Genomic DNA, 56773 nt, shown 5'->3' with positions numbered 1-56773 from the left:
CTTAGGCCGGAAAGGTCACAGTGAAAGTAGCACCCGCATCGACCTGGCTTTGAACAGCAATTGTGCCGCCACCGTTTTCCACGAGGCGCTTGCTGATGTAGAGGCCCACGCCCGTGCCCTCGACGTGGGTGTGCAGGCGTTGGAAGAGGCCAAAAAGTTGGCGCTGCTGTACCTCGCTCATCCCGAGGCCATTATCATGAACGGAGAGCACGACGGCAGACGTCGTTTGCTCGGCGCGTATCAGCACCTGCGGGGGTCGGTTAGGGGCGCGGTATTTAATCGCATTGCTGAGCAGGTTATAGACGATGCTGCGCAGGTTAGCAGGGGAGAATGATACGACCAGCTCGGCCGGCACCTCAACTGTGAGCTGGGTGTTAGCCGCTACCATATTGGGGGCCAGGTCCAGCCGCACGTTTTCTATTGCTTGCGCCAGCAGCACCGGTTCGGCCGGGCCGGCGTGGGCCAGTTGCAGGCGAGAAATATCGGTGAGTTGGCCGATGGTAAACTGAAAGCGGGTCACGGTCGTGTCGAGCAGGCCCAATAGGTGATTGACCACCTCGTCCTGCTGCACCGCCGGCGGCAGCGTGCTACGCAGGGCCAGCACGATGCTTTCGATGTTGGTAATCGGGGCTTTGAGGTCGTGCGAGGCGGTGTAGACAAACGTGTCCAGGTCTACGTTGGTGCGCATCAAGCGAGTATTGCTCTCGTTGAGTTCCTCATTGGTTGCCATCAATTCTTCGTTGATAGCGGCTAGTTCCTCGTTGAGGGATTGCACTTGCTGGCGGGCGCGCACTTGCTCGGTTTCATCCAGGGCCACGCACATGATATCCGTGAGCTGGCCCTGGGCATCAAACAGGGGCTGATACACGAAGGTAAAGTAACCGGTTTCGCCGGCCTGATGGCGCTTGAGTTTGGCGGGCTGCTCGCGGGCGGTAAAGGGCTGGCCGGTGTGCCAAACCTGGTCCATAAAGGCGGCGTAGCCCTGGCTGGCCAGCTCGGGCATGGCCTCAAAATAGGGCTGGCCTAGCAGCTCATCAGGCGTCCGGCCCAGCACCTCGCTCATGAACGGATTCACCACGTCGAGGATATAGTTTGGGCCATGCAGCACGAAGATGGCCACCGGGGCCTGCTCAAAAATGGCTTGCAACCGCCGCTGCTGGGCTTCGCGCTCGTGCCGGGCCAGCACCTGCTCGGCCACGTTGTAGGCGAAGGTAGAAATGCCTACTATCTCCCCGTTCTCGCGGTAGGGCTGGTAGGTGAAGGTGAAATACATCTGCCGGGGCGGCCCCTGAGGCTGCGCTATGAGCAGCGGCAGTTCGATGCCCTCGTAGGGTTCGCCGGTCTGATACACCCGGTCGAGCAGGGCCACGACGCCGCTGTCTACCGTTTCGGGCAAGGCCTCGGCCACGGGCTGGCCGAGGAGTGGGCGACCAGGGAAAAAGTCACGGTAGGCCTGGTTGGCATACTCGTAGCGGTGCTCCGGGCCGCGCTGGATGCAGATGGCGGCCGGGGTTTGCTCGAACACCTGGTAAAACGATTCGCGCTCGGCAACCTGGCGTTGGGCCGCCGCTAGTACATCCGCTTGCAGCGCCAGGGCGGTTTCAGAGCGCTCGGCCACGCGGGTTTCCAACTCCTGATTTAGCTGCTGTAACTGTCGGCGGGCCAGCACCTGCTCGGTCACGTCATAGGCAAAATCGAGTAGCCCATCTACCACGCCCTGCGCGTTGCGCAAGGGATGCAGGTAGAGATTAAAAAACAGCTGCCTGCGCTCCCCAGTCCCGTCAAAGTCGAACCAGCCTTCCAACTCATGGCCGTAAAAGGGCACCCCACTCTGGTAGACTTGGTCAAACAAGGCCGCGACGCCGAGTCCTACCGATTCCGGCATCGCGTCGCGAAATGGCCGGCCGGCAAAGCTGCGGAGGGGGAATATGTGCTGATAGCGCATATTGACGAACTGATAGGTGTGGGCAGGGCCGTGGTAGACCGCCACCGGGGCGGGCAGTTGCATCAGTACCTCGTGGAAGCGCTGACGCTGTAGCTCGGCCTCAGCGCGGGCAGCCACTTCGGCCGCCTGGGTTTGGCGCAGGGCGTTTTCAGCGCCCGTGCGGGACTGGTCGGCCGTGTCGGTGAAGCTGACCCACAGCCAATCGCCACTGCGGCGGGCCGCGATGTGGAAGTAATTATCGAGCCCGTCGGCCTGGTAGTAAAGCTGAAATTGGTCGGGCTCGCCGGTTTCAAACACCTGCCGGTAAAAAGCAAAGATGCCATTGCCGAAGATAGCGGGAAATAGGGTGCGGGCCGTGCCAACGGGCCGCTCGGGCAGTCCGGTCATGCGCTGAGCGGCGGAGTTAAAATATTCCGGAGCAAAATCGTTCAGCTCGCCGGCCGGACTATAGCAGGGGCGCAGCAGGTTGATGGCTGTCAGCGAGACGGCCAGCAGGTCGTGCAGCAACGGGTCGGGCTCAAAGTAAGGCGTAGCTATAGGGGTAGCAGGAGCAGACATAAGCGACAAAACAGCGCCGCTACCACCAGAAAGAAAGCAGCGGAGTAAAACATGCAGATAAAAAAGTAGAACCGTAACAGGTAGTCACCGGGAAAGATGGCGGGTTAGCAGCTCGTTTGCCTTCGCCAGCATCAAGGGTTTGCTTGACTAAGAAATGAGACGGTAAAGGTCGAGCTAATAGTCGGCGCGCTGGTAACGAAGATGGTAGCCCCGGCGTTTTCCATCAGACGCTTAATCATGTAGAGGCCCACGCCCGTGCCCTTGATATGGGAGGTGCAGCCGCCGAGAGGCTTGAAACAGGCGTTGCCGCTGGTTTCGCTCAGACCCAGGCCATTATCCTGCACGGTCCGGTACAACCGCTGCTGGCTGGCGTTCGGCGCGCACCCAGACTTAGGCCGGGCGAGCCGGGCCGCGCTACTTGAGGGCATTGCTGAGCAGGTTGTAGCCAATGGCGCGCAGATTAGCCAGCGCGAAGCAGACTGACAGGCCTGCCGGGCTAGTGACCTGAAACTGCGCCTAGGCCGCCGTCACGTTGGCCGCCAAATCTTCCAGTATGGCGTTTGTCAGCGGCCTCAGCAGCACGGCCAGCAGCCCTTTCAGAATTAGTAATTGAGGATTTGAAGCCATGGCTGGCCGGGTACACGAAAGTATCCAGGTAGGCGTTGGTGCGCAGCTGCTGGTTGCTCGTGTGCAAGGCCTGATTAGTGCCGGTTAATAAGGTAGGCTGGGGCTAGGTCCGTGAGCGTGCCGCTATCATCGACTGTCGGGGTGTTGTGAGTAACCCTCATCGGCAACATATCCAGCAGCGTGGCCAACAAAGCGGGGCCCGCCGTGAGGGAGAAAAGAGAGCTACTCAAAAGCTCCGATTGGAGCTGTCAGGGCTGGGGCGGCATAGCGGGCGGCGCTTTAAGCCCCAGCAGGCGGTCGGCTAGCACGGCCAGTAGCACCCCGGCCACGGGAGCGGCTACGTACACCCAAGCCACGGCTAGGTGGCCGCTCACAAAGGCGGGAGCCAAGGAACGCGCTGGGTTCATGGAAGCGCCGCAGAGCGGGCCGGCTACCAAGGCTTCGAGCCACACCGTGGCGCTAATGGTGAGGCCCCCTACTAAGCCCTGCTCGTAGAAGCTCGACGTGACTTGTAGAATAACGAGCATCAGCCAGAACGTGAGGCCCACCTCAAGCCAGAAAGCTTGGGTAGCACCGTGGGCCGGTAGCGTGGCGCCCAATGTAGAGCCGCTGGTAGCCAACAACTTCACTAGCAAGCTGCCAGCAAGCGCGCCCGCCAGCTGGGCCGCTATGTAAGGCAGCACCCGCTGGCCCGGAAAGCGCCCCGCCGCCCAAAAACCAATGGTTACGGCGGGGTTAACGTGGGCGCCGCTCACGTGGCCCAGGCCCTGAATCAAAACGAGTACAACCAACCCGAAAGCCGCTGCCACCCCGCCGTGGCCCAAGGCGTGGGTTTGTTCGTCTACCACGGCGGCACCGGTACCGAACAACAAAAGAATAGCCGTGCCCAAGGCTTCGGCCAGCAGGCAATGGCGTAGCGTTCTTATCATCTAAAAAATTTTCGTTCAGTGCCCGATGGGGGGTAGGGGCAAGGCAATGCCGCCGGGTAGCGGGTTGCCCCTACAAAGGCCGCCTGCGGGCGCCTATGCTACCGTGCCGCCGCAACTAGAGCCCGCGCCGGCCGTGCAGCCGTAGCAATGTTGGTTGACGACGATGGTGCGCTCTGCCAGTGCCGCGGCGTCGAAGTCGCGGATGTGCTGGCTGGTGCTGGCCACGTGCAGGTCAAGCATCTGGTTGAAGTCGCAGTCGTAGAGGCCGCCGTCCCAGCCCACCGAGATGGTGTTGCGGCACATCACCCCGGCCGCCGCGGCGGGGTTGAAGGCCGTGACGAGCTTTTCGAGGTAGCCCGCGTAGTTTTTCGACTCGATGAGAAAATCCAGAAACCGACTCACCGGGATGTTGGTGATAGCGAACAACTCGTTGAACACGATGCTAAAGTCCTTGGCGAGCGCCTGCTTAAACTGCCGTTGCAAGGCCGCCTGCGGGCCGGGCATGAAAGCGCCGGCTGGGTTATACACCAAGTTCAGCACCAGGCCGCTACCCTCTTGGCCATAGCCCACGGCATTCAGCATGCGCAGGGCCTTAATGGAATCGTCGAACACGCCGGCGCCGCGCTGGCGGTCCGTTTTATCGGCGCTATAAAAAGGTAGCGAGCTGACGACCTCTACCCCGTGCTTCTTGAAAAACTCGGGTAAATCGTGGTACTTCTTGTTGGCTACGATGATGGTCAGGTTGCAGCGCACTAGCACCTTGCGGCCCAACTTGCTGATTTCTTCCACAAACCACCGAAAGTTGGGGTTCATTTCCGGCGCGCCGCCGGTAAGGTCCACGGTCGGAATGTCGGTCTGAGCCAGCGCGTTGAGGCAGAGTTGCATCGTTTCGCGGGTCATGATTTCTTGGCGGTCGGGGCCGGCATCGACGTGGCAGTGCCGGCACACCTGGTTGCACATCTTGCCCACGTTGATTTGCAGCACCGCCGGCGCTACCGGCCGCAGTGGAAACAGCCCCACCTCGCGCATCTTCTGGTGAAAGGGCGGCAGGTGTAGCACCTCTACCACTTCTTGGCGCAGCACCGTAAGCTGAAAAGCCGAGCTGGCCAGCTGATGGCCAGTGGCCTTGAGAGATTTTATCATGGCAGAAAATAATGCGGACCCACAGCGTTTGTGCTACTCTTTTACATGGATAACTCCTTGACCTTGTTCATCATCTGCACGCCGTGCACCAGGGTAGCCCCGCCGCGAATGGCGGCCGCTACGTGCACGGCCTCCATCATTTCCTGCTCGGTGCAGCCCTTTTCAAGGGTGTCGGCGGTGTAGGCGTCGATGCAATACGGGCACGGCACGGCGTGGGCCACGGCCAAGGCAATGAGCGACTTCTCGCGGGCCGTGAGGGCGCCCTCGGCAAATACGGCGCCGTAGTACGCAAAAAACCGGTCGGCAAATTCTTTCTGAAACTCGCCAATAGTGCCGAATTTCTTGAGGTCCGCAGGGTCGTAGTAGGTTTCCATCTAAATAGGGGGTAGTAAACGTAGAGAAGGCCAGGGGCCAGCCGGCAGCGCCAGCCGAAGTACTGCAAGATACTACCAGCCAGCGGCGCTTGACTGGGCGCACTGCGCGGGCCGTACCCGGCGCCCGGCGGCCCTGCCAGCAGCTGCATAAACAACTTCCTAGTCGATAAAACCAACCCTATGAGCTACTTAGAAACCACAGTCGATGTATATCGCCAGGCGGCCCAGGTGCCGCAAGTAGGCCTGTGCTGCACCACCAACCCCGTGTGGCAGCTGCCCGGCCTCCGCATTCCGCCCCGGATGCTGGCCATGAACTACGGCTGTGGCAGCACCGTGAACCCGCGCGACCTTACCAACAGCCCCTCCGTGCTGTATGTGGGGGTAGGCGGCGGCATGGAGCTCCTGCAATTTGCCTATTTCAGCCGCCGGCCGGGCGCTGTGATTGGGGTAGATGTGGTAAGCGAAATGCTTGATGCCGCCCGCGCCAATATGCAAGAGGCGGAACGTGAGAATGAGTGGTTTAAAAGCGAATTTGTGGACCTGCGCGCCGGCGACGCCCTGCACCTGCCCGTGGCAGACGAGAGTGTGGACGTAGCGGCCCAAAACTGCCTGTTCAATATCTTTAAGCTCGACGACCTGCGCCGCGCCCTCCAAGAAACCTACCGTGTGCTCAAGCCCCACGGCCGCCTCGTGCTCTCGGACCCTACCTGCGAGCAGCCCATGAGCGCCGCGCTGCGCGCCGACGAGCGCCTGCGGGCCCTCTGCCTCACCGGCTCCCTACCCCTGCAAGAATACCTGAACCTGATAACCGAAGTGGGCTTCGGTACCGTGGAAGTGCGCGCCAAGCGCGCCTACCGCGTACTCTCGCCCCAGCACTACGCCACCCCCGAGCTGCTTTATATCGAGAGCGTGGAGGTGTGCGCCATCAAAGACCCCATGCCGGCCGATGGGCCCTGTATTTTCACGGGCCGCACGGCTATTTACTATGGGCAGGATGACTATTTTGATGACCAAAAAGGACACGTGCTGCTGCAAAACCAGCCCCTGGCAGTGTGCGATAAAACCGCCGGCGCCCTGGCTGCCCTAGGCCGCGACGACGTATTTATTTCGCCCCCCACGTACCACTACGACGGCGGCGGTTGCTGCTAAAAAGGCTCCTCGCGGGCAAGCTCCCCTACCCCCCTTGCCTTTCAGAAACAGCCAAAACGCGCGGGGCACTGCCAAACGGGTTGGCCCACGCCACACTGCTAGCGCCCGCGCCAAGTAGCAAGGTCCTGGGCCGAGTCTACATCGTGCAAGGTAAGGAGCTGCGCCACGCGCAAGCCCAGCCGGGCCGCGTCGGCGAGGGTAGCAGGCAGTACGGTGGCAGTGCTCCAGTCTTTATGCTCGAATAAAGCTGGGTGCAACTTGTTCATTCCTAATAAGTAATAGCCACCGTCGTTGGCAGGGCCCAGCACCAACTCATGCGTGTGCAACTGGGCGAAAGCCTGCTGCAGCAGGTCGGCGCTCAAGCCCGGGCAGTCGGTGCCAATGATGACCACTCGCGCCGCGCCGCCCGCAAAAGCCTCCGCAAAGGCGTGGGCCATGCGCGCGCCAAGCGAGTTGGCGGCCGGCTGCACGCGCCAAGGTAGGCCGGGCCATTCGGGCCGGGGCCGGGTAGGGTCGGCGAGGGGGGTAGGGGCCTCGGCCAGCCACACGGTGGCCGGCACCTGGGCCCCGGCCACGGCGGCGGCCGTGAGGGTTAGTAGTTCGTGGTACACGGCCAGGGCAGCTTCGGCCCCAATGCCGGCCGCCAGGCGGGTTTTGACACGGCCCAGCACGGGCTCGCGGGCGAAGATGAGCAGGTGGTTTGGGTGGTTGGGCGGCGAGGGCATGCGTAGGCAGAGAGGTAGCGCGTGAGGAGCCAGCCAAGCTACGGCAGACATTCTAAAGCAACTAGCGGCACCTTGCTACAGCTTGCCCTGGCGGATTAGCCGCCGGTATAGCCGCACGATAGTGGCCTGCGAAACTCCTACTTTATACAGCAGCACAACCAGCGTAAAAATGCCTTGCAGCCGAAACACGCCGTTGACCAGGTACTTGCGCGCCGATGTGGTAACGGCCCGCGGCAGCAGCCGAAACGGCGCCTGTGCCCGCAAGCGGCTCACAATTTCCTGGTCTTCCATCACCAGCAGGTCTTCGCGGTAGCCGCCGATTTGCGCAAACAACTCGCGCCGCACAAACAGGCTTTGGTCGCCGAAGCGCACCACGGTAAACGGCAGGCGCGTGCACCACGCGCTAAACCGCAAAAACCAGTGCCCGTGGTCGAAGGCCAGCCGGTAGCAGCCGCTGCCGCAGCCCTCGGCCACGGCGCGGCGCAGGTCGGCCAGAAAGCCCGCTGGGGGGTAGGAGTCAGCGTGCAAAAAGTACAGCAGCGCGCCCCGCGCCTGGCTGGCGCCGTAGTTGAGCTGCGCCGCCCGGCCCTTGCAGGGGCAGCGCAGCACCGTGGCGCCCAGCTGCCGGGCCAGGCAGCGGGTGCCGTCGGTGCTGCCTCCATCGGCCACAATTATTTCTGGGGCTGGCTCGCCGGCTGTGGCTTGCTGCAAATAGGCCAGCAAGTCGCCGATGCCCGCCTCGTTGTAGGTAGGAATGATGATACTTACCAACGGCGCTGGCGATGAGCTGACGACGGGGGGTGGCGGAGAAGAAGACGAAGGCAAAGCAGGCATAAACTAACCAAGGCGCGCCGCCTCGTTTGGGCCTGTGCTGCGCTGGCCTAGGCGTACGCTCCCGCGCCTAGGGCGTTGCTGGGGGGCGGTGTGGGTGCTTGCTGGCTAAACAGTTACTTGCAGCAAAGGCTCTAACACCGCCCACACATTGGCCGCCAGCAGGCGCTGGCCCGCGGCGTTGGGGTGCACGCGGTCGGCTAGGTTCAGGGTGGGGCGGCCGAGCACGCCGGCTAGTAAAGAGGGCACGAAGGCTACCCCCTCGGCCTGGGCCAAGGCCGCGAACAAAGCGCTAAAATCCTGCGCATAACGGCTCAAACCTGGCAGCCCCAGCGGCCCCAGGTCGAAGGGAAACTCCAGGCCCGCCAGCACCAACTGCGCCGCCGGAAACTGCCGCCGCACCTCGGCCAAAATAAAGCTCAGGTTGGCCACCGTTTCGCGCACCGCAATGCCGCGCAGGCCATCGTTGGCGCCCAAGGCCAGCACAAACACATCGGGTGCCTGGCGGGCCAGCACGGAGGCTAGCCGCTGGCGGCCGCCAGCGCTGGTTTCGCCGCTGACGCCGTAGTTGAAGGCGCGGTAGGGGAGGCCCGCGGCAGTGAGTTTCTCTTGAATGCGGGCCGGAAAGCTGTCGCCAGCGGGTAAGCCATAGCCGGCCGTGAGGCTATCGCCGAAGAAAATAATATTTTTCATAAAAGGCTACCCCGCCACTCGGCCTCGGCAGGCCAGCAACGGGGCAGTGCAAAAAGTCAGTACTAGAAAATGAATGCTTGGGCCAAGCATGTGGTGGCCCAGCGCGCCTGGGGCGGCGCCCCAGCCCCATTACTACTACAAAAAAACGGGGCAGAAAATTTCGACCACTGCCGCGTGAGCTACCACAAAAAACGAGGGGTAGGGCCGCGCCCAACTGCTTAAAAGGGCAGCAAACTCAGCACGAAGAAAAACAGCAGCTGCACCAAGTACACGAAGGGTACCAGCGCGTTGCGCTTCGGAAACATGGCGTGTGCAAACAGCAGTTGCAACAGCAGCGAGAGTAGAAACCAATCGCGGAAGTTGCGCATCGGTACCAGTTCACCGGTCCAGTGCCAGAAGTCGTAGCGCCCGGCCACTGGCTCTAGGCACAGGTCGAAGCCCACCATAAGCACGGCGCCTACCAGCACCCGCAGCCACCACGCCACGGGCAAGTAGGCCGCCAGCGTGCCCGCTAAGCACGTTACCACCACCCAGTTGAGGCCAATGAGCCAGGGCGTGCCCATGTACTGCGGCCCCAAGGTGGCGCCGTAGGTGTAGTGCCCAAACAAGATGCCCGTGTTGGTGCCCACTATTTCGGCCACCATGCCCAGCATAAAAGCCTGAAACACAAACAGCCAGAAAGCCATATTACGTCCCTGCTGAAACGCAGCTAGCAGGGCCGCCGTGAGCAGCAGCGTCAGCGGAGTATACTTGAGGTAGAAGGCCTTATCTCGGCTAAAAGCCAGCCCCACGAAGCCCGTGAGGTGAAACAGCAATACCAGCCCTTGCGCGAGGCGCAGCCGCGTGGTAGAAGCGGCCGCCGACGCGGGTGAATTTGAAAACTCCATGAATGAAATAATTAAAAACTAGGAAGTAAAAAAATCATGAACTACCCACTGGTAGCCAGTTGCTTACTGCATGATTCCTGCTTCACCATTTTTAATTTAAAATAAGCTCGGCGACAATTTTGGCCGAAAGTAAACACAGCGGAATGCCGCCGCCCGGATGCACCGAGCCGCCGCAAAAGTACAGCCCATCGAGCCGGCCCGAAAAGTTGGGGTGCCGCAAAAAAGCCGCCAGCGCATTGTTGCTGGAGCTGCCGTACAAAGCACCCCCAAACGACGACGTATCGGCCGCGATGCCGGGCGGCGTCCACGTTTTTTCGGCCCGGATAAGCGGCTCCAGCTCTACGCCCAGCGCGCGGCTGAGCTTGGCCAGCACCACGCGGCGCGTTTGGGCGGTGAGGGCGGCCCAGTCCTGGCCTTCGTCGTGGGGTACGTTCACCATCACAAACCAGTTTTCGTGGCCAGCGGGGGCGTCGGTGAGCGTTTTTTTGGAGGTGATGTTGACGTACACCGTCACGTCGTCGGCCACGGTTTTCTGCTGAAAAATGGCGTCGAATTCAGCCTTATAATCAGCCGAGAAAAAGATGTTGTGCACATCTAATTCGGGAAACGAACGCCCTACCCCCCAATAAAAAATAAGGGCCGACGACGAGCGCGGTTGGGCCAGCGTGCGCTCGGGCGCGGGCTGGCTGGGCAGTAAGCGGCGATAGGTGGGCACCACGTCCATGTTGCTCACCACCAGCCCAAAGTCGTAAATATCCTGGTCGGTGCGCACGCCCGTAACGAGCGTGCCGGCGGTCAGAATCTCGCGCACGGGCTCGCCGAAGCGAAATTTCACCCCAAACTCTTCGGCCAAACGGTGCAGGCTCTGGGCAATGGCATAGATGCCCCCCTCGGGGTAAAACGCGCCAATGCCGTGCTCCAAATGCGGAATGAGCGAGAGCGTGGCCGGCGCCTGGTACGGGTCGGAGCCGTTGTAAGTCGCGTAGCGGTCAAATAATTGCACCAGGCGCGGGTCGCGCCCAAAGGCGCTTTCGTGGCGCGCGTGCATGGTGCCCGTGAGCCCGAGGGAGGGTAGGGCGGCCACGGCTTTCAGGGTTTCAGGGCTGAGATAGGTGCCGGCCTTGTGCAGTGACTTGTGCAGGAAAGTGCCCGCTGTGGCGTCGTAGGCCCGGCCGCTGCGTGCCAAAAACTGCGCTACATCGCCCGCCGGCACGCCCAGCTTTTGCTCGACCTCGGCAGCAAACTTGTCCGCGTCGGCCCAGGCCGTGAGGCGCGTGCCATCGGCAAAAAAATAGTTCGTAATCGGGTCGAGGCGCTCGTAGCGGAAATAATCGGCCGGCGCGCGGTGGGCCAGCCGAAAAATATCGTCCACCAACTGCGGCAGCGTAAACAGCGACGGGCCCGCGTCGAAACGGTACGCGCCCGCCGCACCCGGCAGGTCAAATTGGTGCATCTTGCCCCCAAACGAGGCGCTGGCCTCGAACACCGTGACGGGGTGCCCAGCTACGGCCAGCCGCACGGCCGCCGCCAGCCCGGCCACGCCCGCCCCCACTACGGCTACTGGCTGCCGCGAAGGCGGCAATTTCTTTTTCTTAAACACTACGCTGCTAACCACCGCGGCCGGGTGATAAGTTTGGCCGCTACTGGCGAAAATACGGGCGCGGTAGCCCCGATGCTGCGAAGCCGCGTTTGGCCCGCTCACGAAACAGCGCCTGCGCCTACTCGTGGCGGCCGCGCTACCTTCGCGGCGGTTTATTGCTGCTACGATTTTACAAAATCAACCAGCGGACGGTTTTCGGCGCTTCCTTAGCAAGAAGGCCGAAATGAAAAGGGAAGCGGGTGAAACTCCCGCACAGACGCGCTACTGTAAGTACCCACCCAGTGCCACCCCGCAAGTTTCCATTGGCCTCGGCCGAGAAGGAGGGGGTAAGCATGGTACAAAGTCAGGAGACCTGCCGGCCGCTAATTGATGCTTCCTCCGCGCTTTGAGGCTTGGCATTGGGTTTGGCACGCGTGGCTGGTTGCTGCCTAGCGCAGTGGCTGGTGCTGGCGTAGCTGGGTCTGAGTGAAGGCTTTATAGGGCGGGGAAGTGCAAGAAATAGGGCGCCGTAAGCCGGTATTTTCAATAATCCCTACCCCCCATGCTAGCCCTCGCCGACCAGATTGCCCGCGCCGAAACGCGCATCTTTAAAGCCGTTTTTCCCAACACGACCAACCACTACGACACGCTGTTTGGCGGGGCCACGCTCATGCTGATGGACGAGGTGGCCTTCATCACGGCCACCCGGTTTTCGCGCCTCAAAATGGTGACGGTTTCCTCCGATAAAGTCGATTTTACGCACCCCATTCCCGGTGGCACGCTGGTCGAACTCATTGGCAATGTGGTGCATGTGGGCCGAACCAGCCTGCAAGTGCGCGTCGAGCTATACGTAGAGCAGATGTACGCCGAAGGCCGCCTACTGGCCGTTACGGGCTCCTTCACGTTCGTGGCCGTGGACGACCACCGCCGCCCTACCCCCCTGCGCCCGAGTGAAGTGTAATGATAATTAAAAGAACGTCCTGCTGAGCTTGTCGAAGCATCTTTACCGCTTCATTCAGCGAGGCGGTAGAGAGGCTTCGGCAAGCTCAGCAGGACGTTCTTTTAATCTATGACTGGTTATTCCACGGCCAGCACCAGGCCCTTCAAATACGCGCCTTCGGGGTGAAACAAGCTCACTGGGTGGTCGGCGGGTTGGGTGAGGCGGTGCAGGATGCGCGCCGGCCGCCCAGCTTCGATGGCTGCTGCCAGCACGGCGCCTTCAAATAGCTCGGGGCTAACTACTTGCGAGCACGAAAAAGTAAATAGCAGTCCGCCCGGCGCGAGGTGCGCGATGCCGGCCGCGTTCAGGCGCTTGTAACCCATGAGGGCGGCGTGGCGGGCGCTGAGGTGCTTGGCAAAAGCGGGCGGGTCGAGCACGAGCAAATCGTACTCGGCCGAGTGGCTTTTGAGAAACGTGAGCACGTCGTCGGGGTAGGCGGCGTGGCGGTCGGCGTGGCTAGACAGCTCGGCGTTGCGCTCGGTAAGGGCGATGGCCTTTTTACTGCTATCGACGGAATGCACCAACTCGGCGCCCGCTTCGAGGGCGTACACCGAGAAGCCGCCGGTGTAGCAAAACGTGTTGAGCACCCGGCGGCCCGGCGAGTAGCGCGCTAGCAGGGCGCGGTTATCGCGTTGGTCGATGAAAAAGCCCGTCTTCTGGCCCGTCTCCCAATCGACGGCAAACTGGTGGCCGTTCTCATGCACGAGGTGCTCGTGGCCGGTGCTTTCGCCGAAGAGGTAGCCATTTTTGCCCTCGCCCACGGCGTGGCCGGGCGTAGTTTCGGCGCTCTTGTCGTAGATGGCACGTAGCTTGTCGCCAAACACAACTTGCAGGGCACTAGCTATTTCGGGGCGAGCGCGGTACATGCCCACGCTATGCGCCTGCACCACGGCCACATCGCCATATACGTCGATGATGAGGCCGGGCAGGCCGTCGCCCTCGGCGTGCACCAACCGAAAAACATTGGTATCGGCCGTGCCCGTTAGGGCCAGGCGCTGGCGCAGGGCGTAGGCATTAGCCAGGCGCTTCACCCAAAAATCGGGGGTAGGCAGCTCGGCTTCGGGGCCAAAATCCAGCATCCGCACCGCGATGGAGCCGCTGCCCGAGTAGTGCCCTACCCCCAGCAATTCGCCCGACTGGGTTTCGACGCGCACAGCGGCCCCCTCGGCGGGCTCGCCCTGCACGCGGGCAATGGCGCCCGAAAATACCCAGGGGTGGCGGCGGCGTAGCGAGTGGTCTTTTCCGTTTTTGAGGACGATGGTAGCGGGCATATAGAAGGCACTTAGTAGGTAAGTACCTACAAAGGTCGTCATGCTGACCGCAGGGAAGCATCTTGCCCGCCTCAGTGGACGAAACGGGCGAGGGGCTGCTCTGCATTCAGCATGACGACTTTTTTTATTTGAACCACCGCCGGTACACCGGACCGCGCAAGCTGAATTGCGCCCACATAGCGGGCCAAATAAGAAGGTCGAGCCAGCGGCGGCCGGTGCCAAAGGTGATGTCTTCGACGATGACGCTGCCACCGCCCGGCGCGGGCTCGATGAGGTGGCGATGCCGCCACTGGCGCAGCGGCGCGGGCAGTATTTGGCCTTCGTCTACGAAGTAATGGGTGCCGTCGGGTCGGGCGCCGTAGTCGGTGATGAGGGAGGTCCAGCGCCAGCGCTTAGGGCCCACTTGCAACTCGATGATGACGGTGTCGCCGGTAGTATTGCCGTCGTAGCGAATAAGATGGAACGTTGGAAAAGGCGGCGCCAGCGCCACAAACAGCTCGCGGGTGAAGCCGGCCAAGACCTTGGCGGGCGGCGCGCCCACCGGAAAGCGAAGCAAAAGGTGCATAGGCCAGGGAAATTTACGTATAGGTTTCACCTCTAACTTGCCATAATTCTAACTTGTTGCGGCGCAGGCCTGCGCCCACGCCCCCGCTGCTATGGCCGACGAAGCAACCCCGGTCGATTTTTTGCCCAACCTACCCCCCCGCACCGAGCTCGAGCAGCTAACTGCTGCGTACGAGGCGGGCCTCCTTACCCCGGCGCTATTTGCCCTGGCCAAGGAAAAGCTGCTGCACCCCGATGCGCCCGCGCCGGTGGCCCCACCAACCAGCCTGCTGCCTACCCCCCCCGCCGTGGCGGAGGGCGACGCCACGCCGCTGGAATTACCGCCGCTTACTTCCTTCTTTACCGAGACGCCGCCCGCCCCGCCTACCCCTGTTGTTGCGCCTACCCCGGTGGCGCCGGTGCCGCCCGCCGCGGCAGTACCACCGCCTACCCCGCCGCCAGCCGCCCCCGACGCCAGCTACTTGTTTGGTAAAAAGATTGAGCTGGAGCCGGTGGCGCCCACCTTTTTGCCGCCCGCCGCGCCCACGCCAATCGTTAGCCAGTCTGCCGAAGCGATTGATTTTCTGGTCAATTCGGTTCCTGAGCCGCTGCCGCCTGCCAGTCCGCCGCCGCCTAGGCCGGCCGCGGTGCCGCGCGCCGTTGCGCCACCAGCTAGCCCGAGTATACTGCCTAAGGTGCTGCTGGCAGTTGGCATCTTGGGGCTATTGCTGTTGCTATACTGGCAGGTGGTAGGCTCGCACCCCGACGAGCAGCTTACCAGCCCGCGCCCGCCCGCCGCATCGGAAACTTCCACGGCGCCGGTAGCGGCCAAGGCCAAGCCGCGCAGCAAGCGCACAACGAAAACGAGCAAGGCAAAAAAACGCAAGGCTAAGAAAAATACCCAAGCGCTCGTGCCCGCCGACTCGGCGGCGGCTACCCCCGCCCTCCGCGCCAGCGCCCCGAAGCGCAAGCCAGCTAGCTCGCCCAAGGCGGCTGCGCCCGTCGAAGCCGCAGTAGCTTCTGAAGTAATGCCGCGCGCAGTGCCCGCGGCGCCTGAAGCCGGTGATACCGAGCCCATTGTTGCAATACGCACTACCATGGCCGGCTACTACGCCGATATGCTGGCGCCGCCCTTTTCGGCGGCCCAGCACTTTGCGCCGCACGTGCAGCGCCTCTACATTCAGCAAAACCTGACGCCCGCCGACATCGACGCGAGTTTCAACCGCAATTTCTTCCCTGATAACAAGCGGGCAGTGCTCCAGATTGAGCCCGGCACGCTCCGCGTGAGCGCGCCCGCCGCCGATGGCACGCGCATGGCCACATTCGTGGAGGCCAGCCGCGTGTACCATCCTTCGCGCCAGGCCTACCAGCGGCTACGCGCCCAGGTGCGGGCCCGCTTTGATGCTGATTATAAACTCATTTACTTGCGGCAAGAACGGCTCCTGGAAAGCACCGTTGAGCAGTAATCGGGCTTCGGTTTTGCTGGGTAGTTAGCGCCCTAGCGAACCGATTTTAGGCTGAATCTGGATGATGAAGCGGCGGTTCAAATCTTCTTGTGCGCCTTGGTAGCGGCCTACGCCGCCGAAGCCGCTGCCGGCCGGCATTACCTCGTAGCGTGGGGCCGGAAACTCAATGCCCGCTTCGCGCCACAACCGGTACACGGCCAGTGCCCGCAGGTAGCTGATTTGGCGCGTGATGGTGCCATCGAAGTTGCGCGGGTCGTCGTAGGAGTAGCCGCCACTGGGTAGAGAACGGATGAAACGCGCCGTACGCCCTTCGATAACTACCAAATACTGAATGTTATCCTTTGTGCCCAGGGCGCTTAGCTTGTTCAGCATAAAGCGGCCCGCCGCCAGCAGGCGCGGCTTGTCGGCCGCCGGTAGCTCGGAGCTGTTAGCCGCGAAAGAGATATTAAAACTTAACTCGTAGCGCTTGAACTGCTGGTTGTACACGAAGTAGCGCGGGTCTTCGAGGCGTGCCAGCGCCGCGCGTATCTCATCAAGCTTTTTCTTTTCTTTCAGCTGCACTTCGAGCCGGGCCTTGGCTTGCTCCAAGCTGGCTTGCTTATCCTGGAAACGCTTGTAGCTGAGCACAAACAACACCAACATCACCAGGAAGAGGGCCGTCATCAGGTCCACGTAGCTGGGCCAGAAAAAATCTTTGCGGTCCTGGTTCATGCTACTTGGTGCCCACTAGTCGCTGAAACCAGTTGCGTTGCTCCATGCGCTCGAGCACGTTGTTGGTGCGGGTCACCTGGGTAAGGAGTTGCTGTTGCAGCGCCGTATCGGCGGCTAGGCGAGCCTGCATGGCTTGCAGCGCCTGGGCGGTTTGGGCAGCTTGCCGTTCTTGCAAGGCGTTTAGCGCTTTTTGCTGCGCCGGCAGCTCGCTAAACGGACTCATATACTGCACGATGCGGGCGTAAATATTGTCTTGGTTCAGCACCCGGAAATGTTCTTGCCAGATATTTTCGGCCGCCGCGGCTTCCTGCTGAAAGGCGCCCATGCGGGCCCGCATGGTGGCGGCTAGCTGGTGGTACTGCTCGTCGAAAAAGCGCTCGGTTTGGCTGGCAGCCTGGCCCATTGCCTGCTGGTGCTGCTGAAAAAAACGCAGCTGCTCTTGCACTACCCCCTCGTGCTGCTGCACCAGCGCGGGCACTTGGTTGAGGCCTGCCTCGAGGCCGCGCAGGCGCCCGAGCAAGTCGGTGAGGGTAGTGCCTACGGCTTGGCCGTTGCGCAGCATCTCGTTGAGCTCCTGCTGGTAAGTCAAAAAATTCTCGAAGTGGTGGGCACTCTGGGCTACTTTGTCGAATACCCGAATGCTGGCGTCGGCCATTTGGGTATAGCCCACTTTTTGCAGCTCTTGCAGGAAGTCTTTTTGGGTGCTGATGTTCTCATTGAGCGCTTGTACAATAGGACCAAACTCGAAAATCTTGCTTAGAAATTCTTGGTTGAACGCGTCGAGCACCGATTTTAAATTGCCCAAGCTGCCCGCCATATCGGAGTGCAGAATGGGCAGCAACTGCACCTGCAAAAAGGTGTAGTAATCGTTGCGGCGCTGCTCGGCCTGGCGGCGCACGTCCTTATAGGCCGCGTTGCTGCGTAGCGTGAGGCCCAGGCCGCACAAACTGCCGAGCATGGCAATGGTGACGCCCCGCAAAAAAGCCTGAATGGCACCTTCGTCAAATTGCCCGCCGCCCACCAAGCCTAAACTCAGTAGCCCCAAAATGGCACCGCCAAACGTGCCCATGAGCCCGATGTAGAGCGGCGTGGAAATGCCCGATTGCAGGTCGGCATCGAGCGCGGCCACGGCCCGCTCGGTAATGCTGGTGAGGATATTGAAGTCGGCGGTGCCTTTGTTCTTTAGCAAGTACGCATTGGTGTCATTCACAATGCGTTGGAAGGTGTCGCTGGTAGCGGGCGGCGCTTGCAGCAGGTCTACTTGCTGGCCAGTATCGGGGTCGGTGGTGCGGTTGAGACCCAAGGCCGACGCGGGCGGAAACAGCGCCCGGAGGCTGTCGAGCTGCGCCTGGGTTTGCCTGAAAAATCGAAATTGCTGCCACAAAATCAGCGCTACGGCCAGCAACTCCAGCAGCGCAATAAAGATAGTTGGGGAGGTCATTAGGGCAAGTTAACGCGGGGCTAGTAGAAGCTATCCTAAAAAAACGTCATGCTGAACGCAGGGAAGCAGCTCTGCCGCGTCGGTGAACGATGCGGTAGAGCTGCTTCCCTGCGTTCAGCATGACGTACTAAGTGGCTGTATTTTAACTTCTACTCAAATCGAATACGGGCTCGGCGCACGATTTCCCAATCGGCTCCGCGGCGGCGCACCTCGCCAGGCTGCTCCGTGATGATGCGCGTTTCGCCGCCTTGGGGGTAGGCCACGTATTCGCACACCGGCTCCAAGATGTTGCGGTGGTTGCTGATGTGGCTCACCATGTTGCCTACCACCCTAAACTGGCCTTGGTCAGGGGTTTGTTCATTGCATAGCACTTCATAAATGCTGTACGATGCCATTGCATCAGACAGCGTGCGAGCAGCAAAGGTGTTGTTGAATGGCGCTTCATTCACGAATTGCAACCGAACGGCGGGCTCGAGTGGTGCCGCCGCCGGCGTCACGTCGAGCTCAATAGAAGTGCCTGGCTCCACGGCGTCCGGCACGGGTGTTGGTTCTGGGGCCGGTGGGGCCGGCACCGCCGCGGGGGGGGTAGGGGTCGGCGCAGCGCCAGCAATAGAAGCCAGCGACGGCAGCGCCGCGGAGGAGGTTTCGACGGGTGGACGCACGGGTTTGGGGGAGTTAGAGGCGAGCTTTTGCTTAACCGACTGCGCGGGTGCCGGGGGGGTAGGAGCTGGTTTTGGCGCCGGTGCTGGAGTGGAAGCCGCGGGCTTGTCAGCTCGGCCGGCTAGGGCTCTGGCTATCATGGTTTCTACTTCGCGGTGCTGCTCGGGGCTGAGCTCGCGGCTGCCCGAATGGCTACTACGGCCGCTTTCCGAAGTGCTACCCGACGAATGACGACTAGAACGGCTAGTCAGCAGCCTGATAACCCCGGCCAGGCTCAGCCCCGACATGACCAGCGCTACCCACAGCAGGGGGCTGGTCGGTGCCGGCTGGCTGGCCACAGGGGCAGCCGCTGCTGCCGCCGCCATATCCATCACCTGCGACGCGGTTAATTCGCCCGTCGCAGAGGGGGTAGGGGTAGCAGCCGTTTCGCTGCTAGTGCTTTGGGCCAGTGCCATTAGTTGCTTCTCTAGGGCCGCTAGCTTATCACGGCGTTCGCCCTGGCGGCGCACGGCAGTTTTGAGTAAGCTATCGGGTAGGTTAGCCAGCAGCTCGGGGGCGTTCAGCGCCCGCATATTCTGGAATTGCCGCTGTAATACTTTAATATTGGGCGTTTTGCTAGCGGCCGCCGCTTCAGCCACGGCCGCCTGAAGCTTTTGCTCAAACTCACCCAGAGTCTGAGGTTGGCCGAGCGCCGTGTTCAGCTTGGCCACCAGCGGTTTTAAGTTGGGGTCATCGGCATAAACATAGCGCGCGGTGGCGGCCCACATTTGCGCTTGGGCAGTTTCCTGCGCATGTGCGCTACCCCTCGCGGCTAACAGCACCGCGCCTACGGCCGCTATGCGCCGCAACTGGTTCTTATTAAACAGTTTGCGGGGCATAGTATTTTTTGTAAAGCTCCTGCGACAGGCGGAACAGCGCGTCGCGGAAGGCGAAGAAAAACAAGGTTTCGGGCAGCTTGTCTTCGGGGCGGCGGCTGGCCGCTACCAGGGCGTTGTAGCCCGCGTTGAGGCTGTCCTTGAAGCGGCTACCCAAGAAGGATTCGAGCCACTCGGGGTCCATCTCAATGTTGAGCTTACCTAGTAAGTCCTGCACGCCGGGGTCCTCGTTGTGGGTAAGGAAGTGCAGTAGGTTGCGGGCATTGGCGAGCACGGCTTCGCGCAGGTCGCCGGCCTGGGCGAGGGTAGGGCGGGCCGGTGGGGTAGGCTTGGCAGCGGCCGCATCCGAGAGCGTACTGACCTCGGTACCGGGCTCGGTAGGCGAGGCAAATTGCACATCGCCGGGCAGAATGAACGCCATTTTTTCGAGCATTTCGCCCAGTTCCAGGCCTTTTTCGCGGCTGGCCTGGCTCATGGTACGTTGCAGGTCGAGGCCACCTTCGGCTTCCCAGCGCATGGCGCTACCGTTGGCGGTAGCTTCCTTAGCATCCGGCACGAGGGTTAGCTCGAAGTCGTCGGGCACTTGCAGGCCGCTGGCAAATTCGAGCACCCGCTGCGCCAAACGCTTGATAGTCGTGAGATTAGCATTCAAGTCGAGCAAACGCAAATACGTGCTACCCTTGCCGCTGAAGCTGACGTGGCGCGGCAACTGCTTGAGGCCTTTGGCCCGGCACACCTGCCCAATGTGGTACAAGATGGCCGAATAATGCAGCAGTAGCAGCACGCGCATGTGCTTGGCCTCGCGGATGTGCTGGCTGAAGTGCAGCTGCTCGTCGAAGTTGAAGAGCAAGCTAACCAAGTCGGCTGAGCCGACGCGCGGGTTTTTTAGCGCCGATACAAACACGTTGCGCGCCTCGCTGGCTTCGCGGCTGATGGGAGCATTGGCGGTGCGGCCCACGTAGTAGTAGAGCAGGCCATTGTGCTGGCGCTGAGCATCAACGGTGCTCGTGCCGTTATCGCCCCACAGCACATCGCCGGCAAAGCGGAACGAGAACGTGGCCGCCGGTTGCAAGCCTTCGAGCAGCAGCACGTCGGTGGTGCCCCCACCAATGTCGATGTTCACGGCATTGTCCTGCGTGGTGGGCACGATGCGACCGATTTTGCGCAAATACAGGTACGGCGCCAGCGACTCCGGAATCTTGTCGAGCTGCTGGTCGCCGGCCGGGCGGCCAAATACGGTGGCGTATTCCTGCTGCCACACCTGCTCGAAAAAGCTTTGGTCGGCCGCATTCATGCTCACAGGGTACGACCATACAAGGCGCACTTTGCTCAAATCGCCGTTGTTCAACGCCGCTTTGTGCTTGAGCAAGCGCAATAATTCGCGGAAGAAAATTCGCACCCGGCGCTTGCCCGCGCCCACGGTATCGGCTTCCGTATTCCACTTCAGGTTGGTCTGGTAAACGCCATCCTCGGGCTGTGCATACAGGCTGGCGTCGTGGTTGAGGTAGAAGCCGATGTTCAAATCACCGAACAGCAGCGGGTCGCCCTCTGCCGCAAAACGCGGCGTTTCGCACGTCGCGGTGCGGATGGGAAACGAAACCTCCGCGCCCGGCACCCCCATGAAGGAAGGCACAAATTCGCGGTTTTGGGTGAGGGCCGCCGTGTACATGGTGCCCAGGCTGGGCACGCCATAGCGCTGCGGCAGGGGGTAGTCGCCGGGCGGCAAGGGTTTATTAAGCAGCACTACCTGCATCTCGCGCTCGTCGCCGATGCGCAGGGCCTGCGCTACTGCGCCATCGGCGGCCACAGCCACGTGGGTATTGGTGGTGCCAAAGTCCACGGCAAACGTGTACTGGCTGGTGCCCCCCACATCGGTGCGGAGGCGCGGGGCCAGCAGCCCCGTGGCAAAGGCCGCGTACTGGCTGGCCAGCGGCACGGCCACTTCAAGCAGGTCGAAGTGCGTGCCGCGCACTTCGTAATAGGTGCTGGCTGGTGCCCGCGGGCTGCGCGGCTGCCGCGGCCGGGCCACCACGCCGCGCAAGCTGCCGGTGGTGGCCGGCCCAAGCTCTTGCAGGCCAGTACCTTGGTAAGTCAAGAACCGGAGCTGCGCCAGGCTGGCACCCTCGCCCGCGTCTGCCAGCATCACCGAGTAGGCATTGTTGTAGGCTTCGTAAGGCATTGGGAACTTGTAAAACGGAAAAACCCCTATGTTTAAACGGGCGCTGAGGCGGCCGCCGCCGTAGGGCCGGTCAGCGCCAGTGCTGGGGGTAGCAGGTACCGCTTGGTCGGCGGGCGCGCCGGGGGCCGGCAGGGCGTAGCGGCGCTCGTACACCATCGAGCGCTGGCCCGACACCGGGATGGTCAGCTGCACCTGCACGTGGTTGCTGAACACCGTTAGGCGCAGGTAGCGGTCGAGGTCTTCGGGCTGGAAATAGTCGAAGTACATCCGCTTGAGCGGCAGCAGGTAGCGGAAAGGACGGTTATCAAGCGTCTGTCCAGGTTCGGCCTGCACTTGCCCAAAAAAGTAGCGCTCGGTATTCACCGCGAACGGTACTTCTATCAACACGTCTTCGAGGAAGTCGTTGACCGTCAGGTAAGGATACAGCTCGCCGAGGCCCGGCAACTCGCGGGTTTCGAGTTTCTCGTGGCCAGCCGGGGCCTGGTAGCCCACCACGGCCGTGTCGTCGCCGGGCGTGCCACTGAAGTAGTTCGAGCCCTTCAAATCGAGGCCGGGCCGCAACACGAGGGGTAGGCGCGAATGCGCACTTTTCAGGGTCAAGTTGGGCTCAATAAACCAGTCGCTGCTGATGGCCTGCTGCGTGTGCGCCAGCCGCCGCAGCGGAATGCCGCGCACCTGCACCACGTTGCCCTGCTCGTCGGTCAGCTCTTGAAAAGGCGCCCGGAAGGCATCGGCCGTCAGCCCTTGCTGGTCGAGTTGGTTGACTTTGTGCTGGTCTACTGCCCGCAAGTATTTATAGATACTCCCCGCAAAGTTGACGTCGCGCAGCGACCGCTCCGTCGTGAACAACCCGTAGATGTATTCCTGAAACGGCACTGGCCGCGACGTAAGCGGCACCGCCCGATTGTCGAAGTACTGGCCCTCACCATTCTTGCGGGCCACCGGCAGCGCTTGCAGCGCCGGGTGCGCAAACACTAGCGTAAACGGCGAAGTGGCCCCCAGCAAGCGGCGGTCGGAGCCGTTTTTGTGCTCCGCAAAAATCATGAACAAGCTCGCCACATCCTGAAAATGCGGGTCGTCGGCCAGGTATAAATCCAACGTATCACCGAGGAGCTTGGTGCGCGGGTTGCTTTTGAGGGCGGCTAGCTGGTCGGCCCGTTTCCAGGCCACAAAGCGCAGGCGGTAGGTGTCGGTGTCTTTGGCGTAAAAAATGAACTCCAGCAAGTCCCAGCACTGGCTCACCAAGCGGTGGTACATCGAGTTGCCGCTGGGGTTGGCCGCGGCAAACTCGAACGCCGCCGCCAGCAAGTGCAGCTGCCCGAAGGGGGTAGGGATGGCCGTGGCCGTGCGCCGCGCATTGCCGCCCGCCGGGTCAGTAATCTGGTCAATCACGGAGCCTTCCAAGCGATGCGATTCTTGCCAGCCGCGCAGCTGTTCGTTGCCACCAGAGTGCAGGCGAAGGATTTTGCTCATATTATTTACTGGTTATTTCTAATAAATTACCGTTGTCATTCAATAAGAACGTCATGCTGAGCTGGCCGAAGCATCTCGCGTGCAGCAGTAGCGCAATCGTTCAGTGAGGCGAGCGAGATGCTTCCCTTCGCTCAGCATGACGTTCTTAATTAAATGACGTTCATTAACTCAGTGCGACGTATTAAAACCCCGGCACTTTCTCCGTCACTACATCGCGCAGCACGTCGCTAAAAGCTTGGATAAATGCCGTCGGCCCCTCGGCTCCCGTTACGGCGGCAGGAATGGCTTTGTCGAGCTTTACGCGCACAAAGTCGCGGGTAATGCCTTTGTTGAAGAAGCCGGTTTCCGTAAACTGGCCGTTTACCACCTTGTTGAGGTCTTCGGTGGCGGGCAGGGCAAAGGGCGCAAACTGCCGCTCGTTGGAGTTCAACTCGCGCAGCCAGGTTTCGAAGCCAAATTGCGGGTCTTGCAAAAAGCGCTGCAAATCGAGGTAGAAATTCTCCTCGCGCCAGGCGCGGCGCAGCTGCAAGTGGTTGGCGTAGGTGGCCTGCTCGGTATCGGCCAGGTGGTGGCGGCACCACAGCGCCAGCAATTGCAACCGAGTCAGGTCTGGGCCCACTAGGCGGCGGCTCTGGCCGGGGTCCAGAGCTTTGAAATCGACCTGGCGCACGTCCTCCTCCAAGCCATACTCGTAGTGCAACGGCTGGTTATTGAGCAGATAATCCGTGTCTTGGCGCATGAAGTCCAGCACCGACAGCGCACCCACTAGCTCAATAAAGTGGGCATTGTTTTGCTGGGCGCTACCCCCCTCGTGGTTGGCGAGCTGCCCGGTGCTTTGGTCACCGAGGTAGTAAAGGGCATTCAGCTTTTGCAAGTTTTTCTGGTAGTACGCCAGCGCAGCTTTCGTCTTGGTGATGAAGGCGTTGGAATCAATGGCGCTGCCATCATCAGCGAGCAGGTTGAAGTAGGGTAGCACGCTGAGCGCGCCCATCGGGGCATGGTTCAGCAGTTCGGCGCGGGGTAGGGCCGTGCGCGGGTTGCGCAGGTTTTTAAGCAGTAGCGGAAAGCCCGCCGCGCCCGTACCCCCGAAGATGGAGCTGATGAAAAATACCCGGTCGCCCTCGGCAAAGCTGTTGGCGAAAAATTCCATCTCGGGCGAACTCACCAGCTGGTTCAGCACCACGCTGCCCACATTGGGGCTACCCTTAAAACCTACCGTGAGCTTGCTCTGCAAGTTGGCCGGCGTGAAGAGCAAATCGACCAGCAGGCGGCTTTCCACCGGCATGTCATCGTAGTGCAGAAAGTCGCGGTAGCTCTCGTCCATGCCCCCGAAGTTGTACACGAAGGTCTCCTTCACGCGCGCATCGCGGGGCTGGTTTTCGCTGGCCGCCATGCTGGCCAGCGTCTGAATTTCCGTTTGAAAAAAGTCGTTGCTGTCGGGCGTTAGGCGCAATTGCTTGCGGAGGCGCTCGTAGGTTTTGAGCAGCTCCACGGTGCGGGCCATGTCGCCATTTTGCGCATCGGGGTCGATGATAATGGGCACTACCTTGTCGCAGTTCGGTACGCGCACCCCGGCTGCGAGCAGCATCGTGAGGGAGCGAATCACCCGCGAGCCGGTGCCGCCGATGCCGAAGATATATAGTTTAGCCACAGCTTTTAAGGAATTAGTATGAGCAGTGAACAGGGAAGGTTTTTCTCCGCCTGTTGGGTTAGTAGCTACTTAGTTGGGCCAGCGCACGGGGGTAGTGCGGGCGCTTACCGATAAGCTTTTCACCAAAAATGAAAGCAGCACAAAGAACAGCGCCGCCACCAGCGCATTGGTCGCCGTGAAGCCCCAGAGGTAGCGCTTGAGCGTGGCTGCCTCGCCCACGGCCAACTGCTGGCCAGTACTGGCGAGTTGGGCGTTGATATCGGCCGCGGCTTTTTGCCAGGCGATGGTGGCACCCAGCACGGCCGACAGCAGCAATACCACGGCCCAGTGGCTGCTTTTGAAATAAGGCGTGGTCAGCACCCGGTTCAGCACCACGTAAAACAGGAGCGCCAAGGCCAAAGCCAAAAAAAACGTGTAGAGCCCTACCCCCGGGAAAATGCTTTGCCGGTACACCGGAATGAGGCTGGCCGGGTCGGGGTTGCCGAGCACGGCTTGGTAGAGGGTGGTGAACAGTTTTTGGAGCATACAGGTGAGGAAAGAAAAGAAGCGTATATAAAGACGAGCCGGCCAGCGCGGCCGCTAGTCTGGTTTTACCAGCAGCGGCGCATCGAATAGGGGAGCGCTGGCGGCGGGCTGACCCGCAAAAAAATCGGTTACTCCTTGCAGCACCGAACCGAGCAAGAAGGTTTTGGCGCCCTGCTGCATGATGCGGCTGTCGTCGGTAGTCGAATAAGCAGCTACCCAGCTCGGCGTGGCTGGCGCCAGGCGCAAGTGCAGCGTTTGGCTGCTTGGCAACCGCGAGAGCTGTACCTGCGCAAAATGCGAGTACGACTTGCCCGCGGCTGGTACAGCTGGGCCAGTAGTAGCCGCCCAGGTTTTTAGCAGCTTAGCGTCGGTATTGGCCGGGTCGAGTTCGAGCGTTTGGAAGCCCGCCTGCGCCGGCTGGGGTAGGTTTTTTAAGTCAAAGCCAACTACGAACTTCACCGGCTCCTGCGCCGATACGGCCGTGACTTGCACGCCCGGTGGCGGCCCGGCCACCGCAAACCAGCCCCCCTGGCCCTGGTAGCCGGTTACGGCGCCGTAGGTGGGGGTAGGGAATGTGGCGTTAAAGTGCACCTGCGGCTGCCCGGCCAAGCTGCCCAGCACGGTTCGGTTCACCTGCGCTACCAGTGGCGCTGGGCCCAGCACCCACACGTAGTAGGGCAGCTGCTGGCCCGTCAGGGTTTCGGGCGCCGTGCGCCGGCCGGGGTAAAAGCGGCCTCGAAAAGCCGACGTATTGGCAAATACCGACACGGCTAGCTTGCTAGGGTCAGCCACCGATAGGGCGTCTTTTACGTCGGCGCTTACCTTGCCACCCCACACGTTTTTGGTGTTGGCAGGCGCATAAATGAAGTCAGAAACAATGATGCTCACCGTGCCGGGCTGTGCCTGCTGGCGCTGGAGCACCTCGCGCAGCATGGTGGTGAGGTCGCTACCCTTCGCCGCATTGCGGATGCCGCTGCTTACCGTCTGGCTCACATCGGCGTAAGATGCAGGCTGTAATACCTTGCTGCTCTGAGCAGTAGCTTCTTTCACGTAGTAATAACTGGTGCGCACGCCCCGGCCGGTTTGGCCCTCTACTCCCGACAGCAACGCCGTAACCGTGCGCTGAAACTCACTGCCCGCATCGCCCGGCTTATTCACGGGCACAAAGCCATTCATGCCCCCCGACACGTCCACAAACACCTGCACTTGCTTCAAGGCAGACGCCGCGGGCGAGGCGGTAGCGGCTACTGTTTTGGGGGGGGTAGGCGCCTGCTTCTCCGTCTGGCCTTCGCCGGGCGCCGTGCAACCGGAAACAACTAGCAGGCTGGCCGCCAGCCAAGACAGCCCACCTTTCAAATAAACCGACATAGCACGAAAGAAAAGCAACAAAAGGATACGGCCGCAAGATACTGAGTGTGCGCAACGGGAAGCGTAGGCACCGTTAGCTCGGGTGTATGCGACAGAAAGGCCAGTTGGGTTTCGTGCGAGTCGGTGTTTTAATAGGAATAAGCAAAGGTGTAGCGCGGGTAGTACAAGCCAGAATAGGCCTATACTAACCTGCTTTGGCCACAGATTATTGTCCATCGTGGCCAAAGCTGTTTGCTTAGCAAGCAGTTGGTACTCTCCTCAACTAGGCCATTCCCTACCCCAGCAGCTCCTCGATATCGGCCCGCGTCAGCGACTTGATAACCGCTTCATCAGTCGTTATCAGGTCGCTAACCAATTGTAATTTACGGCGTTGCAAAGCCAAGATTTTTTCTTCCACTGTGCCTTGGCTGATGAACTTGTACACAAATACCGGCCGTTGCTGGCCGATGCGGTGCGCACGGTCGATGGCTTGCGCCTCCACTGCTGGGTTCCACCAGGGGTCGAGAATGAAGACGTAATCGGCAGCGGTGAGGTTAAGCCCTACCCCCCCCGCCTTGAGGCTGATGAGGAATATTTGCAGGTCAACATCACTCTGAAAGCGTTCAACTTCGCCTTGGCGGTCGCGGGTATGGCCGTCGAGGTAGGCATAAGCGAGCTGGCGCTCGTCGAGGCCAGCGCGCACCAGCGCCAAGTGTTGCACAAATTGGCTGAACACCAATACCTTGTGCCCTTCAGCTACCACGCTGCGAATCATGCGCAGCACTTCGCGCATTTTGCCCGATTCGCCCTCGTAGCTGTGGTCAGCCAAGTGCGGGTGGTTGGCAATCTGGCGCAGGCGCGTCAGGCCTTGCAGCAACAAAAGCTGGGTGCCGCCAGCAGGGGTAGGAGCGTGTCCTTCGAGGGTTTCGAGGATTTTATTGCGGTAGAAGCTCTTGGTTTCCTCATAAAATTGCGCCTGCTCTTCCGTGAGCGGGCAGTAGCTGAGGTGCTCGGTTTTGGCGGGTAGCTCGCTCGCTACTTGCGCTTTGTGCCGGCGCAGCACAAAGGGCTTAATGAGCGCGTGTAGCTTGCGGGTGCGGCTTTCATCCTGGTTTTTCTCAATGGGCTTCACGAATTCCTTGCGAAAAAACGCCTGCGTGCCCAGCAAGCCCGGATTGATAAACGTCATCTGCGACCACAAATCCATGGTGCTATTCTCGACTGGCGTGCCCGTGAGAATGAGCCGGTGCCGAGCTCGCAGCTGGCGCACCGACTGCGCGGTGGTCGAACTAGGGTTTTTGATAGCCTGCGATTCGTCCAGAATTACGTAGTCGAACTGATAGCTGGCCAGCAATTCCGTGTCGAGGCGCACAATGCCGTAGCTGGTCAGCACGATGTCGTAGTCGGCAAACTGTGCCACGTTCTTGTCGCGGTAGGTGCCAGTATAGGCCAGCAGCCGCAGGCTGGGTGTGAACTTGCGCGCCTCTGCTATCCAGTTGTAAACTAGGGAGGTAGGGAGCACGAGTAGCGAAGCTGAGCCGTTGCTGGCGCCGCTTTCCTGGCGTTCGAGCAGCATCACCAGCGTTTGCACGCTCTTGCCAAGGCCCATGTCATCGGCCAGGCAGCCGCCCAGGTGGTAGTCTTGCACAAAGCGCAGCCAGTTGTAGCCCGCCTGCTGGTACGGCCGCAACGTGCCCCGAAAACCGACGGGTAGGGGCCGGTCTTCCACGGCCGCAAAATCGCGTAGCTTTTCTAAGCGGTGCGTGAGGGTAACGGTGGCTAGGTTATCGTTCTCTAAATCAGTGATTAGTGACAGGTGGTGGCGCCGCAGCGACAGCGGCTGGCCCTCGGTTTCTTCGGCAAAGGCAAAAAGCTCGAGGTAGTCCGTAAACCACTCGTCGGGGATGAAGGCGACCTGGCCGTTGGGCAGGCGGTACTCGCGGCGACGCTGCAAAATGTAGGGCCGCAGCCGAATAAACGGCACCGCAAACTCGCCAAACCACACCGTGCCGCGCACATCGAACCAGTCGCCGCGCTCCTCAATGCCCACTTCCACCCGCACCGGGCCAATGAAATAATCCTGGCTCGCCGTGGCCGCGCCCTGCACCTGAAAGCCCAACTCGCCCAGCGCGGGCGCGTGGTCGTGCAGCCACCGGAAAGCTTCAGCTTTAGGTAAAAAAGCGTGCCCGTCGGCATTAAGGGGTAGGCCCCGCTGGCGCAGCTCCTCGGCCCGCGCATTTTCTTCGGAGGCCGAGCGCAGCAAGCGCCGGAATATATAAGAATCCGTGTCTTCTTCCAGCTGCACGCTCATGGCGCGCGGGGGGGTAAGGGGCAGGTCGTAGGCCCCGTAGCGGAAGTTGAGCGAGAAAAATAGGGGAGCCTCGTCGGTGCCGGCACCCGGCACCACCACGGGCTTGGGCAGTGGCACTCGGCCGCGGCGCGGGGGGCCAGGCGGACGCACGGGCACCAGGGGGGCAGCCCCAGCCGTGGCGGGCGGCACATCCGAAAACGTGAGCTGGGGTCGCGCCAGATAGCGCTCGGTGCGGATGTCGAAGCCGCGGGCGTGCACGTCAAACGACTCCATGAGCGGCGCCACAAACTTCTGAAAGTAGCTTTTTTCGACGGCCCGCGGCACTACTACAAACTTTTTATTTAGAAAGGGCAGCAGCTTGCGCCCATCTACGTTGTTGCGGAAGCAGTAGAGTACGTCATCTAGCAGCAGCCAAGCGGGCTGCTGGCACACCAGTACCGCGCTCTTGAATTGAAAATCAAGCTTTTGATTCTGGTATTGGATAGTTGGAAAATAATGCGTGCCTTCGTCGTTGCGCCGAAAGTGAAACAGCACCGAGGCCGGCACCGGCGCCAGCTTCAGCTCGCGCCAAGTGGGCTCGCCATCGCGCCCCATTATGAAGACCTGCTTGCCTTGTAGGCCCGCCAGCAACCGGCCCAGCCGCGTTTGCACGTAGCGGCCAATGGCTTCCTGCATAGGCTTATCGCCTTTTTCAGGATTGTATATTTTCAAGAAAAATTCGGCCGCCGTGATTTTGCGGGGCCAGAATTCCTTAATAACTGCATCTTGCTGCAATTGGTCGCAGAGCGAAATCAACTCATAGTCATCTTTTTCTAGCCCAGCAGCGAATTCCGAAGCATTTTTAGCCGAAATAGTCTGGTGCTGAAGTGTCAGTTGCCCGCGCGGGCTAAGCTGCACGACGTGGGCCGTAAAGAGATGACCTAGGTACTCGTGCGCAAACAGCGAGTAGACTAATTGAAAAGGTTGCGCGGTAGAAACATTCATACGCTGGACACGAGAACGCGCAAGTTAGCCCCCAAAGGGGCTATTGCCTACCAGTTCAGCTTATGAAAACTACCTGCCAGCTTTTATTTTCGGCAGTTTGCTGCCAGTTTAGAGGTTTTCCCGAATTTCCATGCGGCCCGCATTTAGGGCTGGGCGAATGGAAACGGCCAGCGTTATGGAGATGATGGCCAAAGAAATAAAGAAGATGTCCGAGGCTTGCATTTTTACCGGATACGAGTCGACGATGCTTGTGGCCATACCCATGCTTACCACGTGAAATGTTTGCTGAATCCAGCAAATAGTAACGCCTAAAATAAGCCCGGTGAAGGCGCCTACCAGCGCCACAATAGCGCCTACCAGCAAAAACGCCTGCCGCACCGTTTTCTCACCCGCCCCGATGGCCAGCAGCACGGCAATGTCTTTGCGCTTGTCGATGACCAGCATCGAGAGCGAAAAAAAGATGTTGAGCGAGGCAATAAGTAGAATAAAGGCGAAGGTGATAAACACGAATAATTTCTCGATTTTGATAGCCTTGAGCAGGCTCACGTGCTGCTCGTCGGAGTCGAGCACCGTGAAACCTTTGCCGAGTCGGTCGCGCAGGTCGTCCTTCACATCATCGGTCTTGAAGCTGGCGCCTACGTGCACGTAGAGCGCCGTGCGGCGGTTGCCATATCCCAGTAGGCGCTGCGCAAAGCTCAGGGGCACAAATAGGTAGCTGTCGTCGAGGTGTTGCTCAATCTGGAAAATGCCGCCAGCTAGGATATCCTGCTCGTTAAAGGCTTTCTCGGGATTGATGTTCAAGGTCTTGCGTCCGGGCTCCTGGCGGGGGTAGAGCAAGTGCAGAGGCGCGAGGCGGTTGTCAAGGGTAATACTCAGCTCGTGCTGCACGCCTTCGCCCACTAAGGCGTATTCGCGCTCGCCCCGACGCAGGCGGTGGTCGCCGGCGATGAGGTTGGAGTCGATAGGGCTTTGGCCGAAATAATTCTCGGATAAACCTCTCATTTTCACTACCATTTGGCGGTCGTGGTATTGCAGCAGGGCGTTGTCTTCGATTACTTCGGTCAGCAGTGCCACGCCGGGCGTGTTCTGCACTTTCGTAATCAGCAGGGTATCAACGGAAAACGACTTGCCCTCCCGAGCCGAAATAACCAGGCTGGGGTCGGATTTGCCATACAGCGAGCGCACCAAGTCTTCGAGCCCGTTGAACACCGACAGCACAATAATGAGCGCCATAGTGCCCACCGCTACCCCCACCATCGAAATGTTGGAGATGATGGTGATGATGTTACGCTTCTTCTTGGAAAGGAAATAGCGCCGGGCAATGAGGAGAGGTACGTTCACAAGACCACGGATTAACGGGGGTTTTAACGGATTGCACGGTTTTTATGGACGATTATCCACTTGCCGGGCGCAGGCTGGCGCTAGCTGGCCTCAGTCTTTACTTTTCCTTATACACTCGTCTTCGTTCCGCTTACTCTTCTTTTGCGCGGCAAAGGGATGACCCGGCGCCGTCCACAAAATCCGTGCAATCCGTTAAAATCCCCGTTAATCCGTGGTCCTATTTCCAGGCTTTCACGATGAGGCCAGTGCCCGAGTCGTGCATGGTACGCGCATCAAACCAGTTGAGCAGCAGACAGAACGGGAACACTACAGCGTAGTAGAAGGGTAGCAGAATAAAGAACAGGCGCGACTTGCCGAGCATCAAAATAGGGTATTTCATGCTGAGGCGCCACGAAATCTGGCCCGGCTCGCCGTAGCTATAGCGGGCTTCAATGCGCTCGAAACCAGCGGTGCGCAGCTTCTGCTGAATCTCGTGGATGTTGTAGCCGTCGCGCACGTGCTCCTCAATAAAGCTCGTTTCGGAGTCGGCGTGCACATCAGACCCGCCTTGGTCGGAGGGGGTAGAGATGAGCAGCATGCCGCCATCTTTAAGTGAAGCGTGGATGTTGCGGAACACCTCCACGTCTTCCAGAATGTGCTCCATCACATCCACCGACAGCGCCAAGTCGAACGAATTAGGCTCTTGATACAGCACCAAATCCTGCACCGCAAACTGCACCTGTGGCCGGCCTATAGCCCTAAAAAATTGGTTGGAGTCAACCACCTGCTCCTCTTTCACATCAACGGCCAAGATGTGCCACTTCGCACTCAGGCCACTCAGCCAGTAGCTATACTGCCCGTAGCCGGCGCCGGCATCCAGAATGTCGAGCGGCTCGCGGGTGCGGCCTTTGGCCCACTGGCGCAGCTCGCGGTGCACGTGCCAGGTGCGCAGCAGCAGCAAGTCGAGCAGGTGGTAAAATACGCGCCGCAGCCACGGCGTCCGGTTGAAGACGTTGCCCAAGCTGCGCTTAATCGGGTCGTAGTACAAGGAGAGGTAGGCGTTATGAGTTAGAAAACAGCTTTTTAACTATTTAAAAAAAGCAGTTAAAAAGCTATTCGTCATCCTTGGGATTGAAGAGACGCGGGCGCGGCGTTTCGGGCTTATCTTCCTGTTCTTCGGGCGGGGCTGGCGGAATATCGAGCTGGCTGAGCACTTTGTCCATGTGCGAGGCGTAGGCGGCACTGTCGTCGTGGTAAAAAGTAAGCTCAGGCACTACCCGCACCTGCTTGCGAATGCGCTTGCCTAGGGCGAAGCGAATTTCTTTGGTGTGCTCGCGAATGGCCTCCACCCGCTCGGCCGCGTCGCCTCCGAGCAATAGGCTTAGGTGCACGCGGGCCACGGCGAGGTCGGGCGTCACACTCACGGCGCTGATGCTGGGCACCAAGCCCCCGCCAAAAAGGTGCGGCAGGTCGCGCTGGAGCACCTGGGCCAGCTCCTGTTGCAGCAGGCTGGCCATTTTTTGCTGTCGTTTGCTTTCCATAATAAGCTGCAAAGGTACGGGGGTAAGTTGCTAGGTGCCGGCCCCCAAAGCAAGGGGTAGGGCCAAACCCCATCTGATACGACCTTTGCGGGCATTAATACTGACTTTGTAGGCCTTTCTCTTGCTTCGCTTCTTTAAAAGCTCTTTGCCAGCGCAACTGCTAGTGCTGCTGGTGCTCGTGCTAGCACTGCGCCTACCGCTGATTTGGTTTGGCCTGCCCGTGTCGGCGGCCGAGCTGCGCCTGTTGCTGCTGGGCGAGGGGGTAGGGGCCGGGGCCTGGCCCTACCGCGACCTCTACGATGGCACTGCGCCGCTCGCCGCCGCCGCGGGCGGCGTGCTTCAGCTGGCCTGGGACCGGCCGGTGCTGCTCTACCGGGCGCTGGCGCTGCTGCTGCTGCTCACCCAAGCCCTGCGCCTCAATGCGGTGCTCAACCGGGCCGATGTGCACCCCGAGCGCGGGTACCTGGCGGGCCTCACCTACCTGGTGGTGGCTAGCCTCACTACGGACCTCGATACGCTGTCGCCGCTGTTATTGGGGCATACGTTTATCATCTTCGCCCTCAGTGCGTTACTGCCTACTTCGCGCGAGGGCTATGACAACCGGCGCCTGTTTCGGGCGGGTTTTTTAATTGGATTAGCGGCGCTTTGCTACCTGCCGCTGGCGCTTTTTGTGGGGCTGGGGCTATTTGCGGTGCTCATCTTTGCGGCCAACTCGTTTCGGAGCGCCTTGCTGCTGGTTTGCGGGTTTTTATCGCCCTACGCGCTGGTAGCCACCGTGTTTCTGTACGTAGGCGCGTTGCCCAATTTTGCGCATCAGCACCTTGAACGGGGCTTGGGCCAAGGCGTAGCTGGCCTTGATGGCATGCCGCCCGCCGTGGCGTGGCCGCTGCTGGCGTTGCCAGTGTTGCTGCTGCTGCTGGGTTTGCTGCGCGCGGGTGCTACGGCCTTAGGGCTGGTTTTTCAGGCCAAGTTTCGACAATTAATGTTGGTGTGGATGCTGCTAGCGCTGGCAGTGTTAGCCGTGGGCAAGGGGGTAGCACCGGGTTCGGCGGTACTGCTGCTGCCACCACTCACGTATTTCAGCTTGTTTTTGTGGCAAAAAGTGCCTGGCCGCTTGGGCTGGCTGCCCGAGTTGGTGTTTCTGCTGCTGCTCGGCAGTGTGGTAGCCCTGCGCTACCGGGCGCAGGTGCCGGGCTTGCAAACGCTGCTGCGCCTACCCGCCGAAAGCGAGCTGGCCCCGCAGCCTGCCCGTGCCTACGTCCGCCTCGCGCCCGGCCGAGCGGTGCTAGTGCTGGGCCCCGACCGCCGGCCTTTCCTCGACCACCCTGCCGCCCAGCCTTACCTCGACTGGCCCCTAGCGCAAGTTGATTTCAACCACTTGAATGAGTACGCCGCCGTAGTGCGCGTGGCGCGTAATCTAGGCCCGCAACCTCCTAGCTACATTATCGACCAGCAAGGTTTGGTGCCGCAGCTGCGCCACCTGCTGCCTACCCTCTTTGGGCCTTATAAGGCAGTAGCTGGCCGCCCGGGGGTGTATCAGCGCTAGCCACCGCAGTACCGTTTACCAAACAAAAAAGCTCCTGCTAGTTACGGCAAGAGCTTTTTTAATAGGATATTAGCGAGCGGCTATCTAGACGTTGTTGGCAGCTTGGTTGCGCGCCAGTTCGGCATTGAGCGACGCAGTACGGTCGCGGCGCACGATGTGGGCAATGTGAATGCTCAGCTCGTAGAGTAGTAAAATGGGGATAGTGACAATAATCTGGGCCGTTACATCGGGGGGGGTAATGACAGCGGCAATAATGAGAATAACTACGATGGCATGCTTGCGGTAGAGCCGCATAATTTCGGGCGTTACTAACCCAGCTTTAGCCAGGAAGAACACTATCATGGGCAGTTCAAAGACGAAAGCGCACGAAATCGTCATCGTGGTGAGCGTGCTCAGGTAGCTCTGTAAGTCAATCTGGTTTTCAATGCTGGAGTCGACTGTGTATGACGCCAGAAAGTTGATACTCAAGGGAGCCGCGATGTAGTAGCCAAAAAGCAGCCCCAAGATGAACAGCACCGACACGAAAAAAACCGCCCCCCGCGAGTTTTGGCGTTCGTGCGGGTAAAGACCCGGCTTGATAAAGCGCCACAATTCCCAAAATAAGTAGGGAAAGGTCAGGCAGATACCTGCCATAAAGGAGGTGCTGATGTGCATGGCGAGCTGCCCACTCATCTCCCGGTTCTGGATAATAAAGTTGACTTGGTTCGTGCACGCATCGGCCGAGCCTACCATAGTGCCCAACTTGCAGAGCATGCGGTAGGTCCAGAAATCGGAGCGCGACGGCCCCAAAATCAGCGTGTGAAACAGAAACTCCTTCGAAAAAAATGCGACTAATGAAAAGACTACCACCGCAATAGCGGCCCGGATGATGTGCCAGCGCAGGGCCTCCAGGTGGTCGATAAAAGACATCTCCGCTTCGCCTTCGGCGGCGGCACGGTTCTGCTGAAATTGTTGAGTGGGGGAAGCCAAAGCTTGGATAATGAGATAGTTAGTAATTGGTTGTCCTTGCGAGCGCAACGAAGTGGAGCGCGGCAATCTTTCCTTTCCGTGCGCACAGTAGGGCAGACGACAAGGAAGGATTGCCGCGCTCCACTTCGTTGCGCTCGCAAGGACAGACGGCTTTTACACGGCTTAACCCGCCTAACAGCCTTATACGGCTTTACGCTTGAAACAGCGGGTAGCCTTGCAGCCACTCGTTGACCTGGTGGCGCACGCCTGTGATGCGGGCGGCGTCGGCGTGGTGGGTAAGCGCCTCGTCGATGAGCTCAACAATGCGCACCATGTCGGTTTCGACCAGCCCGCGGGTAGTTACGGCGGCCGAGCCAATCCGGATGCCGCTCGTCACAAAAGGCGACTTGTCGTCGAAGGGCACCATGTTTTTGTTGATGGTGATATCGGCCTGCACCAGGGTGTTTTCGGCCAGCTTGCCGGTGAGGCCCTTCGAGCGCAGGTCAATGAGCATCAAGTGGTTGTCGGTGCCGCCCGAAATAATATGGTAGCCGCGGCTCAGAAATTCCTTGGCCAACGCCTGAGCATTTTTTTGAACTTGGTGCGTGTACTTGGTATAGCTCTCGCCTAGCGCCTCGCCAAAGGCGACAGCCTTAGCAGCAATCACGTGCTCGAGCGGCCCCCCCTGCGTACCGGGGAACACGGCCGAATCGAGCACAGCCGACATCGTGCGAGTTTCGCCCTTGGGCGTTTTCAGGCCGAAGGGGTTATCGAAGTCCTGGCCCAGCAAAATGAGGCCGCCGCGCGGGCCGCGCAGGGTTTTGTGGGTAGTAGTGGTGACGATGTGGCAGTGCTCGAACGGATTGTTGAGCAAACCCTTGGCGATGAGGCCAGCGGGGTGCGAAATGTCGGCCAGCAGCAGGGCGCCCACCTCGTCGGCGGCGCGGCGCAGGGCAGCATAGTTCCAATCGCGCGAGTACGCCGAGGCCCCGCAGATGATGAGCTTGGGCCGCTCGCGGCGGGCGGTATCCACTACTTTGTCCCAGTCGATGAGGCCGGTTTCTTTCTCTACCCCATAAAAACTGGGCTGATACAATTTGCCCGAAAAATTAACTGCCGAGCCGTGCGTGAGGTGGCCGCCGTGGCTTAGGTCGAAGCCCAATATTTTGTCGCCGGGGTTGAGGCAGGCCAGCATCACGGCCGCGTTGGCCTGGGCGCCGGAATGCGGCTGCACGTTGGCCCACGCCACCCCAAACAGTTCTTTGATGCGGTCGATAGCCAGCTGCTCAATCTGGTCAACTATTTCGCAGCCACCGTAGTAGCGCTTGCCGGGCAAGCCCTCGGCGTACTTGTTGGTCAGCACCGAGCCTTGCGCTGCCATCACTTGGTTGGAGACGTAGTTTTCGGAGGCAATGAGTTCGAGGCCGTGGGTTTGGCGCTGGCGCTCCTGCTCGATGAGGGCGAAAATGGTGGCGTCGTGCACGGCGGCGGGGGCGGCAGTTGGGGCAGTAGCTTGCATAGACTCAAAAGTACGACGAGCTACAGTAGTGCGGTAAGCTTTAGCTTGCCACCAGGTAGGATGCCACCGCCCCGGCTGGCTAGCCACCCCCAGTTGCGCCGCCCCGACTACCGGTGAAATGTATGTTGCAGCACGGTGGCTAGGCCGGGCTTGGTAACTGATTATTTTACTATGCCCAACGATAAATTACGCTTATTTCTGCAAAGCACCGGCTTTATCACGGCTGCACAGGCGGCGGATATAGCCGAGGAGTTTAGCCCCAAGGTGCTTGGCAAAAACGACTTTTTGCTGCAAGCGGGGAAAATCAGCGACGATTACTTTTTTCTGAGCACAGGCGTTTTACGAGCCTTCGCCCACGACACGGACGGCAACGAGGTAACAACGGCCTTCTACGCGAGTGGGCAAGTGGTTTTTGAAGTAGCGTCCTTTTTTCAGCGCACGCCCTCGCAAGAATACGTGCAGGCCCTCACCGCTTGCCAGGGCTGGAGCATCACGTATGCGCAGCTGAATGCGCTGTTTCATGCTCGCCCCGAGTTCCGGGAATTTGGCCGCTCTATGCTGGTGCGGGGCTTTGCTGCCCTCAAAATGCGGATGCTGGCCACCATCACCGAGCCGGCTGCGGCCCGCTACGAAAATTTGCTACGAACAAACCCCGAAGTAGTGCAGCACGCTCCGCTGCGGCACATTGCGTCTTACTTAGGTATCACGGACACTTCGCTCAGCCGTATCCGAAAGGGCCTGGCCAGAAAATAGCTGGTTAGCAGCAGTTCTTGTCATTTGGCAAGTGGCGGCCCCGGTGGCGCCGATTCCTTTGCAAGGCAATTTCACTTACTTGCGCGCTGCCATGCTACCCTCTGTTCCGTCTTTCCTCAGCTTGGCTTTTGGTCTCGTCACAGCCCTGGCGATTGGGCTGCTGTACTACGCGTCGCATCGCTCGGGGCGCACCCTGTTTGTGCTGCTGATGTGGCTGTTAGTGCAGGGTGCTTGCGCGCTGAGTGGCTTTTACACGGTGGCTACGGGCTGGCCGCCGCGGCTGGCCTTGCTATTGCTACCACCCGGGGCGCTGCTGCTGGCGCTGGTGGGCACGGCCCGCGGCCGGCGCTACCTCGATGGCCTGCACCTCGCTACCCTCACCCTGCTGCACGTAGTGCGCCTGCCGGTAGAGCTGGTACTGTTTGGGTTGTACTTGCACCAAGCCGTTCCGCGCGAGATGACATTTGCAGGCCGAAATTGGGATATATTAATGGGTTTAAGCGCCCCAGCGGTGTACTACTTCGTTCGGCGGCAGCGCTTGGGTACGCGCGGGTTGCTGCTGTGGAATGTTGTGGGCTTGGGCTTGCTCTTCCATATCGTCGTAACGGCGGTACTGTCGGCGCCCTCGCCGTTTCAGCGCCTGGCATTCGAGCAGCCTAACGTGGCTATTCTGTATTTTCCGTTTAATTGGTTGCCTGCCTTGGTGGTGCCGGTGGTATTGCTCGCCCACATGGCGGCCATTCGGCAACTATTACTTAAAAGCGGCACCCCGGTGGCCGCCGCTGGGCCGCCAATAGGAGGGTAGGGTGCCCGCGCACCTCTACCGAATGGGCAGAGCTAAAGCTCAGCGCTGCGCGATGGGGTAGGGCTCCTCGCGGTTCTCAGCTCGGTGCAGCTCCCAGCTATCGAGGTCGAGTGCCACAAGGTGGCGCAGCTCGGGGTTGTGGCGGAACACGCCGCCCGCGTCGAGGCAGATGGCTCCGGCGCGGGCGGCTACCTGGGCTTGCACCGTGGCTAGGGGGGTAGGGACGTGGCCGTGCAGCAAGCGCTTGCCCGCCAGGCGCGAAGGGTCAAATACGAAGCTCTTGGTATTGAGCATGGTGTAATAATCGCGGCGCATGGCAGCAGGGGGCAGGGCAAAGTTGTAGCCCGCGTGCACCAGCACAAAACCGGGCAGCTCTAGTTCGTAGGGCAGGGCTGCTAGCCAGGTCAGGTACTTGGCCGGCAGGTCGGCCACCGCCGATATGCCGAAGCTGGTAAGCGTCATCTCCCGTTCGGCGGCCGTGAGCCACATTTTTTCGTGGTGGCCATGAGCGGCGTCAAGCAACTCCTGCTCGTGGTTGCCGCGCAGGCAGTATACTTGGTAGCCAGCAGCTTGCAGATACAGAAGGTAGTCGAGCATGCCGCCGCTATCGGGACCTTTATTTACGTAGTCGCCCAGCAAGTAGAGCGTGTCAGTAGGTTGCAAGCGCAGTTTTTCTTCCACCAAGTAGCGGAAAGTGCGCAAGCAACCATGCAAATCAGTAGCGGCAAAGCGGCGGGCCATGAGCAAATAAAGAGCGTATAGGTGGACAAAAGATTAGCTACGAAAAAGCCCCGGCCAAGGGCACGGGGCTAAGTATTTCACTAGTCGAGCAGCAAAAACTAGGCGTAGCTGCCTTTGCCGTTGTCGGGTTTATTGTGGCCACGGTTGGGGTGCGTGGTGCCTGCATCCTGGGCTTCATCTTCGAGGCGCTCTTCGGTGGCTTCGTCGAGGTTGCCGGCGGGCAGGGCGTCAGCTTTGCTTTGCTCGGGCAAGCCAGCTTGGTTTTTGTTGGTCTGCGACTGTTTGTTCTGCTCTTGGTGGTGGGTAGACATAGGAGTAGTAGTAAGTAGTAAAAACAATTCCCCTAGGTAGCCAGGGTTTAGGCTAGTGGCGGTTAGGGTGCGTTACGGGGGCATCCTTAGCGTCTTCTTGCAGGCGCTTTTCGGTCTTCTCGTCGCGCTGGGTGTCGTTGTCTTCACCCGTGCCAGCGGCTTGCTTGGCTACGTTGGGGCCGCCCTGATGCGACTCGCCCTGCTTGCTTGATTTATGGTCAGCCATGCTATTGAAAAGAAAATATGAGTTGAAAATTATGAGTCGCGAATAGAAAATAACGAGCCTGGAAGCAATTCACGGCTCATACTTTCTATTCATAACTCAACTAAAATCCTTGGTCGATGGCCGAGTCTTGCGCGCCAGGGTCGGTCAGCTCCGCGTTAGTGTCGGTGCCCGTGATGGCGGCGGGTGACTTGGGAGCCATTTGGCCCATGCCCACGTGCGAGTCGGCATCCTCCATTTCGTCGGGGCCACCGCGCATATCGTCGGCTTCAATCTCGTCTACGGGGCCCCGGTGGGGGCGGCGGCCGTCGTCGTCGCGCTCGTCATCGGGGCTAGGTAAGTCCTGGTCGCGGCGCTGGTCGGCGCCTTCGCCAGCGGTGCGCATGTTGTCACCGGGCTGCTGATCGTCGGGCGCATCGGTGCGAGCATTCATGGCGGTGGCCGTAATGCCCTCGCTGCTGTCGGTGCCGTAGCCCTCTTTGCCCTCGCGGTTGCCAAAGCCGCCGCGCGCCTTCTCGTTTTTAGGCGGGTCGGCATTCGGAATGCGCAAGCCAGCGGCAAATTCTTCTTCGGTCGTATCGTCGTTGATGACGCGGATGGGACGGTTGTTGGGGTCGACAGACATAAGGGTAGGAAAGCTAAGCAAATGGTAGAGGTGTGTACTTAGGTTTGGCCGTTTGGGTTTTTCAAGTCCTAAAGCAGGAGCGAGCCAACTGCTGGGCAGCAGTTGGCTCGCTCCTGCACTCATTCGCCTCAGCCCTACCTTTGCTTTATGCCCGAAGCCGCTGCCCTCACCCTAGTGCCTACCCCCATTGGCAACCTCGAAGACATCACGCTGCGGGCCATCCGAACGCTGGGCGAAGTAGACCTGGTGCTCTGCGAAGACACCCGCACCAGCGGCCGCCTGCTGCAACACCTCGAGTTAAAAAAACCGCTGCAAGCCTACCACCTGCACAACGAGCACCAGGTAGTGCCGCGCCTGCTCGAACGCCTGGCCAAGGGCGAGCGCATGGCCCTCATCTCCGACGCGGGCACGCCCGGCATCTCCGACCCCGGCTTTTTGCTGGTGCGCGAGTGCCTGGCCCAGGGGCTGCGGGTAGAATGCCTGCCCGGTGCCACGGCCTTCGTGCCGGCCCTGCTAAAATCGGGCTTCGGGGCCGAGCGGTTTTCGTTTGAAGGGTTTTTGCCCGTGAAAAAAGGCCGCCAAACTCGCCTGCGCGAACTAGCAAGCGAAACCCGAACGTTGATTTTTTACGAGTCGCCGCACCGCATCGTGAAAACGCTTACGCAACTGGCCGAAGTTTTTGGCCCCGAGCGGCCCGCCTCCGTCAGCCGCGAGCTGACCAAGCTTTTTGAAGAAACCCTCACCGCTACTTTGGGCGAGCTGGCCGCTACCCTGGCGGCCCGCCCCGCCATTAAGGGCGAAATAGTATTGGTAGTAGAAGGTGCCAAACAAGAACGAACCGAACGCAGCAGCAAATACGACAACGATGACGCCGACGCAACCGACGACGACCCCGAGGCCAACGACTAGCCGCCTGGCTACGCCGACCAGTTTCTGGCAGCAGCCGGTGGTGCTGGTGGTGTTGGGGGCCCTGCTGCTCTCGGGCGGCTGGGTGCCCTACCCCTCCGCGTGGCCGTCGCTGCTGCTGTTTGGCGCCTGGCTGCCCTACCTAGTGCTGGAGCGCCAGCTTACGCAGCAAGGCGCCCGCAAGCGGCGTGTTTTTGCCAGTACCTACTTCCTGTTGCTTTGTTGGAATGCGCTCACTACCTGGTGGGTAAGCTATTCCTCCTTGCCGGCCGGCATCGCCGCCGTAGTGCTGAACGCGTTGCTCATGTGCCTGCCGCTCATGGCCTTTCGGCAAACCAAAAAGCGGCTTGGCAACCGCGTGGGCTACCTCTCGCTGCCCATCTACTGGATAGCCTTCGAGCAACTGCACCTGCACTGGGACCTCACCTGGCCCTGGCTCACGCTCGGCAATGGCTTCGCGGCCGCGCCGCAATGGGTGCAGTGGTACGAGTACACCGGTTTTCTGGGCGGCTCGGTCTGGGTATGGGCCGTGAATCTGCTGGTATTTTGGGCTTGGTTTGGCCGAGGGGGGGTAAGGGCCCTAGCTAGCCGCCAGTCCCGCCGCTGGCGCTGGGCGCTGCCGCTGGTAGCGGTTGGGCTGCCAGTGGGTATTTCCCTCCTCATCGGGCACAACTACCAAGAAAAGGGCCCGACTGAGGAAGTCGTTGTCGTGCAGCCCAACTTTGACCCCTACGTAGAGAAATTTGAGGGCGGCGATAAATTTATTCCTCCCAGCGAGCAGCTTACCCGTTATCTCACCCTCTCGGAGCAGCACCTCACGCCCGCCACGCGGCTGGTAATCTGGCCCGAAACTGCCCTGGAAGAGGCTATTTGGGAAAGCACCATTGAGAGCGATTTTAGAATCCGGCGCATTCGCGAATGGCTGGGGCGGCACCCGGGCGTGGCCCTGCTCACGGGCATCACCACCATCAATTCCTACCCGAGCAAGGAGGCGGCCAGTGCCACGGCCCGCCACCGCGACGACGTGGGCTATTACGACTACAACAACGCCGCTGGCTACTTTGCCAGCGCCAGCGCGCCGCTGGCCATCTACCACAAGTCGCGGCTCGTGCCGGGGGTCGAAAAAATTCCGCCCATCCTCAGCAGTGTGCTCAGTAACATTGACTTGGGTGGCTTCGTGGGTTCCTACGGCAGCCAGACCGAGCGCACCGTGTTTGCGGCGCCCGCCAACGCGTCCGCCTTGCGCTTGGCACCCCTCATCTGCTACGAATCCATCTACGGCGACTTCGTGAGCGAATACGCTCGCAACGGCGCCACGCTGCTGGCCCTGAGCACCAACGACGCCTGGTGGCACGATTCGCCCGGCTACCGGCAGCTGCTAACCTATGGCGGCCTGCGCTGCATCGAAACCCGCCGCGACCTAGCTCGCGCGGCCAATACGGGCTTCACCGGTTTTATCAACCAAAAAGGCGAGGTCTACCAGCGTGAGCCCGCCTGGATTCCGACCGCCAGCCGCGGCACCGTGCACCTTAATACGGAGCTCACCTTCTACGCCCAGCACGGCGAGCTCATTGGGCCCGGCGCCCAAGCCCTGGCGGTGCTCCTGCTGCTCGGAGCGGGGGTAGGGGCGCTGCTGCGGAAGCAGTAAATTTTTTAAAGCGAACGCTAGGCGGAGCTTGTCAAAGCATCTCTGCCGCTTCATTAAGCGGTGCGAGCGAAATGCTTCGGCAAGCTCCGCCTGACGTTCGACTTTGGATAAAACCGTCTTTTTCTTTAGTGATAATTCTTCTCCAAACACCATGACGCCCGACCTTCTTCAACTCTCTTATTCCGTTGCCGACCTCTGCCGCCAGGCCGGCGCTTTTATCCGCGAGCAAGTAAGCAGCTTCGACCAATCAAAAATCGTAACCAAGGGCCTGCACGACCTCGTTTCGTACGTTGATAAGGAGTCGGAAAAAATGCTGGTCGATGGCCTGCAAAAGCTATTTCCCGAAGCTGGCTTCGTAACCGAGGAAGGCACCGTGGCCAACGACGACGCCAGCGTGGAATACCGCTGGATAATTGACCCGCTCGACGGCACCACCAACTTTATCCACGGCCTACCCTGCTTCGCAGTGAGCGTAGCCCTGGCGCGCGGCAACGAGCCGGTGCTGGGCGTAGTTTACGAGGTGAGCCGCGACGAGTGCTTCCGCGGCGCGCAAGGCCACGGCGCTTTCCTAAATGACCAGCCCATCCACGTAAGCTCGGCGGCTAAAATGAACGACTCGCTCATTGCGACGGGCTTGCCATTTTATAAATTCGATCACATCGAGGCTTACCTGCGCATCCTCACCGAGTACATGCAGAACTCGCGGGGCATCCGCCGTTGGGGCTCGGCTGCCACCGACCTAGCCTACGTGGCTTGTGGGCGCTTCGACAGCTACTTCGAATTCAACATCAATTCCTACGACGTGGCCGCCGGCATTTTGCTCGTGCGCGAAGCAGGGGGTAGGGTGACGCAGTGGCTCAAAGATGGCGACCCGGTTTTCAGCCGCGAAACGTTTGCCACCAACGGTTTGCTGCACGACGAGATGCAGGCCGTAATGCATCGCCACTGGCAAGAAGGGTATCGGTCGTAGCACTTTTCGCGAAGGGGTAGCTGCGTAAACTTTCCCCTCCTGCCCACGGTTTTAACCGCATCATGGACGTTCAACTGCTCATTATTCTGGCGCTTTTTGCCGCGGCGCTTTTTTATATCGGTCGCCGATTTTGGCTGGCTTTTGCCGCTAAAGGCCAGGCGGGCTGCGCCAAAGGCTGCGGTGGCGCCTGCGGCGCGGCGCTCGACGTTGAGGCGTTGCAGCGCACCATTGAGGCGCGTGCGCCCAGCCACTGAGTGCCGCGCTAAAAACTAGCGCCACGACTAACCCACTTCCGCCCCGGCTCCGTATAGCCGGGGCGGCCTGTTTCTGGCCAATACCCTAACCGAACCCACGAAAACTTTCAGCGCCATGCAGGACAAAGAAGAAATGACCTCTCTCGTAACCGTCGAGAAGAAGCTCAATAGCGAAGGCTATACCCACGATTTCACTGTGCAAGAAGGTCGGCTGTACACGATGGACAACGATAGCGCCCGCACCTTCAGCCCCGAGGAAGTCACCATTGTCGATTATTTCCGCTTCGAAGGCGAAAGCAATCCCGACGACATGGCTATCCTGTACGCCATAGAGGCCTACGACGGCACGAAGGGCACCATTTCCTCGGCCTACGGCACCTATGCCAATGAAGACGTTGACCAGTTTATCCTGAACGTTGAATCGTTGGGCAAAAACCTCATGAAAGGCAAAAAATAAGGAATAGTTACTAATGATTCCTGGTAATTAATGCCTTATCTAGTAGTGCGTTACTTGCCGGGAATCATTATTGACTACTCTTTTTTTCTACCCCCATACTTTGGTGCCCTCGGTGCAGTTGCGGCACATCTCAACCTGGTCGCGGCCCTTGAGCAGCGCTTGGCGAAAACCCTTGTATTTCTGGCCGTGCCAAAGCGCGCGGAAGCTTTCGTGCTGGCTATCGCCGAGGCGGTATTCGGCGTCTTTATCGAAGCAGCAGGGCACTACCTTACCATCCCAGGTGACGACGCACGAATGCCACATTTTCCAGCAGCCATTCACTAGCTTATTTTTTAGGCTAAACGTGCCATTGCCGTTGTTGGCGTAGCGCGAGTAGTAGTCGATAGTTGGGATGAGCGGCGAGCCCTGCTGGTAATCGTAAATCTGAGCGGTTTTAAACCACACATCGTCTACCCCCATTGCTTGGGCCAGAGCTTTGGCATCTTCAATCTGGTGTTCATTAGGCCGAACTACAAGGAACTGAAAAATAATGCGCGGTGTGCTCTTATTCAGTTCCTTGCGCCACTTTACTACGTTGCGAGTACCGGCCAGTACCTTTTCCAGGTTGCCGCCTACCCGGTACTGCTGGTATACTTCCTGGGTAGTGCCATCGAGTGAGATGATGAGGCGGTCGAGGCCACTTTCTACCGTGCGGCGGGCGTTCTGGTCGTTAAGAAAGTGCGCGTTGGTACTGGTAGCCGTATAAATGCCTTTCTTGCTGGCATACTCCACCAAGTCCAGAAACTGCGGGTGCAAATATGGCTCGCCCTGAAAATAAAATATCAGGTACCACAGCCGGCTGGCCACTTCATCAATCGTCTTCTTGAACAGCTCGGCCGGTAGCATGCCAGTAGGCCGCGTAAACGAGCGCAGGCCGCTGGGGCACTCGGGGCAGCGCAGGTTGCAACTGGTGGTCGGCTCGAAAGACAGTGCCACTGGCAAGCCCCAGGCGCGCGCGTGCCCCGTAAGCCGGCTCAGAACATAAGAAGCAACTACCTGCCCAGCGTTGAGCACGCGGCCAGGAGTGGCTTTGCCAAGAAACGAAAGGCCGTCGCGGAGTAAGGAACGCATAGCAAGCGTAAAGGTCGGCATGCTAAGCGGTACAGGCGGCCGGTTGTTTAGGAGGAAGGGGGTAGGGCCGCGAATAAACTGGCCGCTATTTGGCCGTGCTGGTCGTGGTAGGCATTTGCGACATGGCCGTGGTGTACATACTAGCCTTGCCAAACGACTGGTTTATCTCGTCTACCGCGGCGCGGCTGCTTAGGCGTTTAGGCTTGGCGTTGAGAATGGTACCATCTTCGCCCAGCAGCACGTAGGTCGGCACTTCGCTTAGGTTGTAGGCTTTAGCCACATCGGAACGCATGCCGCCGATGGCTCGCACGTGCACGCCAGGCAGTTTTTTCACTACAACCAGCTGCCGCCACGGCACTTCAAGCTCGTCGAGCGCCACGTTGATGAAAACGATATTCTTGCCCTCAAAACGCTTATTGAGGTCTTGGGCATAAGGTAAATCGCGCAAGCACAAGCCGTTGGTCGATTTCCAAAAGTTGAGGTACACCAGTTTACCTTGAAAACTGCTCAGTTTCACCGTATCGCCGGTAGCTGATAGCAACTTAAAATCGGGGGCCGGTGCGCCAATAGCTAGCGCCTTGTGCTTATTAAAGTCCGACTCCAGCGCGTTGAGGTAGAATTTCTTGGTATCGAGGCCGCGGTAGTCGGCTAGCATGGCTGCCGACTGCCGCACGTGCCCGAAGCGGAACGACTCCTGCAAGATGCGGCCTAGCGTGAGCAGCCGCGACGCGCCGTTGAGGCGCTTGCTAGCCAATGAATAGCAAATAGGGTAGAAGTCGGGGTCGGTGCGCAGGTGTTTCTGCTGCGCCGCCATGTAGTGAATATAGTTGAGCAAAAACTCTTGAAACTGCTCGTTCTGCACCGCCGTCTGGTCGTTAATCAGGTTGGGGTCGCGCAGGTAATCGTAGTAGGTTGGCGACATGGTGAGGCGACCCTCTGTGTTCACTACCTGCTCGCGAAGGTCCACAAAAGTGAGGCGGTCATTGGCATTAGAATATTTTATCTCCGCCTTGGCATAATTATAAAAATCAATAGTAAAAGACTGCTTGGCGGCGCGGTCTTCTAGGAAGTTCTGCTCGTGCTTTAAACGGTAGTCAATAAAGGATATAAAGGGTGCCTCATAAAGTTGGATGTTATCGGGAAGAACCTGGAAGCCATCGTTCGAAACAAACTGCTCGTCAAACTCAGCTAAGTAAGAATTGGCATTGGCCATTTGCTGGCGATGTTTTTGCTCGTCGGTCAGGTTGCCACCGTTGCGGAGGCGGGTAGTAAAGCCGGTAGGTACATCGTTGGGTTTGAACTTGATAGTGCCCGGCATATCGTCCCCTTTAAACTTGAGGTCAATATCGGTGCCAGGGTCTAAGAAGAGGTCGGCCACCGCGTCGCCATACACCAAATCGGCCTTAGTGGACCCATTAACTTGCACGGTGAGCTTAAAGTCCCCTTTTTCGTTGATGTGGGCGTAGCTAATGCGCTCCTTTAAGTCAAACGGGCTGTCGTGGATAGAAACCGCTATTGTATCTGTGGTAGAGTTAGCTATATGACCCGTTAGCACTGCTATACCAGTAGTCGCCGCGGGCCGCGGGGCCGCTGGCTGTGCCGCTACGCTCAATGCCGAAAAACAGCCTAAAACCCAGGTGAAGATATAAGTAAAACGTAGTGTCATAGTGTACAATAAATAGCAGTCTAATGCGGCAAAGGTGAACGTAAAGTTAAAAACGTGTACCTATATGATTTCGCGATAAAAGTCAATTAGAGCACCGAAGATAAGGCACAATTTTCACTCGTATCGCGCACCCGTAGCCCAAATTTTTGACAAGGCTATAACTGTCCTATCCAGACCCGTTTTTCCTACCCCCTTTAGCGTAGTTTAGGCCCGCCCCGCTCGGCGGGCCCGTTGCCAATTAGCTAGCCAAACAACCCGTTGAGTACCTCGTCGAGGCGGCTCACGGGCCGCACTTGCAGGCTGCTAGTGCCTTGCGCCGCCAGGTTTTTGCCATTAAACTGCGACACGTACATTTCGCGGAAACCGAGCTTCTCAGCCTCGGCCAAGCGCTGGTCGAGGCGGGGGACGGCGCGCATCTCGCCGCTTAGGCCGACTTCGGCCGCTAAGCATACATCGCCGGGTATGGGCAAGTCGTTGAGCGACGATACCACTGCTGCGCACACGGCCGCGTCGAGGGCCGGGTCGTCGAGGCGCAGGCCGCCCGCGATGTTTAGAAACACGTCGTGCTGGCCCAGGCGCAAGCCAGCGCGTTTTTCCAGCACGGCCAGCAGCATTTGCAGGCGCTTGGCATCGAAGCCGGTGCTGCTGCGCTGCGGCGTGCCGTAGGTGGCGGGCGTTACGAGGGCCTGCACTTCTACCAGCAGCGGGCGGTTGCCCTCCAGCGTGGCGCCAATGGCCATGCCGCTCAAGCTTTCGGCGCGTTGCGAGAGCAAGATTTCGGAAGGGTTGGATACTTGGCGCAAGCCAGTGCCCTGCATTTCATAAATACCTAGCTCAGAAGTACTACCAAAGCGGTTTTTGGTGGTGCGCAGGATGCGGTAGCTCAGGTGGCGGTCGCCCTCAAACTGCAGCACCGTGTCTACCATGTGCTCCAGTATTTTGGGGCCCGCAATGCTGCCGTCCTTCGTGATGTGGCCGATGAGCAGGACCGGTGTACCGGTTTCTTTGGCAAATTTGAGAAATTCGGCAGTGCACTCACGCACCTGGCTCACCGAGCCTGCGCCGCTCTCCACCAGCGTCGAGTGCATAGTCTGAATGGAGTCAATAACTAGCAAATTGGGCTCAACCTGGTCAATTTGCCGGAAGATATTCTGCGTATTCGTTTCCGTGAGGATGTAGCAGTTCTGGTGCTGCCCGTCGGCCAAGCGCTCGGCGCGCATTTTTATTTGCGCTTCGCTTTCCTCGCCGCTTACGTAGAGAATGCGCAATTTCTTCATCATCAAGGCAATCTGGAGCATCAGCGTGCTCTTGCCAATACCCGGCTCGCCGCCGATGAGCACAATAGAGCCCGGCACCAAGCCGCCGCCTAGCACGCGGTTCAACTCACCGTCGGGGGTAAGGATGCGCGGCTCTTCTTCGTGCTGAATATCCGCCAGCGGGCGCGACTTAGCGGCCTTGTTTACGTTGCCACCGGGCACGGTGCTGGCGGGCTTCCACTGGCCAGTGGTAGTGGCCACGGTTTCCTTCTGGATAACTTCTTCGACGTAGGTATTCCACTCGCCGCACGATGGGCAGCGCCCTATCCACTTGGCGGACTGTGCGCCGCAACTCTGACAGAAATAAACGGTTCTTGCCTTGGCCATTTTGCTAAAATTTTGTGCAAGAATAAGGCTAAAATCAGCAGAAAAGTTGCGATTCGGAGCCGCCTAGCTAAACGTACTCTAACAAAAGAGAACGTCGTGCTGAGCACCGGGAGGCATCTAGCTCGCGCCGTTGGCTGACTAACCTAACGATGCAAATGAGATGCTTCCCGGCGCTCAGCACGACGTTCTCTTTATTCTTTCAACCGCTAAACGCTCTATCCCTACCCCTTCTTTTTGCCGTAGGCAATGCGGTAAATCACGCCGTTGTCGTCGTCGCCCATCAGCAGCGAGCCGTCGGGGGCTTGGATGAGCCCGCAGGGACGGCCGAACTCCGATTTGTCGTTATCAACCAAAAAACCGGTGATGAAATCCTCGAATTTTTCGGGCTGGCCCTGGGCGTTGAAGTGAATACGTACCAGCTTGTAGCCCGAGGGCTGCGCGCGGTTCCAGGAGCCGTGCATGGTCACGAAGGCGTCGTTTTGGTATTCTTTAGGAAACTGCGTGCCTTTGTTGAAAACCAAGCCCAGCGGCGCCGAGTGCGCTTTATATACAAGGAGTGGCCGCACGTTTTTGGCATCGAATGCCTCGTAGCTTTCGCCGCTCTTGGGCTTGTTGGCGGGGTAGTGCTTGCCGTCGGCGATGATGGATGGCCAGCCATAACCGGCGCCGGGCTTTATCTGGTTGAGTTCCTCCATCTGGTCCTCGTCGCCGAGCCAGTCGATGCCGTGGTCCATGCCAAACAACTCCTTAGTAAGCGGGTGCCAATCGAAGCCGATGGTGTTGCGCAGGCCGTGCGCGACGACTTCGCGGCCCGAGCCGTCGGTTTTTAGCCGGATAATCGTCGCGTTCTCGGGGTTGTCTTCGTCGCAGGCGTTGCAGGTGCTGCCCACCGATAGGTAGAGCTCGCCATCGGGCCCGAAGTGCAGCACGCGGTTGGCATGCTGGCCAGCGTCGGGCAGGTCGTGGTACAGCTCTTTCAGCTCGCTGAGGCTGCCGTCGGGCCGCACGTCGGCCACGTACACTTCGCGGATAGCCGATATGTAGAGCTTATTGCCTTGCAAGGCCAAGCCGTGGAGGTGCGGCTTTTGGGCCACTTGGCGCATCACTTCGGCCTTGCCATCGTGGTTGGCGTCGCGCACTAGCATGATGGTGCCCTTTACGCGGTTGCTCACGTACACGTCGCCGTTGGGCATCATGGCCAGCATGCGCGGCATGTCGAGGCCTTCGGCAAACTTGGTGATGGTGAAACCGGCCGGCACTTTCAGGGCCGCTACGCGGGCGTCGGTAGCGGGCAACTTATTGGGCAGGTAGATATTGCCCTGCATCTGAAACGGTGTGGCAGGCGGCGGCACATTTTGGGCAGCCGACGGAAGCACGGGCAGCAAAGCCGCCGCGAGCAAAATGGAAAAGGAACGCATCGGGGAAGTAGTTATTGACTGCGTGCTTCAACTGCCAAGGCGCGGTTGGGGTTGCCCTACCCCCACTTTTCGGCGGCCCCTTCCACCAAAAAGCCCCTCCCAAAGCGGGAGGGGCTACTTGACCGTGCCACAACGGGCCGGTTGAATGTGAGGCCGATGGGGTGGGACAACACCGGTCTCAGAGCGGGGTAGGCGCTACTTGAAACAGCACCGTATCATTGGCGGGCTGCCAATGTGCCTAGGGCTTGTGACTAGCTGCCAGGCCACCGTGGTTGGTAGCCAAGACAAACATACGGCAGTGAATTCAATTATTTAGCGAATATTCGCTAAATAAGAAAAATTTGCAAGCTAGCGCTAGCTTTGCGCAGTTTTAAAGGACTATTTAAGCTCGTTTAAGGGGTTTTTGCCAGCGAGGAGTTCTGAAAAAATATTTCTAATCAAGACCTTAGCTCGCTGGTTTGGCTCCCTACAAGCCTCGCGTGGAACTGCTAGGGTGAACTTAGCCGCTACTATCAATAGCGGCGATTATTTGCTAATAGCGCCGGCCGAGCGTCCTCCCTTCTTATCTGCGTTTCCTACCCCCATGCTTAACCACGGCCAAATCGTTCGCCTCATTTTTGGCCTGAAGTTGCGCGAGCTGCGGCAAGAGCGCGGCCTAAGCCCGGCCGAGCTAGCGCGCAGCTGCGACCTAAGCGTGAGCTACCTCAACGAGATTGAGAAGGGTAAGAAATACCCCAAGGCCGACAAGATTCTCGCCCTCAGCAAGAGCCTGGCCGTGCGCTACGACCAGCTGACGTCTACCACGTTGCCGCGCCGCCTAGAGCCAATTGAGGACTTGCTAAACTCTCGGCTGTTGCAAGAGTTTCCACTAGGCATGTACGGGATTGAGCCGGCCCAGCTTTTTGAGCTCATCGCCAACGCACCGGCCAAGATGAATGCCTTCATTAGCACCATCTTCGAGATTGCGCGCAACTACGAGATGCGGCAGGAGCACTTTTTTGTGGCTGCCTTGCGCTCGTACCAGGAAATGCACGACAACTATTTTGAGGACTTAGAGCAAGATGTGCGGGCCTTTGTGGCAAGCCGCCAGTTGGCGCCTACCTCCCCCTTCGACCTGGAGGCCTTGGAAACTATTTTGACGGAAGAGTACGGCTACACCATCGACCGTACTACGCTGGCGGCCAACCCCGTAGCAGCGGCCGGGCGGCTGCGCTCGGTGTTTCGGCCCCAAACCAAAACGTTGCTGCTGCTTGCTAGCCTGAGTCGGGGGCAGCAGGCGTTTGTGCTAGGCCGAGAGGTAGGCTTTAATTACCTGCGGCTGAAAGAGCGGCACTACGCTAGCCCCAACACGTTGGAGCTGCGCTCGTTTGAGGAGGTGCTGAATAATTTCCGGGCCTCGTACTTCGCCAGCGCCTTGCTAATGGAAGAGGATAGCCTGGTGCGCGACTTGCGCCAGGTATTCGGGGCCAAAAAGTGGCAGCCCACTGCGCTCATGAGCCTGCTAACGCGCTACGACGTGAGCGCCGAAATGCTGCTCCAGCGCCTAGCTGCGCTGCTCCCCAAGCACTTCGGGCTAACAAGCCTGTTTTTTCTGCGCTTCGACCAAGCGGAGGTTGACGCCACGTTTAACTTAACCAAGGAGCTACACCTCTCGCGCCTGCACAACCCCCACCGCAACGAGCTGCACGAGCACTACTGCCGCCGCTGGGTGAGCCTGCGCTTGATTGCCGACGCCCGCGCGGTTGCCGCGCTTGCGGCCCCCGCCGAGGCGCCCATCACGCTGCTCGACGCCCAACGCTCGCGCTACCTGGGCACCGACGACGAGTACCTGTGCTTTACACTGGCCCGTGCCGGGGCGCCCGGTGCCCCAGCTATGAGCGTGACCGTGGGCCTGCGCTGCGACGACACCCTGCGGCAGCAGTTCAAGTTCTTGGCTGACCCCGAGCTGCCCGTTCGCATCGTGAACGAAACCTGCGAGCGCTGCCCACTAGCCGATTGCCTGGAGCGCGCCGCACCCCCGGTGCAGGTGCAGCGCGCCGCCGAACGTGCCGCCTACGAAATGGCGGTAGCGGCGCTGGTACAGGGGTAGGGGCCTGTGCTACTAAAGTGCTGTTAGCGAAATGTTTGCTGGTTGTAGCGTGCGAGTACTTGCGGCACATCGTCGTAGCGGTGGCCGGCGGTGGTGGCCCGAATGGCGGCAGCCAAATCGGGCGAATCGGCTAAGTAGTTAGCCAGAAAAGGCGCGAATTTCTTGCCCTCGGGCACGGCCAGCATAGTTGTTTGGCCGGGGCGGCGCAGGTACCACGCGTGGTTGTAGTTGCTGCTAAATACTCCGGTCCACAAAACTGCGCCCGGCACCGGAATGGGCACACCCTTCTTGGGCGTTGCCACGTCGAACAATTCTACTTTTGGGCCGGCTTGCAGGCGCAGGGCCAGCCCGTGTGCGCTTTCGCCGGGTAGGCGCACGGGCTCGTAGTACCGGCCGCTTAGCTCGACCCATTGCAACTGCTCGCTGGTGATAAACACGGGTTTAGGCCGGGGCAGCACCAGCGGGTGGCGCCAGGTAAATTCTATCCCGTTGCCCCGCTCGCTTACGCTCGTAATAAAGACGAATAGCTGCTTGCCGCCCGCCGTGCCAAGGCGGCTCACCGGGAAGTGATACTTGGCATTGGCGGGCTGAATGGTATCGGTAGCCAAGTTGTGGGTTTCGGTGGCCTGCGCGGCGGCTTGCTCGGTTGCCGTACCTAGCAAGCCAACTCCTAGTAATACTGTTAAATAAAATGAATGCATAGAACTGCTGTGATAAGTTGGTAAACTTATACTACAGAGCGCAAAATAGGACTTGATTTACTTCATGCCTCGCAACAGAGCGAATGGAAGCGGGCATCGATTTTAATAAAATCTAAGAAAAGCGTCCTGCTGAGTTGCTACCCAATGATGCGAGCGAGATGCTTCGACCAGCTCAGCAGGACGTTCTTTTAAGCTTCTAAACGTGTTCTGTTATATAGTAAGCAATAAGCTGGCAGGCGCTCTCGCCAAGCGCCTACCCCCGCCAAACGGCCGCAGCTTGGCTAAGCTCCAGCTACTACCGTGCGCCGGATGCCCAGCCTTTTCATACGGGCTTCCAGTGTTTTGGGGTTGATATCTAGCAGCACGGCCGCGCCCTGCGCGCCGCTTACACGGCCGCCGGTGCGGTGAAGCGCCAACAAGATGTGGTCGCGTTCCTGCTCGCGCAACGTTTTGAGGGGCGCATCGCGGTTGGGCTCCTCGGGCGTGGCAAGGGGGGTAGGCTCGGTTTGGGCCGGGCCGGGGGGTAGGGCCAGCCGCGCCGCGCTCGCCGCAAACCCTCCAAACTCCAGCCACGCGCCTTGGCTCACGATAATGGCCTGTTCCAGCACGTGCTCGAGCTGGCGGATATTGCCCGGCCATGCATAGGCTTGCAGGGCCACCAAATCGGTGGGGCGCACGGGGCGCGGCGGGCGCGCCAGCCGCTTGCTGAGCGTGGCCAGGTAGTGCTGCACCAGCGGTGCAATGTCTTGCGGGCGCTCGCGCAGGGGCAGCAAATGAATCGGAAACACGTTGAGGCGGTAGTACAAGTCGGCCCGAAACCGGCCGGCGCTTACTTCCTCCTCCAGCACGCGGTTGGTGGCGGCCAGCACGCGGGCGTCGGTGTGCAGCACGCGGTTGCCGCCTAGGCGCTCAAACTCCTTTTCTTGCAGCACGCGCAGCAACTTGGCTTGCAAGTCGAGCGGAAGCTCGCCCACTTCATCCAAAAAAATAGTGCCGCCATCGGCTAGCTCAAACTTGCCAATGCGCCGTTCCACGGCCCCGGTAAACGCGCCTTTTTCGTGGCCAAAAAGTTCACTCTCAATCAGCTGGGCGGGTAGGGCGGCGCAGTTTATCTTTACCAGTGCCCGGCCGTGGCGGGGTGAGGCTTGGTGCAGGGCACGGGCTACTACTTCCTTGCCGGTGCCGGTTTCGCCGGTAATGAGCACGGTAGCGTCGGTATCGGCCACTTGCGCAATGCGCTGCCGAATTTGTTGCAAGGCCGGGCTGGTGCCGATGAGGCCGTCGGCGGGCCGGTCGGTGTTGATTTCATCAATTAAATACGTGCGCTCCTGCTCGACCTGCGCCTTCAATTCCTCAATCTGCTCGAAGGCAAACAGGTTTTCCAGCGCTAGCGCAATCTGCGGCACCAGGCTTTGGATGGTGGCCTGGTTGTCGGGGCTGAAGGCGTTGGCATCGGTGCCCGACAGTGTGAGCACGGCCTGGCTATCGGGCCGCTGCCAAATGGGCACCACCAGCATGGCGCGGGTGCCGTAGTGCTCGTACACGTAGCGCAGGCGGGGGTAGCGCACGGCCAAGGCATAGAAATCGGCACCGGCGTACACCCCCGGACTCTGCATCAAATCAGAGAGTTGGCTGTACAGGCTTGCATTGTCAGAGAGTTCTTCCTGCTGGGGGCGGTCGGGCGCTAGGGCTTCAAATGCGCCATCGCCTACCCGCGAAAATTCGGCAAAGGCTTCGAAGTTCTTGGTTGGCCCCGTACGCTGCACCCGAATGCCAAAGTACTCGAACGGCACTATCCGCCCAAGTGCCTCGGCCACTGCCCGAAACAGCGGCTCGCGCTGCTTGATGCTGAGCAGCGCGTGCGTCACGGCTAGCTGGAGGCTGCGCTCGCTTTCGCGCCGCGCTATTTCCTCGAAAGCTAGTGAGTTGGCCACCGCCACGGCCACCAGCGAACCTATTTTTTCGAGTAATTGCTCATCGGCCGATGAGAAGCTAATGCGCCGGGCCGCTGCCAGAATGAGGTAGCCCATGAGCTTGCCAGCCTGCCGCAGCGGCACGGTGGTCATGTACTCAATGCCTTGTGCGCAAAGCTTGTTAAAAGGCTCAAAATCAGGGTAGGAGGCGGCGTAGTCCTTCACCGAAATGTGCAGCACCTGCGGGTTGCTTACCAGCTGCTCGACCGGCGAACCGGCGATGGGCGAAAACAACGAGGCCGCCGCATCGACGGGTAGGGCGCCGGCTGGCCCACCTACGTAGCTGCGCAGAAACAAACGCTTATTAAGCAGCTCTTTGTCAAAAACGTGAATGCCAATCAGGTCAAATGGAAAGATGAGCCGTAGCTTATTCGTGATGACTTGAAAGAGCGTTTCCTTGTCGTGAATGGTGGCAATGGCCTCGTTGAGGTGCAACAGCAACGTTTCGTCTTGGTTCGTATTGGCCATGGCATAGGGGGTATGGTCAGCCCGGTACACGTAGAATGATGGTAATTCCTGATATGTAAGGAAACCCTATAAAAGACACATTGTTTGAAGTGCTGATTTACAAACAGTAAAAATTTGTATAGCTCAAAAAGACAATGATTTACGTATAGTAAGCCCTGCCATAACCAATTGGCACAACTTTCGGTAAGCGCATGGCACACTACTACGCCACTTGGCTTATGTTTTCTAGATATAAATTGGCCGGTTTTGCGGGGCTGTCATTAACCGGCGCACTGTTAGCCCAGCCAGCCCTGGCCCAAAACCAGCCCGGTATTCCAGCTTCTGCCCAGGCTATTGGGCTGGCTAGCGATTCCCTTACCCTAGGTGGCACTGTACAGGCTGTACTCGATGCTAATCCCGGTATTACGAACCTCACGGAACTGGCTAATGCGGCCAGCAGCCGCCTGAACCAGTCGCAGGCTGGCTTCCTACCACAGATTACAGGTACGGCAACCTATACTCGCCTCGACCCAGTGTCGAAAGTGGCGTTTGGAAATGATGTACTGTCCTTTGTGCCCAATAATAACTTTGACGCCCACATTACGGCGCAGTATGAGTTGTATGATTTTGGTAAGCGGGCGGCGACTACCGATTTGTCGCGCTCACAGGTGCAAACGGCGCAGGACAATATTATAGTAGCCCGGCGCGACTTAGCATTTAACGCTGCTCAGGTATATTACAATATTCTGTTTATGCGGGAAAGCATTCGGGTACAAGACCAGCAAATTGCGTCGTTAGTAGCCCACCGCAACGAGATGGAGAAGCGGGTGGAAGCCGGCGTGAGTACCAAGTTTGACGTGACCACTACCGACGTGCGCATCACGCAGGCCCAGAACACTAAGCTCGACCTGCAAAATCAGCTCCGCAACCAGCAAGTACAACTGGCGCGCCTGCTGCACAAGCCACAGCAAGCCGATGTGCCGGTGAAAGGCCGCCTGGAATACAATCCGCAGCCGGTGAACTTGGATGCGGAACTGACGAAAGCAGCTACCAACCGGCCCGAAGTAAAGCTTTCTAAAGATGCCGAAGCTACTGCCGAGCTCCAGGCCAAACTTATCAGCAAAAGCAACTTGCCGGTGTTAGGCGTGGGCGCACAGGTAGGTGGTAAAAATGGCTACATCCTACCCAATGTAGCAATTACTGATATTCGCTTCAACACGGTAGGCGTAGCCCAGCTCTCGGTGCCTATCTACGACGGTAATAAGAATAAGAAGCAGCGGGT

At 59.6% G+C, this 56773-nt stretch carries 48 protein-coding genes and 1 riboswitch (1 of these 49 running past the window's edge); of the genes, 13 read left to right on the top strand and 35 right to left on the bottom strand.

Going from position 1 to position 56773, the window contains the following annotated elements:
• Nucleotide 1: 1 nt before the first annotated feature.
• The 5 genes from GO988_RS06290 to GO988_RS06270 form a co-directional block, all read right to left on the bottom strand.
• A complete protein-coding gene (locus tag GO988_RS06290) occupies nucleotides 2-2503 on the bottom strand; it encodes a PAS domain-containing sensor histidine kinase (RefSeq protein ID WP_157563152.1) in 2502 nt (833 codons plus the stop codon).
• 131 nt (nucleotides 2504-2634) lie between these two features.
• On the bottom strand, nucleotides 2635-2931 hold the full coding sequence (locus tag GO988_RS06285) for an ATP-binding protein (RefSeq protein WP_157563149.1): 297 nt from the start codon (nucleotides 2929-2931) through the stop codon (nucleotides 2635-2637).
• A 447-nt stretch (nucleotides 2932-3378) separates the two neighbouring features.
• Nucleotides 3379-4059 carry an MIP/aquaporin family protein gene (locus tag GO988_RS06280; protein WP_157563145.1) on the bottom strand — a complete coding sequence of 227 codons (681 nt, stop codon included), beginning with the start codon at nucleotides 4057-4059 and terminating at the stop codon, nucleotides 3379-3381.
• Nucleotides 4060-4152: 93 nt separating this feature from the next.
• The gene (arsS, locus tag GO988_RS06275; protein WP_317164844.1) at nucleotides 4153-5199 is read right to left on the bottom strand and encodes an arsenosugar biosynthesis radical SAM (seleno)protein ArsS; all 1047 of its coding nucleotides are present in this window, start codon (nucleotides 5197-5199) and stop codon (nucleotides 4153-4155) included.
• Between the two features lie 44 nt (nucleotides 5200-5243).
• Nucleotides 5244-5576 (bottom strand): arsenosugar biosynthesis-associated peroxidase-like protein, encoded by a 333-nt coding sequence (locus GO988_RS06270; RefSeq protein WP_157563139.1) that lies wholly within the window; start codon nucleotides 5574-5576, stop codon nucleotides 5244-5246.
• A gap of 180 nt (nucleotides 5577-5756) precedes the next feature.
• On the opposite strand from GO988_RS06270, the gene arsM reads away from it, so the two are divergent.
• Nucleotides 5757-6725, top strand: a complete 969-nt coding sequence (gene arsM, locus GO988_RS06265) for an arsenosugar biosynthesis arsenite methyltransferase ArsM (RefSeq protein WP_157563136.1) — start codon at nucleotides 5757-5759, stop codon at nucleotides 6723-6725.
• Between the two features lie 98 nt (nucleotides 6726-6823).
• Here arsM and GO988_RS06260 read toward each other — a convergent pair whose 3' ends face one another.
• The 5 genes from GO988_RS06260 to crtD form a co-directional block, all read right to left on the bottom strand.
• Entirely contained in the window at nucleotides 6824-7450 is a 627-nt protein-coding gene (locus GO988_RS06260) for a TIGR04282 family arsenosugar biosynthesis glycosyltransferase (RefSeq protein ID WP_198172546.1), read from the bottom strand.
• Between the two features lie 75 nt (nucleotides 7451-7525).
• Nucleotides 7526-8284, bottom strand: coding sequence for a TIGR04283 family arsenosugar biosynthesis glycosyltransferase (locus GO988_RS06255; protein WP_198172544.1), 759 nt, complete (start codon nucleotides 8282-8284; stop codon nucleotides 7526-7528).
• A 105-nt stretch (nucleotides 8285-8389) separates the two neighbouring features.
• Entirely contained in the window at nucleotides 8390-8974 is a 585-nt protein-coding gene (locus tag GO988_RS06250; RefSeq protein WP_157563129.1) for an arylesterase, read from the bottom strand.
• Between the two features lie 218 nt (nucleotides 8975-9192).
• Complete coding sequence (locus GO988_RS06245; protein ID WP_157563126.1) at nucleotides 9193-9861, bottom strand: carotenoid biosynthesis protein; 669 nt, start codon at nucleotides 9859-9861, stop codon at nucleotides 9193-9195.
• Between the two features lie 91 nt (nucleotides 9862-9952).
• On the bottom strand, nucleotides 9953-11461 hold the full coding sequence (crtD, locus tag GO988_RS06240) for a 1-hydroxycarotenoid 3,4-desaturase CrtD (protein WP_317164843.1): 1509 nt from the start codon (nucleotides 11459-11461) through the stop codon (nucleotides 9953-9955).
• A gap of 172 nt (nucleotides 11462-11633) precedes the next feature.
• Nucleotides 11634-11835, top strand: a riboswitch (cobalamin riboswitch).
• Between the two features lie 167 nt (nucleotides 11836-12002).
• Here crtD and GO988_RS06235 point away from each other — a divergent pair.
• Nucleotides 12003-12401, top strand: a complete 399-nt coding sequence (locus tag GO988_RS06235; RefSeq protein WP_157563124.1) for an acyl-CoA thioesterase — start codon at nucleotides 12003-12005, stop codon at nucleotides 12399-12401.
• Between the two features lie 116 nt (nucleotides 12402-12517).
• Here the strand turns inward: GO988_RS06235 and GO988_RS06230 are convergent, their stop codons facing one another.
• Both GO988_RS06230 and GO988_RS06225 read right to left on the bottom strand, forming a co-directional pair.
• Nucleotides 12518-13711 carry a class I SAM-dependent rRNA methyltransferase gene (locus tag GO988_RS06230; protein ID WP_157563121.1) on the bottom strand — a complete coding sequence of 398 codons (1194 nt, stop codon included), beginning with the start codon at nucleotides 13709-13711 and terminating at the stop codon, nucleotides 12518-12520.
• A 124-nt stretch (nucleotides 13712-13835) separates the two neighbouring features.
• Nucleotides 13836-14276 carry an SRPBCC family protein gene (locus GO988_RS06225; protein WP_157563118.1) on the bottom strand — a complete coding sequence of 147 codons (441 nt, stop codon included), beginning with the start codon at nucleotides 14274-14276 and terminating at the stop codon, nucleotides 13836-13838.
• A 91-nt stretch (nucleotides 14277-14367) separates the two neighbouring features.
• On the opposite strand from GO988_RS06225, the gene GO988_RS06220 reads away from it, so the two are divergent.
• Complete coding sequence (locus GO988_RS06220; protein ID WP_157563115.1) at nucleotides 14368-15720, top strand: hypothetical protein; 1353 nt, start codon at nucleotides 14368-14370, stop codon at nucleotides 15718-15720.
• A gap of 24 nt (nucleotides 15721-15744) precedes the next feature.
• Here the strand turns inward: GO988_RS06220 and GO988_RS06215 are convergent, their stop codons facing one another.
• The 11 genes from GO988_RS06215 to GO988_RS06165 form a co-directional block, all read right to left on the bottom strand.
• The gene (locus GO988_RS06215; protein ID WP_157563113.1) at nucleotides 15745-16431 is read right to left on the bottom strand and encodes an OmpA family protein; all 687 of its coding nucleotides are present in this window, start codon (nucleotides 16429-16431) and stop codon (nucleotides 15745-15747) included.
• 1 nt (nucleotide 16432) lies between these two features.
• Nucleotides 16433-17872, bottom strand: coding sequence for a hypothetical protein (locus GO988_RS06210; RefSeq protein ID WP_157563110.1), 1440 nt, complete (start codon nucleotides 17870-17872; stop codon nucleotides 16433-16435).
• Nucleotides 17873-18021: 149 nt separating this feature from the next.
• Nucleotides 18022-19410, bottom strand: a complete 1389-nt coding sequence (locus GO988_RS06205; protein ID WP_157563105.1) for a hypothetical protein — start codon at nucleotides 19408-19410, stop codon at nucleotides 18022-18024.
• Nucleotides 19391-23059, bottom strand: coding sequence for a hypothetical protein (locus tag GO988_RS06200; RefSeq protein ID WP_157563102.1), 3669 nt, complete (start codon nucleotides 23057-23059; stop codon nucleotides 19391-19393). Before GO988_RS06200 ends, GO988_RS06205 begins: the two co-directional genes overlap by 20 nt.
• Before the next feature lie 181 nt (nucleotides 23060-23240).
• Nucleotides 23241-24710: a hypothetical protein gene (locus GO988_RS06195; protein ID WP_157563098.1), complete on the bottom strand. Its 1470-nt coding sequence runs from the start codon at nucleotides 24708-24710 to the stop codon at nucleotides 23241-23243.
• A 69-nt stretch (nucleotides 24711-24779) separates the two neighbouring features.
• Nucleotides 24780-25235: a hypothetical protein gene (locus GO988_RS06190; RefSeq protein ID WP_157563095.1), complete on the bottom strand. Its 456-nt coding sequence runs from the start codon at nucleotides 25233-25235 to the stop codon at nucleotides 24780-24782.
• 54 nt (nucleotides 25236-25289) lie between these two features.
• Nucleotides 25290-26603 carry a hypothetical protein gene (locus GO988_RS06185; protein ID WP_157563092.1) on the bottom strand — a complete coding sequence of 438 codons (1314 nt, stop codon included), beginning with the start codon at nucleotides 26601-26603 and terminating at the stop codon, nucleotides 25290-25292.
• A 274-nt stretch (nucleotides 26604-26877) separates the two neighbouring features.
• The gene (locus GO988_RS06180; RefSeq protein ID WP_157563090.1) at nucleotides 26878-29877 is read right to left on the bottom strand and encodes a DEAD/DEAH box helicase; all 3000 of its coding nucleotides are present in this window, start codon (nucleotides 29875-29877) and stop codon (nucleotides 26878-26880) included.
• 108 nt (nucleotides 29878-29985) lie between these two features.
• Entirely contained in the window at nucleotides 29986-31218 is a 1233-nt protein-coding gene (locus tag GO988_RS06175; RefSeq protein ID WP_317164806.1) for an ABC transporter permease, read from the bottom strand.
• 217 nt (nucleotides 31219-31435) lie between these two features.
• Nucleotides 31436-32245 carry a class I SAM-dependent methyltransferase gene (locus tag GO988_RS06170; protein ID WP_157563087.1) on the bottom strand — a complete coding sequence of 270 codons (810 nt, stop codon included), beginning with the start codon at nucleotides 32243-32245 and terminating at the stop codon, nucleotides 31436-31438.
• A 64-nt stretch (nucleotides 32246-32309) separates the two neighbouring features.
• Complete coding sequence (locus GO988_RS06165; RefSeq protein ID WP_157563084.1) at nucleotides 32310-32738, bottom strand: ribosome-binding factor A; 429 nt, start codon at nucleotides 32736-32738, stop codon at nucleotides 32310-32312.
• Nucleotides 32739-32883: 145 nt separating this feature from the next.
• Between GO988_RS06165 and GO988_RS06160 the strand changes: the two genes are divergently transcribed.
• The gene (locus GO988_RS06160; RefSeq protein ID WP_157563081.1) at nucleotides 32884-34284 is read left to right on the top strand and encodes a hypothetical protein; all 1401 of its coding nucleotides are present in this window, start codon (nucleotides 32884-32886) and stop codon (nucleotides 34282-34284) included.
• An 84-nt stretch (nucleotides 34285-34368) separates the two neighbouring features.
• On the opposite strand, the gene tatC is transcribed toward GO988_RS06160, so the two are convergent.
• Nucleotides 34369-35253, bottom strand: a complete 885-nt coding sequence (gene tatC / locus GO988_RS06155) for a twin-arginine translocase subunit TatC (protein WP_232341430.1) — start codon at nucleotides 35251-35253, stop codon at nucleotides 34369-34371.
• Between the two features lie 190 nt (nucleotides 35254-35443).
• Nucleotides 35444-36751 carry a serine hydroxymethyltransferase gene (locus GO988_RS06150; protein ID WP_157563078.1) on the bottom strand — a complete coding sequence of 436 codons (1308 nt, stop codon included), beginning with the start codon at nucleotides 36749-36751 and terminating at the stop codon, nucleotides 35444-35446.
• A 171-nt stretch (nucleotides 36752-36922) separates the two neighbouring features.
• Between GO988_RS06150 and GO988_RS06145 the strand changes: the two genes are divergently transcribed.
• A complete protein-coding gene (locus GO988_RS06145; RefSeq protein WP_157563075.1) occupies nucleotides 36923-37504 on the top strand; it encodes a Crp/Fnr family transcriptional regulator in 582 nt (193 codons plus the stop codon).
• 91 nt (nucleotides 37505-37595) lie between these two features.
• The gene (locus GO988_RS06140) at nucleotides 37596-38309 is read left to right on the top strand and encodes a hypothetical protein (RefSeq protein ID WP_157563074.1); all 714 of its coding nucleotides are present in this window, start codon (nucleotides 37596-37598) and stop codon (nucleotides 38307-38309) included.
• Nucleotides 38310-38348: 39 nt separating this feature from the next.
• Here GO988_RS06140 and GO988_RS06135 read toward each other — a convergent pair whose 3' ends face one another.
• The 4 genes from GO988_RS06135 to GO988_RS06120 form a co-directional block, all read right to left on the bottom strand.
• Nucleotides 38349-39050 (bottom strand): metallophosphoesterase family protein, encoded by a 702-nt coding sequence (locus GO988_RS06135; protein ID WP_157563072.1) that lies wholly within the window; start codon nucleotides 39048-39050, stop codon nucleotides 38349-38351.
• A gap of 98 nt (nucleotides 39051-39148) precedes the next feature.
• Nucleotides 39149-39361 (bottom strand): hypothetical protein, encoded by a 213-nt coding sequence (locus GO988_RS06130; protein ID WP_157563071.1) that lies wholly within the window; start codon nucleotides 39359-39361, stop codon nucleotides 39149-39151.
• Between the two features lie 52 nt (nucleotides 39362-39413).
• Nucleotides 39414-39587 carry a hypothetical protein gene (locus tag GO988_RS06125; protein ID WP_157563069.1) on the bottom strand — a complete coding sequence of 58 codons (174 nt, stop codon included), beginning with the start codon at nucleotides 39585-39587 and terminating at the stop codon, nucleotides 39414-39416.
• Nucleotides 39588-39687: 100 nt separating this feature from the next.
• Entirely contained in the window at nucleotides 39688-40209 is a 522-nt protein-coding gene (locus GO988_RS06120; protein ID WP_157563067.1) for a hypothetical protein, read from the bottom strand.
• 147 nt (nucleotides 40210-40356) lie between these two features.
• Here GO988_RS06120 and rsmI point away from each other — a divergent pair, with 147 nt between their 5' ends.
• The 5 genes from rsmI (at nucleotide 40357) to GO988_RS06095 (ending at nucleotide 44444) form a co-directional block, all read left to right on the top strand.
• Nucleotides 40357-41118, top strand: a complete 762-nt coding sequence (rsmI, locus tag GO988_RS06115) for a 16S rRNA (cytidine(1402)-2'-O)-methyltransferase (protein WP_157563065.1) — start codon at nucleotides 40357-40359, stop codon at nucleotides 41116-41118.
• Nucleotides 41075-42763 carry an apolipoprotein N-acyltransferase gene (gene lnt, locus GO988_RS06110; protein WP_157563064.1) on the top strand — a complete coding sequence of 563 codons (1689 nt, stop codon included), beginning with the start codon at nucleotides 41075-41077 and terminating at the stop codon, nucleotides 42761-42763. Before rsmI ends, lnt begins: the two co-directional genes overlap by 44 nt.
• 151 nt (nucleotides 42764-42914) lie before the next feature.
• Nucleotides 42915-43733 (top strand): inositol monophosphatase family protein, encoded by an 819-nt coding sequence (locus GO988_RS06105; RefSeq protein WP_157563062.1) that lies wholly within the window; start codon nucleotides 42915-42917, stop codon nucleotides 43731-43733.
• Nucleotides 43734-43795: 62 nt separating this feature from the next.
• Nucleotides 43796-43987 (top strand): FeoB-associated Cys-rich membrane protein, encoded by a 192-nt coding sequence (locus GO988_RS06100; RefSeq protein ID WP_157563060.1) that lies wholly within the window; start codon nucleotides 43796-43798, stop codon nucleotides 43985-43987.
• A gap of 115 nt (nucleotides 43988-44102) precedes the next feature.
• Nucleotides 44103-44444 carry a hypothetical protein gene (locus GO988_RS06095; protein ID WP_157563057.1) on the top strand — a complete coding sequence of 114 codons (342 nt, stop codon included), beginning with the start codon at nucleotides 44103-44105 and terminating at the stop codon, nucleotides 44442-44444.
• An 87-nt stretch (nucleotides 44445-44531) separates the two neighbouring features.
• Here the strand turns inward: GO988_RS06095 and GO988_RS06090 are convergent, their stop codons facing one another.
• From GO988_RS06090 to GO988_RS06075, 4 genes are all read right to left on the bottom strand, one after another.
• Nucleotides 44532-45554, bottom strand: a complete 1023-nt coding sequence (locus GO988_RS06090) for an SPASM domain-containing protein (protein ID WP_157563054.1) — start codon at nucleotides 45552-45554, stop codon at nucleotides 44532-44534.
• An 85-nt stretch (nucleotides 45555-45639) separates the two neighbouring features.
• Nucleotides 45640-47220 carry a TlpA family protein disulfide reductase gene (locus GO988_RS06085; protein WP_157563051.1) on the bottom strand — a complete coding sequence of 527 codons (1581 nt, stop codon included), beginning with the start codon at nucleotides 47218-47220 and terminating at the stop codon, nucleotides 45640-45642.
• Between the two features lie 242 nt (nucleotides 47221-47462).
• Nucleotides 47463-48863, bottom strand: a complete 1401-nt coding sequence (radA, locus tag GO988_RS06080; RefSeq protein WP_157563046.1) for a DNA repair protein RadA — start codon at nucleotides 48861-48863, stop codon at nucleotides 47463-47465.
• A 221-nt stretch (nucleotides 48864-49084) separates the two neighbouring features.
• Nucleotides 49085-50281 (bottom strand): PQQ-dependent sugar dehydrogenase, encoded by a 1197-nt coding sequence (locus GO988_RS06075; RefSeq protein WP_157563043.1) that lies wholly within the window; start codon nucleotides 50279-50281, stop codon nucleotides 49085-49087.
• 583 nt (nucleotides 50282-50864) lie between these two features.
• On the opposite strand from GO988_RS06075, the gene GO988_RS06070 reads away from it, so the two are divergent.
• On the top strand, nucleotides 50865-52370 hold the full coding sequence (locus GO988_RS06070; RefSeq protein WP_157563040.1) for a helix-turn-helix domain-containing protein: 1506 nt from the start codon (nucleotides 50865-50867) through the stop codon (nucleotides 52368-52370).
• A 23-nt stretch (nucleotides 52371-52393) separates the two neighbouring features.
• Here the strand turns inward: GO988_RS06070 and GO988_RS06065 are convergent, their stop codons facing one another.
• Both GO988_RS06065 and GO988_RS06060 read right to left on the bottom strand, forming a co-directional pair.
• The gene (locus GO988_RS06065) at nucleotides 52394-53071 is read right to left on the bottom strand and encodes a hypothetical protein (protein ID WP_157563037.1); all 678 of its coding nucleotides are present in this window, start codon (nucleotides 53069-53071) and stop codon (nucleotides 52394-52396) included.
• 281 nt (nucleotides 53072-53352) lie between these two features.
• Nucleotides 53353-55512 carry a sigma 54-interacting transcriptional regulator gene (locus tag GO988_RS06060; protein ID WP_157563034.1) on the bottom strand — a complete coding sequence of 720 codons (2160 nt, stop codon included), beginning with the start codon at nucleotides 55510-55512 and terminating at the stop codon, nucleotides 53353-53355.
• A 218-nt stretch (nucleotides 55513-55730) separates the two neighbouring features.
• On the opposite strand from GO988_RS06060, the gene GO988_RS06055 reads away from it, so the two are divergent.
• A protein-coding gene (locus tag GO988_RS06055) for a TolC family protein (protein ID WP_198172542.1) crosses the window boundary here: on the top strand, nucleotides 55731-56773 show its 5' portion. 325 nt of this gene lie beyond the right edge of the window; 1043 of the gene's 1368 nt are visible here — the first part of the coding sequence; its start codon is at nucleotides 55731-55733; its stop codon lies off the right edge, out of view.

Origin of the sequence: Hymenobacter ginkgonis (assembly GCF_009755225.1) — a bacterium.
Lineage (GTDB): Bacteria > Bacteroidota > Bacteroidia > Cytophagales > Hymenobacteraceae > Hymenobacter > Hymenobacter ginkgonis.
The sequence above is the reverse complement of the archived record's forward strand: the minus strand, read 5'-3'. Positions and strand labels throughout refer to the sequence as shown.

Bases quoted from the DNA above. Each gene is read 5' to 3' on its own strand.
- GO988_RS06290 (WP_157563152.1), bottom strand. From the start codon at position 2,503: ATGTCTGCTCCTGCTACCCCTATAGCTACGCCTTACTTTGAGCCCGAC.
- GO988_RS06285 (WP_157563149.1), bottom strand. From the start codon at position 2,931: ATGCCCTCAAGTAGCGCGGCCCGGCTCGCCCGGCCTAAGTCTGGGTGC.
- GO988_RS06280 (WP_157563145.1), bottom strand. From the start codon at position 4,059: ATGATAAGAACGCTACGCCATTGCCTGCTGGCCGAAGCCTTGGGCACG.
- GO988_RS06270 (WP_157563139.1), bottom strand. From the start codon at position 5,576: ATGGAAACCTACTACGACCCTGCGGACCTCAAGAAATTCGGCACTATT.
- arsM (WP_157563136.1), top strand. From the start codon at position 5,757: ATGAGCTACTTAGAAACCACAGTCGATGTATATCGCCAGGCGGCCCAG.
- GO988_RS06260 (WP_198172546.1), bottom strand. From the start codon at position 7,450: ATGCCCTCGCCGCCCAACCACCCAAACCACCTGCTCATCTTCGCCCGC.
- GO988_RS06255 (WP_198172544.1), bottom strand. From the start codon at position 8,284: ATGCCTGCTTTGCCTTCGTCTTCTTCTCCGCCACCCCCCGTCGTCAGC.
- GO988_RS06250 (WP_157563129.1), bottom strand. From the start codon at position 8,974: ATGAAAAATATTATTTTCTTCGGCGATAGCCTCACGGCCGGCTATGGC.
- GO988_RS06245 (WP_157563126.1), bottom strand. From the start codon at position 9,861: ATGGAGTTTTCAAATTCACCCGCGTCGGCGGCCGCTTCTACCACGCGG.
- GO988_RS06235 (WP_157563124.1), top strand. From the start codon at position 12,003: ATGCTAGCCCTCGCCGACCAGATTGCCCGCGCCGAAACGCGCATCTTT.
- GO988_RS06230 (WP_157563121.1), bottom strand. From the start codon at position 13,711: ATGCCCGCTACCATCGTCCTCAAAAACGGAAAAGACCACTCGCTACGC.
- GO988_RS06225 (WP_157563118.1), bottom strand. From the start codon at position 14,276: ATGCACCTTTTGCTTCGCTTTCCGGTGGGCGCGCCGCCCGCCAAGGTC.
- GO988_RS06220 (WP_157563115.1), top strand. From the start codon at position 14,368: ATGGCCGACGAAGCAACCCCGGTCGATTTTTTGCCCAACCTACCCCCC.
- GO988_RS06215 (WP_157563113.1), bottom strand. From the start codon at position 16,431: ATGAACCAGGACCGCAAAGATTTTTTCTGGCCCAGCTACGTGGACCTG.
- GO988_RS06210 (WP_157563110.1), bottom strand. From the start codon at position 17,872: ATGACCTCCCCAACTATCTTTATTGCGCTGCTGGAGTTGCTGGCCGTA.
- GO988_RS06205 (WP_157563105.1), bottom strand. From the start codon at position 19,410: ATGCCCCGCAAACTGTTTAATAAGAACCAGTTGCGGCGCATAGCGGCC.
- GO988_RS06200 (WP_157563102.1), bottom strand. From the start codon at position 23,059: ATGAGCAAAATCCTTCGCCTGCACTCTGGTGGCAACGAACAGCTGCGC.
- GO988_RS06190 (WP_157563095.1), bottom strand. From the start codon at position 25,235: ATGCTCCAAAAACTGTTCACCACCCTCTACCAAGCCGTGCTCGGCAAC.
- GO988_RS06185 (WP_157563092.1), bottom strand. From the start codon at position 26,603: ATGTCGGTTTATTTGAAAGGTGGGCTGTCTTGGCTGGCGGCCAGCCTG.
- GO988_RS06180 (WP_157563090.1), bottom strand. From the start codon at position 29,877: ATGAATGTTTCTACCGCGCAACCTTTTCAATTAGTCTACTCGCTGTTT.
- GO988_RS06165 (WP_157563084.1), bottom strand. From the start codon at position 32,738: ATGGAAAGCAAACGACAGCAAAAAATGGCCAGCCTGCTGCAACAGGAG.
- GO988_RS06150 (WP_157563078.1), bottom strand. From the start codon at position 36,751: ATGCAAGCTACTGCCCCAACTGCCGCCCCCGCCGCCGTGCACGACGCC.
- GO988_RS06145 (WP_157563075.1), top strand. From the start codon at position 36,923: ATGCCCAACGATAAATTACGCTTATTTCTGCAAAGCACCGGCTTTATC.
- GO988_RS06140 (WP_157563074.1), top strand. From the start codon at position 37,596: ATGCTACCCTCTGTTCCGTCTTTCCTCAGCTTGGCTTTTGGTCTCGTC.
- GO988_RS06135 (WP_157563072.1), bottom strand. From the start codon at position 39,050: ATGGCCCGCCGCTTTGCCGCTACTGATTTGCATGGTTGCTTGCGCACT.
- GO988_RS06130 (WP_157563071.1), bottom strand. From the start codon at position 39,361: ATGTCTACCCACCACCAAGAGCAGAACAAACAGTCGCAGACCAACAAA.
- GO988_RS06125 (WP_157563069.1), bottom strand. From the start codon at position 39,587: ATGGCTGACCATAAATCAAGCAAGCAGGGCGAGTCGCATCAGGGCGGC.
- GO988_RS06120 (WP_157563067.1), bottom strand. From the start codon at position 40,209: ATGTCTGTCGACCCCAACAACCGTCCCATCCGCGTCATCAACGACGAT.
- rsmI (WP_157563065.1), top strand. From the start codon at position 40,357: ATGCCCGAAGCCGCTGCCCTCACCCTAGTGCCTACCCCCATTGGCAAC.
- lnt (WP_157563064.1), top strand. From the start codon at position 41,075: ATGACGCCGACGCAACCGACGACGACCCCGAGGCCAACGACTAGCCGC.
- GO988_RS06105 (WP_157563062.1), top strand. From the start codon at position 42,915: ATGACGCCCGACCTTCTTCAACTCTCTTATTCCGTTGCCGACCTCTGC.
- GO988_RS06100 (WP_157563060.1), top strand. From the start codon at position 43,796: ATGGACGTTCAACTGCTCATTATTCTGGCGCTTTTTGCCGCGGCGCTT.
- GO988_RS06095 (WP_157563057.1), top strand. From the start codon at position 44,103: ATGCAGGACAAAGAAGAAATGACCTCTCTCGTAACCGTCGAGAAGAAG.
- GO988_RS06090 (WP_157563054.1), bottom strand. From the start codon at position 45,554: ATGCGTTCCTTACTCCGCGACGGCCTTTCGTTTCTTGGCAAAGCCACT.
- GO988_RS06085 (WP_157563051.1), bottom strand. From the start codon at position 47,220: ATGACACTACGTTTTACTTATATCTTCACCTGGGTTTTAGGCTGTTTT.
- radA (WP_157563046.1), bottom strand. From the start codon at position 48,863: ATGGCCAAGGCAAGAACCGTTTATTTCTGTCAGAGTTGCGGCGCACAG.
- GO988_RS06075 (WP_157563043.1), bottom strand. From the start codon at position 50,281: ATGCGTTCCTTTTCCATTTTGCTCGCGGCGGCTTTGCTGCCCGTGCTT.
- GO988_RS06070 (WP_157563040.1), top strand. From the start codon at position 50,865: ATGCTTAACCACGGCCAAATCGTTCGCCTCATTTTTGGCCTGAAGTTG.
- GO988_RS06065 (WP_157563037.1), bottom strand. From the start codon at position 53,071: ATGCATTCATTTTATTTAACAGTATTACTAGGAGTTGGCTTGCTAGGT.
- GO988_RS06060 (WP_157563034.1), bottom strand. From the start codon at position 55,512: ATGGCCAATACGAACCAAGACGAAACGTTGCTGTTGCACCTCAACGAG.